This is a genomic window from Sphingobacterium chungjuense (assembly GCF_011316935.1).
Classification (GTDB): Bacteria; Bacteroidota; Bacteroidia; order Sphingobacteriales; family Sphingobacteriaceae; genus Sphingobacterium; species Sphingobacterium chungjuense.
In genome coordinates this window covers 173015-230685 of sequence record NZ_WLYS01000001.1, presented here as the reverse complement: position 1 = coordinate 230685, position 57671 = coordinate 173015, and the positions used below count along the sequence as shown (strand labels likewise).

Below are 57671 nucleotides of genomic sequence, written 5' to 3'. Positions count from 1 at the left end.
CAAAGAGTGGTATATCAAATAGGATGCCCTAATAAAGCACTAAGCGGAGAATGAACTTCCGCAACCACAGGTGCTAGAAGCATTAGGGTTATTGAAAGTAAATCCTCTGGCATCCAATCCGTTTTTAAAGTCTACTTCCATACCGGCAAGGTACAATCCATGTCCTTTGTTCATAAAAATACGGATGCCTTCAATGTTGTATTCGCTATCGCCTTCCTTTTTTTGATCGAAGCCCAAAAGGTAGCTCATGCCGGAGCATCCGCCGCCTTCTACACCTACGCGTAAACCAAAATCAGGACTAATCTCTTGCTGATCTATCAGTTTTCGTAATTCTTTTATAGCTCCTTCCGTCAACGTAAGAGGTGCCGGAGCTACTATACTTTCTGTACTCATAATCCTTACCTTTTAATCTTTATCCTTAACAAAAATACACATTTTTTAATACAATATTTTGGACGCTATGTTTTTGACAATAAGGCTACATTTCAATGATATCGTATATGTATTGATTAGATCATTAAAATAGCCGCAGATTTTAGATAAGTTCTTAAATAAGAAGTATATTTGCTCACAATTATTAAAGGAGTAAAATCTACTAAAATTTACATACAATATGGAAAGAGATCAGGCTATATTTAATCTGATAGCGGAGGAGCTAAAACGTCAGGAGGAGGGTATTGAGTTAATTGCCTCAGAAAACTTTGTCAGCAAGCAAGTGATGGAAGCTGCTGGTTCCGTTTTAACAAACAAATACGCGGAAGGCTTGCCGGGAAAACGTTATTATGGTGGCTGTGAGGTCGTTGACCAGATTGAAGATATCGCTATTGATCGTGCTAAGCAACTTTTCGGTGCACAATGGGTGAATGTACAACCACACTCTGGAGCGCAAGCAAATGCTGCTGTCTTTTTAGCGATCCTGAAGCCGGGTGACAAGATCTTAGGATTTGACCTTTCTCATGGTGGTCACTTGACACATGGTTCTCCTGTAAACTTTTCAGGTAAATTGTATGAACCACATTTCTATGGTGTGGTAAAAGAAACAGGATTGATCGATTACGATCAACTGGAGGAAACAGCTCGCCGCGAGAAACCAAAAGTAATTATCTGTGGTGCTTCTTCGTACTCACGTGATTGGGATTATGCACGTATTCGCAAAGTAGCCGATGAAGTGGGCGCTTTAGTAGTAGCTGATATCTCGCATCCAGCCGGATTGATCGCGCGTGGTCTATTGACCGATCCACTTCCACACTGTCACATCGTAACTACGACTACGCACAAAACGTTGCGCGGACCACGTGGCGGTATGATCATGGTTGGTCAAGATTTCGAAAACCCTTGGGGAATCAAAGGGCCTAAAGGTGATGTTCGTACTATTACACAATTATTAGATCTTGCGGTATTCCCAGGTACGCAAGGTGGTCCATTGGAGCACACGATTGCAGCTAAAGCAATTGCTTACGGCGAAGCTTTGAGCGACTCATACATGGATTACATCGTACAGGTGAAGAAAAATGCTGCAGCCTTGGCCAAATTCTTCGTAGAGAAAGATTATCACATCATTTCTGGTGGTACAGACAATCACTTGATGTTGGTAGACCTTCGCAACAAAGATATCTCTGGTAAAGAAGCCGAAGCTGTATTAGGCAAAGCGGGTATCACGACTAATAAGAATATGGTTCCTTTTGATACGCGTTCTCCATTTGTTACGTCAGGTGTGCGTTTTGGTACAGCAGCGATTACGACTCGTGGTATCAAAGAGCAAGAAATTGTGCAGATTGGTGAATTGATTGACGAGGCGTTAGTAAATGCAGGAAATGATGCACAATTAGCCGCTATCCACGGTAAAGTGGTGGAATTAATGGGTCAATTTCCATTGTACAAATAATACATCAAAATAGATGCTATAAATAGCTCCACTTTGAGAAAAGTGGAGCTATTTTTGTAGCGATACTTTGTGAATAAACGTTAAAAAGAACAACAAAATGTTTGAATAGTCAGATATTTTGATTCAATTTGATAAACACTAAATAAAACAGACTTCGCCTATCGAAACAAGACTACGCAAAAAAGGACATATAACTCTTAGTACTTAGGAGACCATTATGAAAATACTAAAAAAATTGAGTGATCAAGAGTTGATCCAAGCGTACGTTTCGGGTGATGAAAGAGCCCTTCAGGTTCTTTTAGAACGACATAAATCAAAGATTTACACGTCGATTTACCTTCAGGTCAAAGATGATTTTTTGGCGGAAGATATATTCCAAGAGACTTTTATTAAAGTAATCAACACGCTTCAGGCGGGTCGTTATAATGACGAAGGTAAGTTTTTGCCTTGGGTGATGCGTATCGCCCATAATATGGTCATCGATCATTTCCGTAAGGAGAAGCGAGCACCATCTGTCGTGAATAATGATGGATTTGATATTTTTGAGGTGCTGCAATTTTCGGACGATAATGCCGAATCTAAGTTGGTCAAAGATCAACGTGATTTAGATCTTAAGAAATTGATTCAGCTACTGCCTGATGATCAAAAGGAAGTATTGATCATGCGCCACTTTTGCGATATGAGCTTCAAGGATATTGCGGATGTAACCGAGGTGAGTATCAATACGGCATTAGGCCGGATGCGTTATGCCTTGAGCAACTTGCGCAAGATGATCGAAGATCATCAGATGATATTGCAAACGGGATAGTATTTAGCCTATTTAGGCTTTACTATCCCGTTTAATTTTTTTGGTCGTATGACTGCGGTTTAGAAGTTGATATTTTCTACTTCTGCTGCCGATTCTTCTACCTTCTCTTTTAGATCTGCTTTAAAAGCGATCAGTCTTTCTGCCACTTTTGGATCGGCAATAGCCACCATTTGCGCCGCCAGAATTCCCGCATTTTTTGCTGCATTCAGTGCTACTGTGGCCACAGGTATGCCATTGGGCATTTGTAAAATAGATAAGATAGAATCCCACCCATCAATCGAGTTCGAAGATTTTACCGGAACACCAATAACGGGTAAGTGCGTAATCGAAGCTACCATGCCAGGCAAGTGCGCCGCACCGCCAGCTCCAGCAATAATGACTTTCAGGCCGCGTTCTGCGGCAGCATTCGCATAATCAAACATTCGCTGTGGCGTACGATGTGCAGATACTACGGATACTTCAAAAGGTACATTTAAATGTTTCAATACGTCGATCGCATCTTGCATCACCGGAAGATCAGATTTGCTACCCATGATGATCCCAATTAGCGGATTATTTGTGTTCATTATGCTTTTACTTTTAAGATTGATTGTACTTTACGCGCATTTGCGATGGCTGTTTCACGATCTTTGTTTACGATACAGACGTGTCCCATCTTGCGAAATGGTTTGGTTATTTTCTTACCATATAGATGTACGTATACGCCGTCTATAGCAAGAATATCTTCTACACCTTCATATTTGGCCAAACCTTCGTAGCCATCTTCTCCCAATACGTTAATCATAACGGCATGTTGGAGATTGTCTGTATTGCCTAGGGGCAAATTGAAAATCGCACGCAAGTGTTGATTGAATTGAGAAGTGACATTGCCTTCAATGGTTTGATGACCACTGTTGTGTGGTCTTGGAGCCAATTCGTTGACTAAGATTTCGCCTGTCTTCGTCAAAAACATTTCTACTGCTAGCAAGCCAACTATTTGCAAATCGTTGGCAATCTTTTTTGCGATCTCTTCGGCTTCCGCTTGTATCACTTCAGAATAGGTAGAAGGGGAGATCAGAAATTCTACGAGGTTAGCTTGCGGATTGAATTCCATCTCTACCATTGGAAATGTGCTCACATCGCCATGGTCGTTCCGCGCTACGATAACGGCGATCTCCTTCTCGAAGTCCACCATTTTCTCAATAATGGAAGGTTCTGGGAAAGCGGTTTTGTGATCGGCTGCGCTATTTATTTTCTTAACTCCTTTGCCGTCGTAGCCGTCTTTACGAAGTTTTTGGATATAGGGAAATGACCAATCGATTTGCTGCAAGCCTTCATTGGCCGATACAAATTGGAATGGTGCGGTAGGAATATCGTTTTGTTTGAAGAATTGTTTTTGCAATCCTTTGTCCTGAATCAAGCGAATCACGCGTGATTGTGGATACACTAAGACACCTTCGTCTTCTAGTTTTTCTAAGGCATCAACATTGACTTTTTCGATCTCGATGGTGATCATATCGAGGCCTTTACCAAAGTTGTACACCGTGTCGAAGTCAGATAATGAACCTACTTCGAAGTGATTGCATAGTCGTTTGCAAGGGGCATTCTGGTCGGGATCCAACACGTGAATACTCACGTTGTAATTAATCGCGTCTTGGATCAGCATGCGGCCTAATTGGCCACCGCCCAGAATACCCAAACGTAAGTCCCCATAAAAATCTTTTCCCATATTATGTGTTTGCTACTGCTTGCGGGAAGATATTTTCCTTCAGCAGACTTTCTTTTTCTATTATTTTCTGTAATTCTAAAAATGCGCCAATAAGTGCTTCTGGCCTCGGTGGACAGCCTTGTACATACACATCGACTGGAATGATTTTGTCCACGCCTTTTACCACATGATAACCATGTTGCCAATATGGTCCGCCGCAATTAGAGCAGGAGCCCATCGAGATCACGTACCGCGGCTCGGGCATTTGCTCGTATAATTTCTTGATCCGGTCAGCCATTTTGAATGTCACGGTGCCAGCGATAATCATTACATCCGACTGTCTTGGTGAAGGCCGAGGAAATACGCCTAAGCGATCCAAGTCGTAGTTTGCTGCCATAGCGCCCATCATTTCGATCGCACAACAAGCGATTCCAAAGCTAAGTGGCCACATAGAAGAAAGTCGAGCCCAATTTAATAGGTCGTCCATCTTGGCGATCATCACGCCGCCTTGTTGTCCTGCTTGCTCCATACTTGTTAATCTTTAGCTTTTTTGAAACGTGGCGTAAAACCGGGCTTAGCGGAAGCCGCTTTCTCAATCCTCGCAGGTTCGATCTGCTCCGCCGTATTTTGCTGATAGCTACGTACAGCGTATGTTTTTTGGTTAATGGAATCGTAAGCTGATGCCGGAATAGGCACATCCACGCGTGGAATCTGTGTCTTCGGTTTGATCCAATTAAGATCTCCATTTTTCCAAACGTACACCAATCCGACGACTAAGATGCCAATAAAGATCGCCATCTCAATCAGGGTAAACCATCCCCATCGCCCGTCCCAAGCAATAAACTCGGCATTGCCAAAAATCGTGGCCCATGGAAAGATAAAGATCAGTTCGACATCGAAAAGTAAGAAGACTAAGGCAACGACATAGAATCTTGGGTTGAATTGAACCCAAGAAGTACCGAGTGCTTCTTCACCACATTCGTACGTACTTTGCTTGATTGGATTCGGTTTCTTCGGAGAAATCAGCTTCGCTGTGAAGATGGTACCACACACCAAAATAAGGCCTACTATCGCGAGAGATAGTATTTTTCCATATTCTGATAACTGTGCGGGGTCATCCATACTACAAAGTTAAGGAAAATGTACTTGTCCAAGAAAAAAAAGAAATGTATCCCGTTTTCCTTAAAAGGGTTTGCCTGGAGATTTTGGCATATTGCGCATCATCTTGGCCATCATTCCCGGGTTAGACATTTGTTTCATCACTTTACGCATATCGCCAAATTGCTTCATCAGCTTATTGACCTCGTCGATATTCGTGCCTGAACCTTTGGCGATTCGTACGCGTCTTTTTTGATCAATGACGTCTGGATTCTGACGTTCGTACGGTGTCATTGAATCGATGATCGCTTCGATAGGTTTGAAAGCATCGTCCTCGATTTCAATGTCTTTTATTGCTTTTCCAACACCGGGGATCATGCCCATCAAGTCTTTCATATTACCCATTTTTTTGATCTGCTGGATCTGGGATTTGAAATCGTTGAAATCGAATTTATTCTTGCGGATTTTCTTCTGTAGTTCGGCGGCTTCTTTTTCGTCAAATTGCTGTTGCGCACGTTCTACTAAGGAAACCACGTCGCCCATACCCAAAATACGGGAAGCCATACGATCGGGGTGGAATACATCCAGCGCCTCCATCTTCTCGCCCGTACCGATAAATTTGATCGGCTTGTTGACGACAGATTTAATAGACAACGCTGCACCACCACGTGTGTCACCATCTAATTTGGTTAAGACGACACCGGTGAAATCCAAACGATCGTTGAATGCTTTTGCCGTATTCACAGCATCTTGTCCGGTCATAGAATCTACTACAAACAAGATTTCATGTGGTTGCGTAGCTTCTTTAACCGCGGTGATCTCCACCATTAAGGCCTCATCAATCGCCAAACGACCAGCCGTATCGATGATCACTACATTATTTCCATTTCGTTTTGCTTCTGCTACACCGGCTACAGCAATGGCAATCGGATCTTCGGATGCACGGTCTACATAAACAGGTACGCCGACTTGCTGTCCTAATACTTCTAACTGATCGATCGCTGCCGGACGATATACGTCACCCGCTACCAACAAAGGTTTTTTACCTTTTTGTTCGCGTAGAAAGTTAGCTAGTTTTCCAGAGAAAGTAGTTTTACCCGCACCGTTCAATCCGGCGATTAAGATAACCGTCGGATTTTTGGTAATCTCTAACTCCGTCACTGAACCACCCATGAGGTTAGTCAATTCGTCGCTCATAATCTTGGTGAGCAACTGACCAGGGGAGATGCTGGTCAATACATTTTGACCTAATGCTTTCGTTCTTACTTCGTCGGTAAAAGATTTAGCGGTTTTGTAGTTCACATCGGCATCCAACAATGCCTTCCGGATCTCCTTCATGGTTTCGGCCACGTTGATTTCCGTAATGTTACCTTGTCCTTTAAGGACTTTAAACGCTCTGTCTAATTTGTCTTGTAAGTTTGAAAACATAATCCTGTATTATCCGCAATATGATACGTAGTGCAAATCTAACAAAAAAAAGCCGGAGCATTGCTCCGGCTTTATAAATTTTATACGCTTTAGTATACTTAGTCTCTACGTCCAAAAAGGATGTAAGCATAGTACAATAAAGTAGCTAATGATGCTAATGCTGCAACCACATAAGTCATCGCCGCCCATTTCAAAGCGTCTTTTGCGCCATCATGTTCTTCTGTGCTGTGTGTGATATTTGCACCATCTAACCAAGCTAATGCACGGTTTGAGGCATCAAATTCTACTGGAAGCGTTACAAAGCTAAACAAAGTGGTAAGCGCTAAAGCACCAACACCAATCGCCAATACCCAAATGTTTCCAGAAAACGCCATCAACAATATACCACCCAATAATACCCAAGTAGTCATGCGGGAAGCAATGCTAACAATCGGTACTAATGCCGAGCGAAATTGTAACCAAGAGTACGCAGTAGCATGTTGTACGGCGTGCCCACATTCGTGTGAAGCAACCGCAGCAGCAGCCACGCTACGACCGTGATATACTTCTGGGCTCAAGTTTACTGTTTTGTTGGCTGGGTTGTAGTGATCCGTCAATTGTCCTTCTACCGAAATGATTTCTACATCCGTCAATCCGTTGTCGCGCAGCATCTTTTCAGCTACTTCGGCACCTGATAAGCCCGATGTAAGGGGCATTTCCGAGTACTTCTTAAATTTACTCTTGAATCGATATTGTACGATCCAGCTGATTACGGCAATTCCTATAAAAATAATCCAATACATATTCTTTCGTCTTTATGTCTACTGAAACTTACTCAAAAAATATTCCAATCCTCCGAATAAGCTAAATATAGTATTTATGTCTTGTTTATTTCGAAGCCACTGCAATTATGGCAGTAGAATTATGATTTAGCTAAGTTGCGTTGTACGTAATCGTAGCTTTTCTTGATACTCTCAAATTTGTTAGGCATGTAGATCTCATCTTGTTCTACAAAAGCATATTTCAAACCCGACTGTTCGTCGAAGCGGATAATATTGGCAAAGTCAATACTGCCAGATCCTACTTCGGCGTATTTGATCTGCTTGAATACTTCGCCCAGATCCATGGGCTCCCGTTTTCCCGTGCGTGGATTGACCTCTGGCGTTACTAAAGGTTCGCTAAAGCTACGATCCATATCTTTTATGTGCCACATCGGGAAACGGTTCGGATACTTTTCGAAATAGGTTTGGGGTTTTTCACCCGCTTTCACGGCCCAGTAAAGATCTAATTCGAAGTCCACCAATTCAGGATCAGTGAAAGCAATCAGGATATCCAATCCTTTGGTGCCATTGCCAAAAGGCCTAAATTCCCAGAAATGATTATGATAAGCCATTTTGATACCTGCTTTCTTCGATAATTCACCCGCGGCATTGAGCTGTTCTGCGAAAAATTGATAATCAGACGCTGTTAATTTATTAAGGTCATTCATCGGCGGAACAGGAGCAACAATGTACTCTTGGCCTAGCGTATGGGCTATCTCGATGTATTTATTGATGTCTTCGGGTTGTGTACTTCCTTTTGTCAAATAATTGCTGAGGTCGTAATGCCCACTGTGGGTTTTCAGGTTATTATCTTTTAGGATATTGACTAAATCTGCTACTGGAATTCCCCAAAAGCTGCTATTGCCGGTATTGACACCAAATGTTTCGACGTGTTTGTAGCCCACTTTTGCTACATTTTCCAAGGTGTCTTTGGCATCTTTATCCAATAGATCACGTAGCGTGAATAATTGAATCCCAATATTTTTGAATGGCGAACCGGTAACGTCCTCTGTGGAGCTACAGGATAACCAGTGCGGAGCCAACGCTGCGGCCGCTAAGCCAAGACCAGAGTGACGTAAGAAGTTTCTGCGATTGATAGATTTCATGGTATGTTTTTGTGTTGGGTTTATTGTTGTGGTTATACCAAAAATAAGAAAGGATTTCTATAAACTAGAAATCCTTTCTTATTTTTTTGATAGAGCAGTTTTTATACCGTCATCACATCTTTCTCTTTCAGATCAGCCAATTGATCAACTTTAACGATATAGCTGTCGGTTAGCTTCTGTACTTCGGCTTCACCTGTTTTGATCTCGTCTTCAGAAACGCCGTCGTTTTTCAATTTTTTGATTGATTCGTTGGCATCTTTACGAATATTACGGATCGACACGCGACCACGTTCAGCTTCTTCTTTTACTTTTTTGACTAAATCTCTTCTTCTTTCTTCGGTAAGAGCTGGTACAGCCAAGCGAATCACGATACCGTCATTCTGTGGATTCAACCCTAGATTAGCATCAATAATGGCTTTCTCGATAGCGCCTATTAAAGACTTTTCCCAAGGTTGCACAACGATCGTACGTGCATCTGGCGTGTTGACATTACTGACCTGTGCTAATGGTGTAGCAGAACCATAGTAATCCACGAATACACCATCCAACATACCTGGAGAGGCTTTGCCTGCACGGATTTTTGTCAACTCATTTTCGGTATGTGATACCGATTTATTCATGCTGTCTTTGCAATCGTCTAATTCGAGAGAAATTAACTCATTCATATCTTGATAATCTTTATTAACTAACTATGGTGCCGATGTCTTCGCCTTCAGCCAATTTTTTAAGGTTTCCTGATTTGTTCATGTCAAAAACGACGATAGGAAGGTTGTTTTCTTGACACAGCGTGAATGCGGTCATATCCATTACATTCAATCCTTTCTCATAAACCTCTGTAAAGGAGATTTGTTCGAATTTCTGTGCATTAGGATCTTTTTCGGGATCGGCTGTATAGATGCCATCAACGCGTGTTCCCTTTAGTACAGCATCGGCATTAATCTCGATGGCGCGTAGGGAAGCGGCAGTATCCGTGGTGAAATACGGGTTTCCAGTTCCTGCACCGAAGATCACGACGCGGCCTTTCTCCAAGTGGCGTACAGCGCGTCTACGGATGAATGGTTCGCAGATTTGCTCCATTTTGATCGCTGTTAGCAAACGGGTTTTCATCCCGTTTTTCTCCAGCGCATCTTGCAAAGCCATGCTGTTGATTACTGTCGCCAACATGCCCATGTAATCGGCCTGTACACGATCCATTCCAGCTTTTTCAGCGCTAAGTCCGCGGTGAATGTTGCCACCACCGATAACGATAGCGATCTCAAGCCCCATGCTGTGAATTTCTTGAATGTCTTTGGCGTATTGTTGGACACGATTGATATCAATACCGTAGCTTTGCTCTCCCATCAAAGCTTCTCCACTTAGTTTTAGTAGGATCCGTTTGTATTTCATATGTGTTTTTTGGAGTGTTTCCAAAAGCCAAATATAAGACAATTTTGTCGGCCAACGACCTTTATTCTGCTTTTTTCACGCGCGCTATGACCTCATCGTAAAAACGCTCGTAATGCGGTACGATTTTGCAGATCTTAAAATCTTCGGCTCTAGCTAGTGCATTTTCTTTGAATTCGGCCAATCGAGCATCATCTTCTAAGATATGTACGCCTTGTTTAGCCATGTTTTCTACATCACCTACATCGCTCATGTAACCGCTAAATCCGTCGATGTTGAGCTCAGGTAATCCACCCGTGTTTGATGAAATAACCGGAACTTTGCAAGCCATAGCCTCTAATGCAGCCAAACCAAAGCTCTCGGATCCCGATGGCATCAGGAATAAATCGGCGATCGAAAGTATTTCCTCAATAGCGTCCTGTTTCCCTAAGAAACGTACGTGTTCCCAAACATTGAGCTGGCGCGCCAATTCTTCCGAATTTCTTCGGTCTGGGCCATCGCCTACCATGAGTAGCTTGCTCGGGATCTTTTGATTGATTTGTTCAAAAATCCGCACCACATCACCCGTATGTTTTACTTTACGGAAGTTGGACGTATGAACGATAATGCGTTCATCGTTGGGTGCGATTGCTTTCTTGAAATGTTCGTGGTTCTTGCTGTGAAATCTGTTAAGATCGATGAAGTTTGGAATCACCTCAATATGATTGGTCACATCGAAATAGTCCAAAGTCTGCTGTTTCAGATTTTCGGATACCGTAGTTACACCATCCGATTGGTTGATGGAAAAAGTAACTACTGGACTGAAACTTTTGTCCTTGCCGACCAACGTAATATCTGTGCCGTGTAAAGTCGTTACGACAGGGATCTTAATGCCGTAAGTCGCCAAAATTTGCTTAGCCATAAATGCCACGGATGCATGGGGTATGGCATAATGTACGTGTAGCAAATCCAACTTTTCGTAGCGCACTACGTCTACCAGCTTGCTGGCTAGTGCGGTCTCATAAGGCGCATAATCAAAAAGCGGATATTGCGACATCGCTACCTCGTGATAAAAAAGATTTTCTGAGAAAAAATCTAAACGAGCCGGTTGGCTATATGTGATAAAGTGTATCTCGTGTCCGCTGGAAGCTAAAGCTTTACCCAGTTCGGTAGCTACTACACCACTACCTCCGAAGGTAGGGTAACAAACTATTCCTATTTTCATCTGTTGTTTTCGTCTTCCTAAAAATAAACTTGGTCAGGTAGATGTGCCAGTATGATTGTTCTCTTCATAGCTGGCGTACGGGTGCTTGCCTGATATGGCAAAGATAAGGAGGGTTTTATAATTGTTTTGCAATAATTCTATGGCGGAATGTTATATTTACATCAATGGATAAGGAGCAATTGACAAGGGAAATTTGGTTTAAGACCGCCCGTTCGGGTGGTGCTGGCGGCCAAAACGTCAATAAGGTGGAAAGTAAGGTGATGCTCTTTTGGGATGTCACTAATTCCATTGCTTTCGACGAATTGCAGAAGAATATCATTCTATCTCGTTTATCCAACCGCATCTCGAGCGAAGGTATACTTTTATTGGAAGCTTCACAAAGCAGAAGCCAGCTAGAGAATAAAGAGGCCGTGATTGCTAGATTTTTCTTATTGCTGAAAGAAGCGTTAAAACCAATTAAAAAGCGGATCCCCACACCCATTCCAAAATCTAAAATACTCCAACGATTGGATCGTAAAAAGAAACAAGCGGAGAAAAAACAACAACGTAAAAGGTACGATTTATAAAATATTCTCTAGAAGGGGACGTTATAGTTTTAGTGTAGCTTGATATAGCTATTTACTAACTAACCTAAACTCTATCTACATGCGTTCGTCCCCCGTTTTACTTTTGGCTATTCTTCAGGCAATAGTTTTTACTTCATGCAGAAGTTATGAATTCTCTAAGCATGGTTTCATGGTAGAGAATGACCCTAATTATCACAATGTGCGAAGTCATTTGAGTGTTGCTGCAGATGCGGAGAAAATAGATATGAGTGAGCTGGATAAAGAAAATGCACAGGCACTGAGATCTTTTGGCATCAAACCTAAGCAAGTGGAATTGCTTTTTGTCACGCATTTACCTACAGATAGTTTGGTGGAAGTGATTGGTTGGCAATCCGAAGACAGCACGCGCACTTTTTCTAATTACTTGGCACAAACGTCGAAAAATCATCGGTATCGGTATAAGAAAAAGCGGTCTAAAGGACAGCATATGGTACATGCCGTTTACCAATCACCGAACGGACCTCAGGTTGGTTTAGTGTTTAGCAGCCCCAATACATTAAAGGAAGCGGATATTAATCAGTTTCTGAATCGGGATGTGCGATTTAGTCGCGAATTGTTTCCAGACCTTACAGGTGTAGATTGTGTGCCGGAGAACCAGATTGGCTGGGGGATTGATATTCCGGCCGAATTGGTGCGTGATGAACATACTTTGCTGAAGATCTATAGAGTAGGAGAGCAGGAGGAACAATTAATATTGTACACCTTGCGTAACCCGGGAGAATTCTACTATACGGCCTTTTCTGTGTGCAAAGATGCCACGTACAAAGTGGTTTATAGTGATCTGCAACACGGAGAAATCTGGTCTACACAAATGCACACCGACGACATCATCGAGCAAGATCGATTGCTGATGGAAGAAATGGGGTATCAGTAGATGTTTCCAGAAGTTGTATTTATAGTTAGTATGAGAATATGATTTTTAATGATTATTTGGGATCCTGCAGCAATTCGGTGGATTCGGTGGAAGTCCTCGCGACGTATTTAGATAAGCTTGAAATTGTAGCCTTTCATTCGCATTCATAACCGAATTGTCTGTCTTATAAACGATTGGTCCTAATTCAGCATAAGCATCGCTCCTTGCAATGTAAGGTGCATAAAAATTATTTGCCCAAACTCTATCTAATTCAGATAGCTGTTGTGGCGCACCAAAAATTGAACCGTCTCTTCTGGTAAGTACTGGCCCGGTCGCAAGGCTACCAGCATTATATGAGCCGTAAATCATAATGGAATTGAAGTCCAATGCACCAGACATAATGTAGTTAGTAGGGATAATATCAAAATCTGCTCGGATTTGGGCAGGACTTAAATTAAGGATATTTTGTGGGTTGAAAATAAGAAAATTGTTCCTGTCAGGTCGCTGATGCTCATGGTATAGACCTATCGTATGTCCTATTTCATGGGCAACTGCTCTAAATCCCGCTTCTGGTTCTAGTTGTAAAATTTGCCGGCCGCCAATCCTACCTACGTTTGATGCATTGACATTAGATTGCGTGAACTCTACATAAGGATAAGCAAAACCAAATTGTGGATCAATCGTTGGTTGCCCTGTTGCATTATAGAATCGTACATTGGTATTGCTTTCCCAGTGAATTATCGCTTGTCTAATGATTGATCTAGTGAACTGGTCTAAATTTGGTGCTAGGGTGTACCTAACCATAGCCCATGTTCTGTTTAAGGATGGATGTACACCAATGCTTCTGGGTGAGGTTTCTCTTGGATTTGTAGTTTTTGACATGCCGCTTGCAAAGGGTACGGGAAGCATATTTTCATCGCTTTCCTCAAAAGTCGGTGCTTCAAAGGCACCTTTTTCTCGTAACGCTTTCAGCTGGTAATCTGACAAGATTATATCAGATTGCAAAAAATAATCTTCACCGTCTGTCTCTAAGTAAATTCCTGACTCCAATATCACCACTTCGCGCCTCAAATTTGATCCCGATAATGTATTTTTGTCATCATTGTTGTTTGATGTTGAATTGATGTCGTCCTGCCCTTGTTTGTTACAAGCATAGATTGCTATTGATAGCAATCCTAAAAACACTAAAATCTTTCTCACGACACTATCATTATAGCCTTATTCATACGGATTCGGTACAATAAATTCTTCTTCTACTGGATATCTTTCTTTGATTTCTACCAGGCTCAATTCGCAAGTATGGGCATCCATTAATGCATCTTCAAACCTTAGGTAGTTTCTGCAAACTTCTTTCAATGCCACTCTATATTGGTAACCTTCTTCGTATAGGCTGTCAAATCCTAATATTGATCTATAAATTGTATTCGTATAAGATACTCCATCTTCTTTGATCCCGTAGAAAAAACCTGTTGATAGGCTCCAAGTATCATGTATCTTGTTTTGCATGATAGTAGCGTTGAAGTTTCGCTCATCGTCCCGGTAAAGTGGTTGTTCCTTTAAACAGGAAGATAGAATGAATAGAAACATAAAGAAAAGGTTTTTTATGGCTTTACATTGTCTCATCATCAATTAGATAAATCAATTCTAAAGTAAGAAATAAAATTAATAATATGGAAATATTTTTATTAAATGATTTTACATATTATGGGGATTGAATGTTATACCCTTTTGTAACAGGCCTTTTCTGGTTAATCTGTCTAGTAACGACTTTGTATCACCCTTGCGAAGCCGAGGTACAAGTCTATGGCAATCTGCTTATAAAGCGGTCAAGGCTTAACAGACGCAGGGCTATACATTGTATATTCATTCACTTTTCATCAGCATCCATTAGTACGTTCTTAGTATATATGTAGTATAGTATCAGTACAGTTACAGCGAAAGTAAGGAAAGGGAATAGGCAAGTAATAGACAATTGGGGAAAAGTAGATATTTTAATATCTTTACTAAGAACAATAAGTAAAAAGAAATTATGATTTTAGAAGTAGCAGTATTAGAAATTATCGAGGGACAGCAAGCCAATTTCGAAAGAGATTACAAAACGGCTTGCCAATATATTAGTGCCAGTAAAGGGTATATCACGCATTCGCTGCGCAAATGCCTAGAAAAAGGTAATCAGTACATTCTGTTGGTAGAATGGGAGACTTTGGAAGATCATACCATCGGTTTTAAAGAATCTCCATTGTTCAAAGAGTGGGAGAAATTATTGCACCATTACTACGATCCATTCCCTACGGTGGAGCATTACGAAGAGTTAAAATAGCAGCTTTTTCTTCTTTCTGCGGATAATCTAGTATTTTTGTAGATATTTTAATCGACTTTTAACCGCTATAAGGTCAGAGGCTTGATAGCATAAAACGGCATCATATGTATACAAAAGAAAAAGCAACGGTCAATAGCTTCACGGTAGATCACACCAAATTGAAGCAAGGAATTTATGCGAAAGCTTCTCCTACCGATAGTAGTAAGCTAGAAACTTATACCACGTACGACATTCGTATGATCAGACCGAACTCACCTGAGCGTATGTTATCTCCAGAAGTGATGCACACTTTAGAGCATTGCTTCGCGACAGAAATCAGAACCATTTTAGGTGATGAAGTCATCTATGTTGGCCCGATGGGCTGTTGCACAGGTTTTTATGTCGTATTGGCTGGCACAGAGCGTACGCCTCAACAAGTAGCTGAGCTAATGAAAGAGGTATTAGAAATCGTATTGGAGGAAGGTTATGAAGTGCCGTTTCAAAATCCGATAAGCTGTGGAAATTATACCTTTATGGACTTCCTAGCATCGAAAGATGCCGCTAAGAATTTTCTGAATTTGATCAAGGCGGGAGAACTAGAATTTGAGTACCCTTATATTGACGAGAATTAAATGATCCTTCATCAGGATATAGAAACCATTATCTTGGTAGCTAATAAGAACGAGCTATCATTCACAGCAACCGACAAATCCACTTTCATTTATGAAATTGGTGTAGGCAAAATCAATGCGCTGCTGTCGCTCGCTACCCTGTACGAAGACATCAAAGCATTAGGTATTAGGCCTTTGCTATTAAATGTAGGCACGGTGGGATCCATCAGACATCCAGTTGGTCATGTGCTTTATCCTGCTTATTATGCGCAAGGTGATGCCTATACAGATGGCTTTTTCCTAGAAAACACCTTGTTTTTGCGTGGACAAGGTCTGATGGAATCCATCCCGATGGACGAGTTTCCTTACGAAGAAGCGTTGCTGACCTCCGATCGCTTTATTAATGTCACGACGGCATTTTATCAAGATATCAAAGATTTCAATCCATTAGCATTTGATATGGAAGGCTATGCGCTGGCGAGCTTCTGTTACCAGAAAAATTTACCCTTTCACAGCATCAAGATTGTTTCCGACAATTGTGATGGCACGGTGAAAGATTGGGAAAGCATTCTGGGCGAGATTTCCGGAAGATTGGGCAACATTCTAGATCAGTTTATGCGATCATTGGATCAGGGAAAAATGGCAACATCCAGCGTTTCCTAGCGGCTGTCTGGCATTTCCTAATCTTGTTTTACAGCAAAAAAAAGGTTCATCCGACAGATGAACCTTTTACTATTATAAAAACCTCCTTTATTGGATAGTTATTCGTGGATACCTTCTAGCTTAAATAAGAAAGCATATTCTAACGCCAAATCCTTGAGGTAATCGAATCTGCCTGAAGCACCGCCGTGCCCATATTCCATATCCGTTTTTAGCAACACGACATTCCTTCCTTTTTTCGTAGCACGCAATTTCGCCACCCATTTTGCTGGTTCAAAATATTGTACTTGGCTATCGTGAAGTCCGGTTGTCACTAATAAGTTCGGATATTCCTTGGCTTCAATATTCTCATATGGTGAATACGATTTCATGTATTGATAAGCGGCTTGCTCGTTCGGATTTCCCCATTCATCGTACTCATTTGTGGTCAATGGAATAGTTTCATCCAACATGGTGGTGACCACATCTACAAAAGGCACTGCCGCGATAACACCATTCCATAAGGTAGGTGCCATGTTGATGATCGCACCCATGAGTAACCCGCCGGCGCTACCACCACTAGCATAGAGATGCTCAGTCGAAGTGAATTTTTGATCAATCAAAAACTGTCCACAATCGATGAAGTCAGTGAAGGTATTTTTCTTCTTCATCATCTTTCCATCTTCATACCATTGGCGACCCATTTCTTCGCCACCGCGGATATGCGCGATTGCAAAGACAAAACCACGATTCAATAAACTTAAGCGCGTAGAACTAAAGGTAGGATCCATGGATGAACCGTACGAACCATATGCATACAGTAATAATGGCGCTTCTCCATTTTGCTTAAATCCTTTCTTGTACACCATAGAGATAGGCACTTTAGTGCCATCTGTGGCGGTCGCAAAAATACGCTTGGTTTCATATTGCTCCGGATCATAACCGCCCAATACTTCCTGTTGCTTTTTCAGATCTTTCTCCTTGCTACGCATATTGTAGTCGTAGGTCGAGCTCGGTGTCACCATAGAAGTGTATCCATAGCGCAAGATTTCGCTATTGTACTCCGCATTCGTGCCCGAATAGACGGTATAAGCCTCTTCGCCAAAATCTAAGTAATGTTGTGTGTCCGTTTTTAGATCATGCACTGCCAATTGTGTTAATCCGTTTTTCCGCTCTGATACGACCATGAAGTCTTTGAATTCTTCCACGCCTTCTACCAACACATCTTTACGATGCGGAATGACAACCTTCCAGTTGGCTTTTTCGGTTTTATCTAATGGTGTTTCCATCACCTTGAAGTTTTGCGCATCCTCATTGGTGACTATAATAAATTTATCGTCCAGCGGTGTGACACTGTACAACACATTTTTTTGACGCGGTTGGAAAATCTTAAAATTGCCTTGCGGTTCGTTCGAAGCTAAGTAGCGCATCTCCGAGCTCAAGGTACCGCCCGAGTAAATCATGATGTAAGCCCCATTCTTCGATTTGGATACCCCAATATAATTGGTTTTATCCTTTTCTTCGTACACGACTACATCTGCCGCAGCACCGCTGCCCAAAGTGTGTCTTTTAATCTTTTCAGAAAGCAAGGTTTTTGGGTTCTGAGCAGTGTAGAAAACCGTCTTGTTGTCGGCTGCCCATACCATATTGCCCGAGGTACGCTCAATCCGATCTGCATAGACTTCGCCTGTCGTGAGATTTTTAATCTGCAAGGTGTATTCTCTGCGAGAAACGGTATCTACCGCATAAGCCAATAGGTTGTTGTCCGGACTGATTGATGTGCCGCCCACGGCATAGTAAGCATGGCCTTCGGCCATTTTATCGACATCTAATAAAACTTCCTCTTTGGCATCTAGCGATCCTTTCTTGCGGCACAATTTGTAGTATTGCTTGCCTTCGTCCGTGCGTCGGTAGTAATAGTAGCCATCTTTCAGGTAGGGCACGCTTTCGTCTGCCTCTTTAATACGGCCTTTCAACTCCTTAAACAATGATGCTTGAAATCCTTCCGTGTCTTTCATCATTGCTTGCGTATAGGTGTTTTCTGCGTTCAAGTAAGCGACTACTTTGGCCGAATCTGGCCCCTCCTTGAAATAATCGTTTAGCCAGTAGTAATTGTCAATCACCGTGTCGCCGTGGATAGCGCGCGTATAGGGATTGATCTCCGCTACGGGTGCTTTTACATCGCTTGGCCACTGAGGCGCATTTTTCTTTTTGTCTGAGGTTCCGCAGGATCCTGCGATAATGGTAAGTGCAATCAAACTAAATGATGTTTTAAATTTCATGTTTATTTCAATTAGGATAACATTGTCTTGGTATGCCTGATGATTTTTTCCACCTTCGGTGAATGAAATACAAATCGGCCGCATAAATACCATGATAGAGCTAACTGCTTGCCCTAAAATTAAGCGAAATATTTCATTTTTAAACTATTTAACAATGCGTGCTACAATATTGCATTATCTTTGTTAACATAGGTAGCATATACTAAAACACACACATGAACAGAATAAACAAAGCATTACTCTATCTTGCATTGGGAATATTCCCCTATGCCAGTATCGCACAGGATAAAGATACGCCGCCACCGAATTGGTATAATCTCGATTTTCAGAAAGATGGCATCATGGGAATCAGCACCGAAAAGGCGTATGACTTTTTGAAAAATAAAACCGCGAAACCGGTCGTGGTTGCTGTACTGGATGGAGGTGTTGATATTGAGCACGAAGATCTCAAGGAAGTGCTGTGGACCAATCCAAAAGAAACGGCTGGTAGTACCAAAGACAATGATGGCAATGGCTATGCTGGCGATGTATACGGTTGGAATTTCTTGGGCAATGCCAATGGAGAAAATGTGGATCAAGATAATCTAGAGGTAACGCGATTAATTCGTAAGTACGAGCCCAAATACATTTCGGTATTGCCAAGTACACGTCTTTCGGAAGCCGAGCGTCGTGAATTTGTTGCTTATCAGCAGATGATCGGTGATTATACATCAAAGATGGATGAAGCACAATTTGGCGCGACTAACTACTCACGACTAAAAGAAGATATTGACGGCATCGTTGCGAGTACCGGCAAAGAGCCTAAAGATATTACCAAAGCAGACCTCGATAAGATAACGCCGAGCAACGATCGCCAGAAAATGGCCATTCGAATTATCAAAAAGGAATTGGATAAAGATCCGTTTGACAAATTCTACGACAGCCTTACCGAAGGAGTGAAGTATTATGAAGAGCAAGTAAACTTTCACCTGAATAAGGACTTCAATCCAAGAAGCATTATTGGCGACAATTATGACGATGCGAGCGAGCGCTATTATGGCAATCCAGATGTAAAAGGTCCGGACGCAGGTCACGGCACGCACGTAGCGGGTATTATTGGAGCCAAACGCGGCAATAATATTGGCATTGATGGCGTAGCCAATCATGTAGAGATCATGGCGGTGCGTACCGTGCCAAATGGTGATGAGCACGATAAAGATGTGGCCAATGCCATTCGCTACGCGGTAGATAATGGTGCAAAAATCATCAACATGAGTTTTGGAAAAGCGTACGTATACAATAAGCAAACAGTGGACGATGCGGTCAAATATGCCGAATCTAAAGATGTCTTGTTGGTACATGCCGCAGGGAATGATGGTGCGGATGTAGATGTGACCAAAAATTATCCGATGAAATATTATACAGATAGTCTGGGATCGGTGCAGGGTGAAGCGAAAAACTGGATCACAGTAGGTGCTACGGGTTGGAAGCAAGATGTGGATTTAGTCGCAACTTTCTCGAATTATGGATACCGCAGTGTTGATGTGTTTGCACCAGGTGTACGTATCAATTCTACCATGCCAGAATCGACTTATAAAGAACAGCAAGGCACTAGTATGGCTGCGCCGGTAGTAGCTGGATTGGCGGCAATATTACGTTCGTACTATCCAGATTTGACCGCTCCAGAGGTAAAAGACATTATCTTAAAATCGGTGACCAAAGTAGATCAAAAAGTAACAGTACCGGGCGAAGGCCGTTCTAAAAAAGCATACTTAGATGAGATCAGCGTATCAGGTGGTATTGTAAATGCCTATGAAGCGGTGAAATTGGCCGAAGAATTAGCTGGTAAACGATAATTTTGAAAAATTAATCAGAGCGGATACTATAAATGTCTATCTTGCGTTTAGATAGTATATTTTAATTTAAACGCTTATGGTTAAAGTTTTTACAAAAGATGAATCATTAGCTTATCCCGTAGACCGGCAGCCGAAAAAGCTGACTGATGGTCAATTTGAATTGGGCTTGCAAGCAAGCATCAAAAAACTGACTAAAAGTCCAAGCGAAAAGACTATCGAAGCGATTCTGGACTATTCCAAATCCTTACGCAAGCAACAATGATCTAAAAGCCTCAGAAATTCGTTTCTGAGGCTTTTCTTTTATCTCTCGATCGTGCCAATTTTTTAGTAGATTGGTCGCATGCAAAAAATCATTTCGACTTTATTTATCAGCTTTTGTATTGCCTTTGGTGTCTTTGGACAAACCACGCATGTCATCTTCGATACGACTCTTGGAGAGGTGGAAGTTGAGCTATTCGATGATACGCCACAGCACCGTGACCTGTTTTTACAAGCGGTGAAAGACAGCGTGTACCATCAGGCCTTGTTTAATCGCGTGATTGCTGGTTTCGTGAATCAGGGTGGCGAACTGGATGAACCTATTCTACAAGAAGAAGCGGAAGGTCTGCGTGAGCGAGAGCGACTGCCTGCTGAAATTTTGCCACAGCACTATCACTACAAAGGAGCGTTGGGTGCTGGTCGAGATGATAACCCCGAGAAAGCATCGTATCTAGCACAAATCTATTTTGTAATAGGGAAGGTGATGACCAATGCCGAATTGGATGCGTTAGAAAAAGCGAAGTCTATTAAAATTCCAGCAAAGCATCGAGAAATATACACCAGCATCGGCGGTATACCACGATTGGATGGCGATTATACGATCTTCGGCAAAACCGTTCGAGGCTTGAATGTGATGGAGCAAATTAATCAGGTGAACACCGATTCGTCAGATGTTCCTTTGAAGCCTGTAGTATTTTCGGTACGCGTTTTGGGAGAAGCTAAGCACTAGCTATGAAAAAATTAGATGTAACGCGCCAAGATCACGATACAGTGAGTGAGGCGATCGATTTTTGGGAAACGCGTGGATATTTAGATCCGCAAAAAAGCGCTGAGTTGCGCGATTCGCTTGATGTGAAGAGCTTCGATTGGGGGCGATTAGCTCGTTATGCTTTCTGGGTAGCCTTAGGCTGCTTGGTTTTTGCGATTTTATCACTTTTTATCGACGAAGCTTTTGTACAATTTGTGCAAAGCTTATCTGATGCACCAGATGTGATCTATTTTGGTTTCTTTGCCGCTTTGGCTGTGATATTTTACGCGCTGGGTTTTCGCTACAAGCTACGGCATCCTACGAAAACGCTATCTATTGAAACCATGATGTTGGTGGGCGTATTTGCTACGGCTGCATCCATTGGCTTCCTAGGCAAAATATTGGGAAAAGATACCAGTCATTATTCCTTATTCTTTCTATTATCAGTAGTCATTTATGGCGCGCTGGCCGTACGATTCAAGTCACAACTCATTTGGATCTTTATGCTCATCAGTTTGGGGATTTGGTTTGGCACAGAAACCGCGCACCACAGTAATTGGGGTTTCCAATTTTGGGGAATGAATTATCCATTGCGGTTCACGTTGTTTGGCCTAGTGATTACACTGATTGCGATATTTGTCGTACCACGCATTAAAGCTTTGTTGGAGTTTAGAAAGACCAGTTACGTAGTTGGTTTATTATACCTAATGATATCCTTGTGGGCATTGTCCATTTTTGGAAATTATAGCGATTGGGATCGCTGGGCATCCATTCGTCAATACGAAATGTTTTACTGGGGTCTGATCTCTACCGCCGTTGCGCTGGGGTTGGTTTTATACGGCTTGCGCTTCAAAGATAATACGACACGAGAAATTGGTTTTGTATTCTTTATCATCAATATCTATACCCGATACGTGGAATATCTGTGGGATAATATGAATCGCACACTTTTCTTTTTATTCTTAGCAGTTTCGTTTTGGTTAGTAGGGCGATGGGCAGAGAAAATTTGGAACAAGCGTAACCTAGATTAGGGATTCTTTGAGTGCCCATATGGATTTCGAAGAGCCCAAATAAACAAAATTGTTTATCTTTCCGGTTCAGCTAAATTCCATGTATCTAAATATGATTAAAACGTCTTTATTTCTAAGCTATTTCCTTTTAGCTGTGCTGCAATTCGGCCATGCACAGTCTGTCAAAAAGGGACAAAATTTGCCATTAATACCTTACCCGCAGTCGGTCGTGACGCAGGCAGGTACTTGGTCGCCGAAAACAGAATTACTGCAATTCTACAGCGATGATCTTTCTTTTTTTGAGCAAGAAGTTAATGTGCTGACGCAGCAGGTATTTGCCGGTAAGACCCTACAACTCGCGCGTAATGCAGGTTCTGCGAATATCGTATTGTTGAAGGATGCTAATATCAAACCAGAAAATTACCAATTAGAAATCAATGCACAGGGCGTGCATTTAAGTGCCGGCACACCTTCCGGAATGTTCTATGGTTTACAATCACTAAACCAACTACTCATCGCTGGTAAATCAAAACAAGCGCTTGCATTACCTTTTATGAAGATCGAAGATGGGCCAAGTTTTGGTTGGCGCGGTGCGCATTTGGACGTGGCCAGACATTTCTTTTCCAAAGAATACATATTCCGCTTCATCGATTTGTTGGCAATGTATAAGTTCAACAAATTCCACTTTCACCTCACCGACGATCAAGGCTGGCGCCTTGAGATTAAGCAATATCCTAAGCTCGCTGAAATGGGCGGCTGGAGAACGTATAACAACCATGATACGGCATTATTAGAAAGGGCGAAAACTAATCCTGATTTTGACTTGCCGAAAGAACATTTGCGCGAGCGCAATGGCGTGGTGGAGTATGGCGGCTACTACACACAAGAAGATATGCGCGAGATCTTGCAGTATGCAGCAGCTAAGCATATTGAAGTCATTCCAGAGATTGATATGCCAGGGCATATGTATATGGCAACAAAGGCCTACCCGGAGTTGCTATTAGATGCGGGCGAAGCGAGCTGGGGCAAAAATTTCTCTACGCCAATCTGTCCATGCAAAGAAGAAGCCTATACTTTCGTAGAGAATGTCCTTTCGGAAGTGATGGAATTATTCCCAAGCAAATACATTCACATTGGCGCCGATGAGGTAGAGAAGGATAGCTGGGAGAAATCGCCATTATGCCAAGCATGGATGAAGGAGTTAAACATTACCGATTTAGATAAGCTGCAAAGTTATTTTGTGAACCGTGTCAATACGTTTATCACTCAAAATAGTAAACAAGCCATTGGCTGGGATGAAGTATTGGATGGAGGCGTGGATAAGTCCATGACCGTGATGTACTGGCGTGGCTGGGAGAAAGATGCACCACACAAAGCTGCTTCACGTGGGCATGAAGTCATCATGACGCCGACCAATCCTTTGTATTTCGATTTTCTGCCAAATAGCAGTTCGCTAAATAGTGTGTATCATTTTCGCCCGATTCCGTCGGATCTGCCAGCGCAAGATCGTGCACGTATTATGGGAGCACAGGCAAATACGTGGACAGAAATGATCCCCTCAGTAGCACGGCTAGAGTTTATGATTTTGCCGAGATTAACTGCCTTAGCCGAGCGTGTGTGGACGAATAAAGAATTGTTTGCTTCGTATCAAGAACGTATTGTGGATCATTACCAAGCATGGCAACAGTTAGGATATAGTTTCCGTATGCCCGATTTGCAGGGCTTTGCCGATAAGCAAGTCATTGTAGATGGCAAAGCGGTATTGAAAGTGCATAATCCATTGACATGGGCTCAGGTATATTATACCACAGACGGCAGTTTGCCATTGCCAACTAGTCCTGTATTTAAAGATGAATTAGTCGTGCGCGAACCTAGTCAAATCCGTTTTGCTTCCATCACGGAAAGTGGTGCAAAGAGTGAATTGTACCAAGTTGATTTTGTAAAAGATATCTGGAAGAAACCTGTCAAAGCATCGGTAAAAGGTCGTAAAAACGGTTTACATACGAAGTTTTATGATGGCAAATTCCCGAAAGTGGCGACTATAAAAGGAACAGTCGTGCGTGAGGAAGTATTGAACAATGTTCATATTGCCGATACGGTGAATATGCCAGCCTTTGCAGCACAGCTTCGTGGCTTCATGCGTGCACCAAAAGATGGTATTTACAGTTTCTATTTTACCTGTGATGATGGCGGTGTGTTGCGTATCGCAGAGCAAATGGTTGTCGACAATGATGGCAATCATTCCCCAGTGATGAAGAGTGGGCAGATCGCGCTGAAAAAAGGTTTACACGACTTCGCTATCGACTTTATCGAAGCAGGTGGCGGTTTTACGTTAGAACTCCACTACAGCGTAGATGGGGGAGAAGTACAAGCAATTCCCGATGATTGGTTCTACCAACCATAAGCTCGAAAACCTGTAAAATACAAAAGCCCTTGAAGTGATTCAAGGGCTTTTGTATTTTATGAATTTTCTATTGAATTAGCGTGTGCCGCCATCTTCTGGAATGTCGACTACTAATCTATTGTCGCGATTCGCAATGTCCCATATGGTATGGAAGATCAAGTGCTCGCGTTTCACCATCATCGGGAAGTCGATCTTATCTACCGTATCTTCTGGTGTGTGATAGTGCGGGTGTAAGCCCGAGAAGAAGAACAACGATGGAATACCTTTCTTCGCAAAGTTGTAGTGATCGGAGCGGTAATACAGGCGCATCGGATCTTTCGGATCATTGTACATACCGTCTAGTTCCAGACCCGTATATTCTTCGTTTGCTTTCTCTACCAGTGGATTCAATTCCGAGCTCAGTTTGTTCGTCCCGATTACATGCACATAGTTATGGTTGCCTTCCAAGTGCTTGTCGTCGATCCGTCCGATCATATCGATGTTGATACAAGTTACGGTGTTTTCCAGCGGGAAAATCGGATTTTCTACATAGAAATTAGATCCTAGCAAACCTTTTTCTTCAGCGGCATAAGCGATGAACAAGATGCTACGACGTGGACCATTTCCGTCTTTTTTTGCTGCCGCAAAAGCGCGAGCCATGTCAATTACCGCCACTGTACCCGTTCCGTTATCATCTGCACCTGGAAAAATCGTTCCGTCTGGCAAGATTCCATCGTGATCCCAGTGGCCACCAATTACCACGATCTCGTCTTTCAGGTCAGATCCTTCTAACAAGCCCAAGACGTTTGGATCGTCCAAATCTTCTTGGCTGTTACCCATTTCTGCGCTCAATTTTGCTTTGATCACAAATGAATTAGGTTTTTTGGTGTCCGATATTTTCTTTTTTACCTGATCTAGATTCGTTTTTTTAGATCCCAAAATGCTGTTGATCATAGCCTCGGTCGCAATCACCATGGGTACACCATTATTTACCTCCGTGTTCTCGGATTTCTTTAAACTAACACGGCCAGTAGTTAATCTTCCGCTGATGCGGGACATATTTTGCGCTATTTGTGAAGAGGTCGCAATAATGAGCTTTGGATTTTTCTTCATCAACTCCTGCAGGCGCTTGAGGCGACTGCGTGTCCAGTCAGATTCTTTGTCTGTACCCGTGATCAATGAGTTTCCAGCCGCATCTTTTGGTTCGCCTTCGTTCACAAATACGATCACCTTACCCGAAACATCCAAGCCGCTGAGATCATTGTATTTCTCATCTTCAATGCCGTAGCCAATGAATATCAATTCATCTGTGCTGTAGTTTTGCAACGTGTTTTCGCCTTGTACGTAAAAGTCCTTACCGTAGGTGTACGACTTGCCGCCAATGCTAAAGTTCTTTACGGCGTACACTGATTTCACCAGACTCACTGGTTGAAAGTAGGAGCCATTGACCGGTTTTTTCAAGCCAAAGGACTCGAATTGCTGTGCTACGTATTCTGCTGCTTTTCGGCCACCAGCTTGGCCCGTTCCTCGGCCTTCAAATGCTGGGGAAGCTAGTATGGTTAAGTGTTTTTTAGCCAGTTCTTCGTTGATCTCGCCAGCGTATTTCTTTTGTGCGGCATCTTGCGCAAATGTGCAGCTCCAAACCGCTGGTACGATAAATAATAAGGAAAGGTACTTTTTCATGTATGTGTTTCAGTTCGTGTGGTTAGTTACTCGTTATACATGTTTGTTTTTACATGCAGGCGATTTTGTTGACACGGTTAGCGTGTCTGCCGCCTTCAAAATCTGTCGTCAGAAAAGCTTGAACGATCTTCTTCGCCAATTCGATGTCAATAAAGCGGGCAGGTATACAAATCACGTTGGCATTGTTGTGCTGGCGCGCCAGTACCGCAATTTCTTCTAGCCAAGCGATCGCCGCGCGAATGCCTTGATGCTTATTGGCGGTAATCGCAACACCGTTGGCGCTGCCGCAAATCAAAATCCCTAATTCATTCTCTGCTTGCTCCACACTGCTCGATACGGGGTGGGCAAAGTCTGGGTAATCAACCGAATCGCCAGTAGAAGGGCCGAAATCGGCTACCGTGTAACCAGATTCCTCCAACATAGTGATCAATAGTTGCTTATATTCAAATCCTGCGTGATCGCTGCCGATGGCTATTTTTTTAGACATATATCTTTAAAATTACTTGGTTTTATAAAACTCTTTTTCACGTTGCAATTTACTACGCTTTACGCTGGCCGATACGGAGATGCTTAGTTCATACAAAATAAACATAGGCGCACTCACGGTAAGCAAGGTAATGACATCCGCCGTAGGCGTAATGATAGCCGCAATAATGAGAATGATCACGATCGCATAACGTCTGCTGGCGCGCATGAATTCTGGTGTCATGATGCCCAACTTGGATAGGATAAAGATCAAGATCGGTAGTAAAAAGATCACACCACAACCTAAGGACAACGTAGCAATGGTAGACAGGTAAGAGTCGATCGTAATCTGGTTGGTAATCTCCTCACTCAACGACACGTTGGCTAGGAAGTTGACTGATAGCGGTACAACGATGTAATAGCCAAATAAAGCTCCTATGATAAATAAAATGGTAGCATAGAATACAAAACCTTGTGCGCCTTTGCGCTCTACGTCGGTCAGAGCAGGTTTTACAAACAGCCACACCTCAAATAATAGGTAGGGGAAGCCGAGTGCGACGGCCATCAGCAAGCAGGAGTTAATCTGCAACATAAACTGCCCTGCTAACTCCGTGTTGATAATATTAAACGGGATGCGTTCTACACAAAAACCATCTAAGCTGAGTAAGTCGCCGACTTTGCACATCATGCGATAAGTCCAAAAATCTAGATTCTTGGGTCCCATAATGATGTCGTTGAATACAAAATCGTAGAACGTAAACGCTAGAATGGCAAATACAGCAATGGCAATGACAGAGCGAATCAGATGCCATCTCAGGACTTCTATATGTTCAAAAAAAGACATCTCTGCCTCAATGCTCTTTCCCTTATCTTTTAATGCCTGTAGAAGTTTTAAGTTTTTATTTGACATGTAGTTATGTTATTCAAAGACTAGTATAAACAAAAATACCATTCTTCGGTCGAAGAATGGTATTTTTTTTTGATTGTAACGTAGTCTTTAAGATTGCGATTCGTCTGCGTATTCTGTCAGATCGAATGTTTCCATAAACTTCGTGGTGAAGTTACCCGCACGGAAGTTAGGATCACGCATCAAACGAAGGTGTAATGGGATTGTAGTTTTGATACCTTCGATCACAAATTCACTCAACGCACGTTCCATTGTATTCAACGCTTCTTCACGAGTCTGTGCTGTACAGATCAGTTTGGCGATCATCGAATCATAGTTCGGTGGAATAGTATAACCTGCATATACGTGCGTGTCTACACGAACACCGTGTCCACCTGGAGAATGGAAATTGGTAATCTTACCAGGCGATGGACGGAAGTTGTTGAATGGATCTTCCGCATTGATTCGGCATTCGATCGCATGCATGTGTGGCTCATAGTTTTTTCCTGAAATTGGAATACCCGCAGCCACTTTAATTTGTTCTTTGATCAAGTCAAAGCTGATGACTTCTTCTGTTACTGGATGCTCCACCTGAATTCGGGTGTTCATCTCCATAAAGTAGAAGTTACGGTGCTTATCAACCAAAAATTCGATCGTACCAGCTCCTTCGTATTTCACCGCCATCGCACCTTTGATCGCTGCTTCGCCCATTTTGGCGCGCAAATCTGGTGTGATAAAAGGAGAAGGTGCTTCTTCTACTAATTTTTGGTGTCTACGTTGGATAGAACAGTCACGCTCAGAAAGGTGACATACTTTACCATATTGATCTCCGATCACTTGGATTTCAATGTGACGTGGTTCTTCCACATATTTCTCTAGGTACATACCATCGTTACCGAATGCAGCAGCAGATTCCTGACGGGCAGAATCCCAGTTAGGTTCGAATTCCTCATCTTTCCAGATGATGCGCATTCCGCGACCACCACCACCGGCAGTTGCTTTGATAATGACTGGATAACCAATTTCGTTGGCCAACTGAATACCTGTTTTTACATCAGGTAATAATCCTGCCGAACCAGGTACTGTAGGTACACCAGCGGCTTTCATGGTTGCTTTAGCGGATGCTTTGTCGCCCATTTTTTCGATCTGATCGGCCGTAGCACCAATGAATTTGATACCGTATTCTGCACAGATGGCAGAAAACTTCGCGTTTTCAGATAAGAAACCGTAGCCCGGATGAATGGCATCGGCGTTGGTCAATTCCGCAGCCGAGATAATGTTAGGGATATTTAAATAGGAATCCTTACTGGCCGGCGGGCCGATACATACCGCTTCGTCCGCAAATCGTACATGTAAACTATCTCTATCGGCAGTCGAATATACTGCCACACTTTGAATGCCCATCTCACGACATGTGCGGATAATGCGAAGTGCTATTTCGCCCCGGTTGGCAATCAGTATTTTTTTAAACATAAATTCTTGATAAAGTAAACAATGGAACAGCTTGTTCTCTCTTCTTTCCGAAGAAAAAATTAGCTAGGATCTACCAAGAATAATGGTTGATCATATTCTACTGGTTGAGCATCCTCCACCAAAACTTTCACGATCTTACCTGAAACTTCGGATTCGATTTCGTTGAATAATTTCATAGCTTCCACGATGCAAAGTACTTTACCTGATGTAATCTCATCACCTACATTAGCAAATGTTGGTTTGCCAGGTCCTGCTGAACGGTAGAATGTACCGATCATAGGAGACTTTACGGTGATATATTTTGAGCTATCATCTGCTGCAGCAGGTTTTGCCGCTGCTTGCGGAGCTACATTAACTGATTCAGCAACTGGTGCTACACTTGGCGCAGCAGCTGGTGCTACTGCCTGAGGTATAGTAGCAGTTACATAAGTAGGTTCTTGATTCGTTTTGATCGTAATCTTAAAGTCCTTCTCTTCAATAGATACTTCGTTTACTCCAGACTTGGAAACGAACTTTATCAAATCTTGTACTTGTTTGATATCCATGCTCATAGTCTATTCTATTTTATAGTCTTGTTTGTAGTAGTTATATACGATATTATTTAGGATCGTACGCCCATTTCAAATAGGTAGCGCCCCAGGTGAATCCACCACCGAAAGCTGCCATAATAATATTGTCCCCTTTTTTTAGTTTACTTTCCCATTCCCATAGACACATCGGGATAGTAGCGCTGGTCGTATTTCCAAACTTTTGGATATTGACCATCACTTTTTCTTCTGGTAATCCTGCACGCTCTGCCGTAGCATCAATGATGCGCTTGTTGGCTTGGTGTGGTGCTAACCAACTGATATCTTCGGAATGAAGTGCATTCTTTTCCATGATCTCAGCCACTACATCTGCCATATTCGTTACAGCAAATTTAAATACACTACGACCTTCTTGGTGTGCGAAATGCATTTTAGCATCTACCGTGGCATGAGAAGCTGGATGTAAAGAACCACCTGCTTTTAGATTCAAAAATTCAGCACCTGCACCGTCTGTTTTAAGAATAGAATCTTGCAAACCATATCCCTCAGTATCGGGCTCTAATAGTACGCAACCACAGCCATCTCCAAATAGGATACAGGTATTGCGATCTTCGTAGTTCACGATAGACGACATTTTGTCGGCACCGACCACTAAAACTTTTGAGTGCTTTCCAGACTCGATGAACTGAGAAGCCGTCGTTAGTCCGAACAAGAAACCCGAACAAGCCGCTTGCAAATCATATCCCCAAGCATTGGTCGCGCCAATTTTGTTTGCTACAATATTTGCGGTAGCCGGAAACATCATATCAGGCGTGCTGGTACACACGATAATAAGCTCAATATCTTTTGCGGTGATACCGCGTTTTTTAAGTAAACCTTCGATGGCTGGTGCCGCCAAGTCAGAAGTCGCTTTGCCCTCACCTTTAAGGATGCGTCTTTCCTTGATGCCGGTACGGCTTACAATCCATTCATCATTAGTGTCTACCATGGTCTCCAATTCCCGGTTCGTCAACACATAATCGGGAACGTATCCATTTACAGCTGTTATTGCAGCACGGATTTTTGACATGTTCTATTATTTAATTGCAGACTTGATTCGCTCGATGAATTTCGAGGAGATCATATCTCGTGATTGTAAAACCATATTTTTGATCGCCGTAGGCGTGGAGATACCATGCCCAATAACAACAGGTGCGTTGACACCCAATACCGGGCTACCACCAAATTGCTCGTAGTTGAAGCGATCAAAGAACTCATCTTTAAAACCTTTTTTCAACGTAACTACGTAGAAGGACTCTGCTAACTTCAAAATAACATTGCCGGTATACCCATCGCACACGAAGACATCGGCGTGATCAGAGAATAAATCTCTGCCTTCGGCGTTGCCAATAAAGTTAATTTTTTCGTTGGCTTTGAGTAATGGGTAAGTGCTAATGGTTAGTAAGTTTCCTTTCTCTGCTTCTTCACCAATATTGATCAGACCTACTCTTGGCTTTTCAATACGCAATACGTGTTCTGCGTAGCAGCTACCAAGGATAGCAAAGTGATTCAACATTTCTGGTTTACAATCCGCATTGGCTCCTACATCGAGCATAACCGCTGTACCGCCTTTCAATTGGGGCACATTAGTGGCTATTGCGGGGCGCAAAATGCCCGGAATAGTTTTGACGCTAAACATGGAACCAACCAGCATAGCACCTGTATTTCCAGCAGAAGCGAAAGAGTCAATCTTTCCGTCTTTTAGAAATTCAAATCCTTTGGATATAGAAGAGTTAGGTTTTTGGGTGATCGCTTTTGTGGGATGTTCGTGCATACCAATTTCTTCGGGAGCATGAACGTAGTCAAAAGCGGAAACATCGCCGCCGGCGTTCGAGATTAGTTCTCGGGTTTTTTCTTCATCTCCAAATAGCACCAATCGTTGGTCATTTTGGAGGTTTTGCTGAGCTTCAATAGCTCCTTGTATCGTAGAGTTAGGGGCGTAATCTCCTCCTAGTACGTCTAAACCAATCTTCATTCGTTATTATTTAATGAGTCAATAATACGAAAAAACATCCCAATGTACAGGGAATAAATCGAATTAATCACTGTCAATGGGATGTTTCGGAAGTTCCTTAGATTGCCGCTGTATTCTCGATAATCAATTTGCCGTTGTAGAACAAGTTCCCATCAACGGTGTATGCGCGGTGTGGCAAATGCACTGCACCAGTTTCTTGACATACTGTCAAACTTGGTTTATCCGCTTTATAGTGCGTTCTTCTTTTGTCTCTTCTTGACTTAGACATTTTACGTTTTGGATGTGCCATCTCGTATGTGTATTTTTAGTTATTTTTAATATTCTTTAATGCTTCCCAGCGAGGATCCACCTGATCCTCTTTTAATTCATTCTTAACCGTTTCTTCGTCTGCTAACTGTTGTAGCATCTCTGGATCACAATCGATATTCTCGCCTTGTTCACTACATTTCGGATAGTGTGGTACGCATACATTGATGTATTCGTAAAGCAAGTTAGAAATGTCTAACTCGTAATCATTGTGTGATAATACAATGATCTCGTCCGATTCTTGATCCCACTCATCGTGTGTGAACTTGACAATCACGCGCTCCTTCGTGCGCAGTGGAGCTTGGAAATCTTGCAGGCATACATCGCAGGTAAGTGTGATGTGGCCATTGATATCAAAGTTCGTGATCAGCATATTCTCCTGCTTCTGTAATTGTACTTGAGCAATGAGTTTACCCTTTTTTACCAGGGAGTGATCAAAACATGCAAAGAACGCGTCATCGACGTCAAATTCGAAATTGTGCTTACCAGCCGAAAGGCCTGAAAATGGTATTTTATATTTTTTTAAATACTTCACAATCCAGTATTTGAGCCTGCAAAGATAATAGTAAAAACTATAGATTGCAACTCTTTTTTAAAACCTTTATTGTTCTTCGTCTCCGTAATATTTCTCGCCGAGCTTGATTTTTTCTCGTCCATTCTCCATGCGCCACTTATTGGTGTCGCGAAGCGAGTAGGCGCAACCGCAGTATTCCTGCATATAGAAGCGTTCACGCTTGCTAATATCCAGCATACGTGCTCCGCCACCTTTTTTGCGCCAGTTGAATGTCCAATAGTCCATATCCTCGTGCCGAGATGCAGCCCGCACACCACAATCGTTGATCTGATCCATGTTCTTCCAGCGCGATATGCCCAATGAGCTGGAGATTACATCGAAGCCATTTGCAGCAGCGTATTCCGCGGTTTTTTCAAAGCGCATATCAAAGCACATGGTGCAGCGAATACCTTTTTCGGGTTCGTGTTCCATGCCTTTGGCCAACTCAAACCAATGATCTACATCATAATCTGCATCGACGAATGGAATATTGTGCTTTTCCGCAAAGCGAATGTTTTCCTCTTTGCGCAAATCATATTCACTCCGTGGATGAATGTTTGGATTGTAGAAGTATATGGTAAAATCAATGTCTGATGAGATAAGTGCTTCCATCACTTCTCCTGAGCACGGTGCGCAGCAGGAGTGCAATAGCAGCTTCTTGCCTTCATTAGGTAGGTTGATTTTTTCCCGAACGAACGGTTTATTTTCCATAGCTCCAAAGTTACCTACTTCAACGCACATTCAAAAATTATCGTGCTGAATTGCCCGAAAGACAAACAGCCTGTAACTTCTTAGTGGTTACAGGCTGTTATCATATAATAATGATCGTGGAGTCAGCAGATTATTCTGCGTCTCCCTCTTTCAATGCGCTTTGATCTAAATCTACTCCAGTTACTTCTGCGCGAATCTTTGCTTCCAATTCGTCCATCAGATCTGGATTGTCTATCAAAAGATTTCTAACAGCATCGCGACCTTGACCCAATTTGGTATCGCCATAGCTAAACCAAGAGCCAGATTTCTTCACAATACCATATTCTACACCAAGGTCAATGATCTCACCAGATTTGGAAATACCTTCACCAAACATAATGTCGAATTCAGCAATACGGAATGGAGGAGCCACTTTGTTTTTCACGATCTTCACTTTTACGTGGTTACCAGCTACCTCATCGCCATCTTTGATCTGCGAAGTACGACGAATATCCAAACGTACGGAAGCGTAGAACTTCAAGGCGTTACCACCTGTTGTGGTTTCTGGATTACCGAACATCACGCCAATTTTCTCGCGCAACTGGTTGATGAAAATACAACAACAGTTGGTTTTTGCAATCGTACCTGTCAATTTACGCAATGCTTGTGACATCAAACGTGCTTGCAATCCCATTTTGGAATCCCCCATTTCGCCTTCGATCTCGCCTTTTGGTACCAATGCCGCTACCGAGTCAATAACGATTACGTCAATCGCGCCGGAGCGAATCAAGTTATCGGCAATTTCCAAAGCTTGTTCCCCATTGTCTGGCTGCGAGATCAATAGATTTTCAATGTCTACGCCTAGCTTTTGTGCATAATATTTATCAAATGCGTGCTCCGCATCAATGAAAGCCGCAATTCCACCTTTTTTCTGTGCTTCTGCTACGATATGAGTGGCTAAGGTAGTTTTACCAGAAGATTCCGGACCATAGATTTCGATCACACGACCTTTTGGTACACCGCCAATGCCCAACGCAATATCCAGCCCCAAAGATCCTGTGGAAATAGATTCGATTGGCTCTACCGCAGAATCGCCCAATTTCATGATGGTTCCTTTGCCGTAAGATTTTTCTAGTTTATCTAAGGTGAGCTGTAGTGCTTTTAATTTATCTGAATTACTCATTTTCGTAGTTTTGATAGGTCAAATATACACACAAAACTGATGTGTGCAAATAAAATGCTAAAATAATTAGTTTTGTATTTTTCAAACATTGCCTGCTGTTTGTTTGCTAAAGTTTTTGCTGAAATACTGGCAAAAATAGGTGATGGGGCAGATTTCGCATTTAGGCCTGCGTGCTAAACAGATATAGCGACCATGCAAGATCAGCCAATGATGGGCAACTTTAATCGTTTCTTCGGGCAAATGTTTGACCAGTTGCTTTTCTACCGCCAACGGTGTAGTCGCTCTTTGTGTCAATCCTAATCTATTCGCTACGCGGAATACATGCGTATCGACTGCCATCGCTGGATTGTCGTACACCACAGAAGAAATGACATTTGCCGTTTTGCGACCAACGCCTGGAAGCTTCACCAAATCTTCCATTTTTTCGGGAACGATGCCATCAAACTCGGCCAGTAGCTTTTGCGCCATGCCGACCAAATGTTTGGCTTTGTTGTTCGGGTAACTCACCGAACGGATGTAAGAAAACACTTCATCTACGGAGCTGGCTGCCAGGGATTCCGGCTCTGGATAACGCGCAAACAAAGCTGGCGTAACCTGATTGATCCGCTTGTCGGTACACTGGGCAGACAAGATGACGGCTACCAACAGTTCGTACGGATTGGAGTAATGCAACTCCGTTTCTGCATCGGGATTATGCGTGGAGAAATAGTCAACGAAGGCTTTATATCGATCTTTTTTCAGCATAGACAAAGATAATTAATAATATCCTTATTACTTTTACTCGGCTTAAAACCGAAAACTGATTACCATTGGCAAAGAAAGAAAAGAAGCAGACTCCCTTAATGCAGCAGTATAATACGATCAAGGTCAAGTACCCCGGTGCCTTGCTGTTGTTTCGTGTGGGAGATTTTTATGAGACATTTGGAGAGGATGCGATTAAAGCAGCCGGAATACTAGGCATTGTGCTGACCAAACGTGGGAATGGCACAGAGTCGGAAACGGCGTTAGCCGGTTTTCCACATCATTCGCTTGAAACCTATTTGCCAAAACTGGTGCGTGCTGGTCAACGCGTAGCCATTTGCGATCAGCTGGAAGATCCGAAGCAAACTAAAACCATTGTAAAACGTGGTGTAACCGAATTGGTAACACCCGGTGTGTCGTACAGCGATAACATCGTGCAGCAGAAAGCCAACAATTACTTAGCGTCGGTATTTGCAGATAAAAACACGTATGGAATTGCTTTCTTAGATATTTCTACGGGCGAGTTTTCGGTGGCGCAAGGGAGTGCTTCTTACATAGATAAGTTGTTGCAAAGTTTTAAGCCGACGGAAGTGATTCTTCCCAAGAAACAGTTCAATGATTTTGTCGCTCAGTTTGGTACGACCTATTATACGTACACGCTAGACGAGTGGCCCTATACGGGCGATTATGCTTCGGAAGCTTTATTGAAGCATTTTGAAGTCAATTCCCTCAAGGGATTTGGTGTTGAAAGACTCACATCGGGCATCACGGCAGCAGGCGTGGCCTTGCATTACCTCAACGAAACGGAGCATCGCAACCTACAGCATATCTCGCATATTGCGCGCATCGAAGAAGATCGCTACATGTGGCTGGATCGCTTTACCATTCGTAATTTGGAGTTGATTGGCTCGGCCAATGATAATGCGATAACGCTATCGGATGTGCTGGATCATACGGCATCGCCGATGGGAGCACGCTTGCTCAAGCGTTGGATTATCATGCCACTCAAAGATCAAAAGTCTATTCAAGAACGTTTGGATGTAGTGGATCATTTTGATCAGAATCGGGAACTTCGCGATGAGCTGGTCAAAGAGATTAAGCAAGTAGGAGATCTGGAAAGATTGATTTCCAAAATAGGATTACAGAAAGCCAATCCACGCGAGGTGATCCAACTGAAAAGAGCGCTGTACGCGGTGGAGAAGCTGAAAGAGCGGACGGATTTGCCAGATTCCAATTCGTTGCGTATCATTTCTGAGCAACTTAACAACTGCCTGATCATTCGTGACAAGATCGATCGCGAAGTGCAACAAGAGCCACCGGTCTTATTACAAAAGGGCAATGTAATCGCCGATGGCGTCGATGAGGAATTAGACAAACTTCGTAAGATCGCCTTTGGCGGTAAAGGTTACTTGTTGGAAATTCAACGCCGCGAAGCGGAAGCGACCGGCATTCCTTCCTTAAAGATTGCATTTAATAATGTGTTTGGCTATTATTTGGAAGTAACAAATACACATAGAGATAAAGTACCAGAAGGTTGGATTCGTAAGCAAACGCTGGTCAATGCAGAGCGTTATATCACCGAGGAACTCAAAACCTATGAGGAGCAAATTTTAGGAGCAGAGGAAAAGATTCAAGCCATCGAAAATCGGATTTACCAAGCGCTTTTAGCAGATATTGCGGAGTATATTAAACCCATTCAGCTCAATGCGCAATTAATTGCTAAGTTGGATGTATTGCTGAATTTCGCAGTCGTAGCAGAGAAGAATTTCTATGTAAAACCACAGGTGAATGAGGGAAAATCTTTAGATATCAAAGGTGGTCGGCATCCGGTGATTGAAAAGAACCTGCCCGTCGGGGAAGATTATATTACCAATGACACTTTTCTGGATCAGGAATCCCAGCAGATCATCATTATTACCGGGCCAAATATGGCCGGTAAATCGGCATTATTGCGTCAAACTGGATTGATCGTATTGATGGCGCAAATTGGATCTTTTGTGCCAGCAAAAGAGGCACATATTGGTTTGGTCGACAAAATATTTACCCGCGTGGGCGCTTCGGATAATCTTTCTTCTGGCGAATCGACGTTTATGGTCGAGATGAATGAGACGGCCAGTATTATGAATAACCTTTCAGATCGTAGTTTAATCCTGTTAGACGAGATCGGTAGAGGAACGAGTACGTACGATGGAATTTCGATTGCTTGGGCTATCGCCGAATACTTACATCATCACCCAACTGCCAGAGCCAAAACACTATTTGCCACCCATTATCATGAGCTTAACGAGCTGAGCACGTCCATGCCGCGCATCAAAAACTTTAATGTATCGGTAAAGGAGTTGAATAATAAGATTATATTCCTCCGAAAGCTGGTGCCAGGCGGATCAGAGCATAGCTTCGGTATTCATGTGGCGAAGTTAGCCGGAATGCCGAGCAAGCTTTTGACGCGCGCAAATGACATTTTGCGCCGACTGGAACAAGAGCGTACCGGCGGTGAAGATATCAAAGACAGCATGCGCAAAATTCAAAAGCAAGCGTATCAGTTGCAGATGTTTGCTATCGATGATCCGATCCTAGAAAAGATTCGCGATATGCTGAATAACTTAGACGTGAATACACTGACTCCCGTAGAGGCATTGATGAAATTGGATGAGATTCAACGTGTGCTAAAGCATTAGGTTCGCCACAATCTCGTACAGAATAAAATAAGCGGGCTACCTCAGGTAGTCCGCTTATTTTGCTTTAAAATAGGATGGCTTTTTTTTAAAACTTAAAGAAAAGCTCGAAACTAACGTAGTCAGATGCGATTGGGGTAATCAATCGGCTATCAATGCTGTAAGGCGAGTAATGATATTGAATTTGTGCACCAACAAAGCTGGTACGACCGACATGCTGCATCGCAGAAACGCCTGTCGACAGGTTAAAGGTTTGTGGTCTGGTCACATATACCGGATAGCCATCGCCATACCGCATATTGAGAGATCTATTGTACGACATTTCGTACGCCAATCCTGCTTTTCCGATCATGAGGAACTTGCCTGCATCCAAAAACTTATACCCTGCCGAACCACCAAACATATACGTGGTTAATGGCTCTAACAGATCAGATTGATTGCTATTTGGTTCTGTTTGATATTCGAAAACTCTGGAATTTCTGGCTGGACGATATTTAAAGAAACCATCGAAAACCCAATCATTGGCCAATGGGCTAATGAAAGAGAATCCATAAATCGCCAAATCGTTGTATACCGGATTAACGGCATTCAACGGGCGGTATAGACCAACACTCGCCGCAAATCCCCAACCCATTTTGTATAATTCTACCTCTTGTAGTTGTTCCATACGGGTAACAGGTTTTTCCTTTTGCATGCGAATTAAATATGTGCTAATGTGATCGGAGAAAAGGTAAGCGATCGCTTCTTCCATTTCCGTGAGACTGTAAAAATCTGATCCAATAAGCGCCGCCGCTTTAACTTGTGTTAAAGAGTCGACCGTATGTCGTAAAGGAACGAAGTGATAAGCTGCTTTGTCTTTGTTGTAGATGTTTTGATAATTGTTTTCAGAAGCATTATCCCAGCGAATCATCAATTCATTATCCTTTCCTTGCTGGATATAACTCTGAATGGCTGGTTTGGTAGGTTGCTTTCTGATAAGCTGACCAATAATACGAAGTCTTTGTGTCACTTCATTAGGCCCGCAACTGCTTTCGATGGTTTGTAGCACTTGTTCCATTGCGGCGAAATCGTTTTTGTTTAGTAGCTCCACGATTTTTGGAAGAGCAGCTTCAGTTACGCGTTCGCAAGATGGGTCTTGTGCGGCGGTTTGTTGTCCTGAAGCAGGCAAAGCCAGCGCTAAAAGATAAAAACAGAAAACGCTGTAAAGCGTATATAGTCGGTGCATATAATTTGATATTGTTTGATGTTGGAATACTTTAGACCTATAAACTTCGAAAAAGTTTAAGCAAATATACAAATGTCTACACTGAGAGTAAAAATGTATTTTTGCAGTGATGAGTGTTTTTCGTTTCAAGCGCTTTGCGATAGATCAGACGGGATGTGCTATGCGCATTAATACCGACGGCGTGCTGCTAGGCGCTCTAGCCATTGGTGAGGATGCACAAACGGTTTTAGATATCGGGACAGGTACTAGTGTTATTGCCTTGATGCTGGCACAACGATTTCCTAACGCGAATATTACTGGCTTGGAGATTGATGCATCTTCTGCGGCCGCGGCCGCAAATAATGCTTTGCAATCGCCATTTTCTAATCGATTGCTGGTATCGCATAGTGCCTTTCAGGATTTCCAACCGCCACATCCGATAGATTTGATTGTGAGTAATCCGCCTTTTTACGTAAATACGCTGCATAATCCTGATGCGCGTAAAAAGCAAGCGCGGCATACCGATATGACTTTCTTTGATGATCTGCTCAGCTACGCAGAGGTGCACCTCTCCACAAGAGGAGCGATGGAGTTGATTCTTCCGCCTGAATTAGCAGATGCAGTGATTGCGAAGGCGTCTGACCATGATTTAGTGTTGCAGCGAGATATGACGATTTCTTCGTTTGCGGATTCGCTGCCTATCCGTCGTATTATTCGTCTGATTCGAAATAGGAATGAGGTGCAAACGGAGTATTCTAATTTTGTAATTTACGAATCTAAAGGCGTCTACAGCGCTGCTTACAGAACCTTGCTGAAAGATTTTTTTCTCGCTTTTTGATCGAGAAAATTACCGCTTGGCTTGTTATCTTGCCAAGGGCAGACTACCTTTATCTTTATGAAAATTGGTTTGCTTTCAGATACACATAGTTTTTTAGATGATGCGGTTTTTCATCACTTTGATGCTTGTGATGAAGTGTGGCATGCGGGTGATTTTGGTAATGGGGAAGTAGCGGAGAAGTTGGCTGCCTTTAAACCATTGCGCGGCGTGTATGGTAATATTGATGGACAAGATATTCGCGCAACGTATCCTGAACATCTGCGCTTCACCTGCGAGGAAATGGATGTGTGGATGACGCACATTGGCGGTTATCCGGGCAGGTATGCACCAGCCGTAAAAGCAGATATACAGCGAAATCCTCCCAAATTATTTATCAGCGGGCATTCTCATATTCTGAAAGTACAGTATGATCCCCGGTTGCAATTATTGCATCTTAATCCCGGCGCAGCCGGCAAGCAAGGCTGGCATAAGGTGCGCACGTTGATGCGGTTCGACATCGTCGGTGATCGGGCAGAGAATATGGAAGTGATTGAGTTAAATGGCCGCTAGCTAAGAGCGAATTTACAAGCTGTCGCGTACTTCGAGTAAAAAGTGCTTTAATTTTTCGAGTGATTCCACCACACGTTGGTTTTCTTTGGCTTCATTTTTATTCTGCCTCAAAAATTCCCGAGCACCTTGCAGCGTATAGCCCTTGTCTTTTACCAGATTGAAGATGATTTTCAAATTGGAAATATCTTCTTGCGTGAATAGCCGATTGCCTTTCTTATTCTTTTTGGGTTGAATAATGTCAAACTCCCGCTCATAAAAACGAATTTGGGAAGCGTTGACATCAAACATGCTAGTCACTTCACCCATGGTGTAATACAATTTGTTTATTTCGCGCTCTTTGTATGGCATTGCCGGTGTTTCTATTAATAACAAACTTACTGAAAGTTGTCTATATATTCAAGTGGCAGAATGGCGTGTAGATATTACATAACAAAGGGCACTCCGTGAAGTGCCCTTTGTTATGTAATAGACATTATACCTAGTTTACATGACGTAGAAAAGTAGCTAATTTAGATTTCAGCTGTCTACGATCCACAATGAAATCCAAAAATCCGTGTTCTAATACAAACTCAGAAGTTTGGAATCCTTTCGGTAAATCTTTTTTGATGGTCTCTTTAATGACGCGCGGGCCAGCAAAGCCGATTAATGCGCCAGGTTCTGCAATATTAATGTCGCCCAACATGGCGTAAGAAGCAGTTACCCCACCTGTGGTAGGATCTGTCAATAAGCAGATATAGGGTAATTTAGCTTTGCTTAGTAAAGCCAATTTGGCTGACGTTTTTGCCATCTGCATCAGCGAGAAAGCCGCTTCCATCATACGTGCTCCACCAGATTTTGAGATCAACATAAAAGGGAGCTTGTGCTCCAAACAATAGTCGATCGATCTTGCGATCTTTTCACCCACAACAGACCCCATCGATCCACCAATAAAGTTGAAATCCATACACGCAATGACGATGTCTTGTCCTTCGACCTTTCCATGTCCGCAACGAATCGCATCTTTCAAGCCTGTTTTGGCTTGGCTTTCTAGCAATCTTTCTTTGTATGGTTTGCTGTCTACAAAACCCAGTGGGTCGCCTGCTTGCATATTAGCAAATAACTCTTGGAAATCGTTGTTATCAAAAAGTACAGAGAAATAAGCAGCAGAACCGATCCGAATATGATAATCACAGTAGTGACAAACATAGCTGTTTTCGACCTGCTCGACATTCAAAAGCGCTTTTTTGCAGTTCGGGCATTTGTTCCACATGCCATCTGGCGCTTCTTTTTTATTTTCGGTAGCAGTGACGATTCCCGCCGTATTTCTTTTAAACCAACTCATAGCAATTTTTTAAACGAACTACAAAGAAACGAAAAATATTGCTTACCACATGAAGCATAAGCCAAAAAGTGCGATTTGCGAAGTGATAAGAAAATGTCTGAAAACGGAAGCGTCACTAGAACCTGACGCTACAAAAAAGGAAATAAAAAATGGGTAAGCTACCTTTATCGCACCGCTCAACCATTTACCCTTGCTTTGTTCCCAACCTGGGGGAGTCAACAGGAGCTGGTCGTAAAGGACTTACCCACGGCAAAAGTAGGAAAAAAATGATAGCAATGAAATTAAAATTGCGCTTTGTCGCTAGCGCCTTGATTTACAGTCAGAAAATTGTTTGTGGTTTTTTGTGCTTTAGCTGATCATGCTTCGATAGATCTTTCCGGGCAACGAAAGAATAACTTCATTCATCTCCATTTCGAGCAATACGATGGCTAATTTGCTCTGCGGCCAATCGAGGTGCATCGCGATTTCATCCACAGTAGCTTGCTCCATCTGTTGTAGATACAAGAATACTTTTTGCTCGTCTTTGCTGAGAGAAGGCGGGAGTAGCGATAGCTGCTGCGTAATTTGTTTTGGGGTTTCTTTTTCCCAATTCATCAAATATCGAAGATCTTCGGCGTGCCGAATTAGGTGCGCGCGATGTGTTTTTATAAGATAATTACATCCTTCTGAATAGGTTTTGTCCACGCTGCCCGGAAAAGCGCAAACATCGCGATTATAGCTGTTGGCCATTTCGGCAGTGATTAGTGCGCCCCCTTTAATCCCAGCTTCGATCACAATAGTGACGTCAGCTAAGCCCGCAATAAGGCGATTTCGCATCGGGAAATGCGCTCTTTCGGGTTTGGTCTGAGAAGGAAATTCTGTCAACAAACCACCATTTTCTATCATGCTGCTGGCTACTTCGCGATGTGCCGCAGGATAAATCCGATCCAGTCCGTGTCCAAGCAATCCGATAGTGGGCAAACCACAAGACACTGCCGCACGATGCGCTGTCACATCAATGCCATAGGCTAGACCACTGACAATGAGCGGCTGCAAATCTGCCAACTCTCTGATGAGATCTTCGCAAAGCCTTTTTCCATAGCTGGTTGCATTTCGAGTGCCTACGATGCTAATGATGTAGCGGTTGTTGAGATCCGCATTTCCTTTGTAATACAAAAGCGGCGGTGCGTCATCACAGGTTTGTAATCGATGCGGATAGGTGCTGTCTTCGATCCAGAGCGGTTGTATATCGTGGCGTTCGATGAAATCACATTCAAATTTCGCTTGCTGCATGAAATCTCGTTGCAAAATGGTTTTGGCCAATGCGGGTCCTATGCCAGCTACTGCCATCAACTCTTGCGCGGACGTGCTAAACACATCTTGTGCGCTTCCGAAATATTGTAGGAGATTTTTGGCCAAGCGAGGGCCAATGCCTGATATTAGTCCTAAGGCTATTTTGTGTATTAAGCTCATTTATTTTCTTTAAATGATAAATATAGTTTATTTATAGAAATATTGAAGTTTTAGATTGAATAGGTTGGTCATTTGAATTGTTTTATCTTTGATGATCCTATAAAAGAATGCATCGTTAATTAAATATAAATACCATGGAAATGAATACACCGGAACCTTTTGACATTGAAATTAATGGAGTGGATTACTCTGTTTTTCCAGATGAAAAGGATACTTATACTATTTTTAAGGATGGCAAAGAATATGTTCAAATCATTCGAGATACCGAAACCGCTTGGCTTAAGCTCCATCCTGAAACCGGTTTGCCCTTATTTGGAATGGATGAAGAAGTGTTGTTAATTGGGCGCGAAATTACCGCTCAGGAAGGGTAATACTTGAAAAAATTTCCAGCGGATCGAAGGCTTAAAAATATCTTGTTATGTTGCGCTCGTTATTCCTGCTGATTTTTCCCGCCGCATTGGGGCTAAATACAAATTCCCCAGCAATCAAAAATACACATCACTGGCAAGAAGTGACGGATACCATTGCGCCGCGTCGTGATACGATTGGTATTGAAGAGGTCATAATTAAGCGTGAAGTACTTACTCCTGAAGAGCAATTTAAACGCGATAGTAGTGAATATCGGATTATTTACCTGCACGGCGACAACAAAAATATGATTGAGGCTATCAATATTTTTCCTCCAGTCATTGTCATTAATATCAATAAAATCTACAATCACTTTTCGACTTCTGGTAAACGTGCTCGAAGTATGCAGAAAGTGTTGAAAGACAGATTCGAAAGCGATAAAGTTAATCAAACTTGGTATCCACTCACACAACAGCTTGCAAAATTAGACGGACAACAACTAGAAGATTTTAGACGCTATTACCAACCTAGCTATGATTGGTGGGTTGTTGCAGAAGAGTATGAGCAGCTTGACTACTTGTTTAAACGGTTGCGTAATTACGGAGATTCTGCTAGCTATATTCGCGAATATTTGGCTTTGCCTATAAAAGAAATGCCATCATTTTACGATAGAAAATGATGGCGTTTTATCTGAATAGCCTTATTGTTACATCGGAATATACAACACGTATTTCGTGTCGAAGAATTCCTCTTTGAAATAATCTGTTAGCGGAATCAAATCTGAAGTCACTTTTGCCTCTTTGATCTCTTCGCGCAAATCGCCACCCTTTAGGTATAGTATCCCATTAGGAATACCATTTTTATCTTGCGATTGTATCTTATTTCTAACCCAAGGAAGAAAATCCTTAAGGCGTGTAACCGCTCTAGACACGACAAAATCGTATTTATGATCCAACTGTTCTGCTCGGATATGATCCGCTTCTACGTTGGTCAAGCCTAAAGCTTCAGCCACTTCACGAACCACTTTTATTTTCTTTCCGATGGAATCCACCAAATGAAATTGAACTTCAGGAAATAAAATAGCTAAAGGAATGCCCGGAAAACCGCCTCCTGTGCCTACGTCTAAAATGCGTGTACCGGCTGCAAACTGACGTACATAAGCCCCAATACCTAAAGAATGTAGCACATGTTTCAGATAAAGTGAATCCATATCTTTTCTGGAGATCACATTGATCTGTTCATTCCAAAATGGATAGAGCTCCGCTAGTTGGGCGAATTGCTTTTTTTGTGTCTCACTTAATTGTGGGAAATAAGTGAAGAGAATGTCTACAGATGGATTCATATTATTTCCAAGAGGTTTGTTTTCTGTTTCTGTTAAATAAGCCATTCAGGCATATGAAAAAGTAAAAGAGTAGATCGAGTAAGGGCAACCACAGTAACAAATCGCGCACAGCCAGCTTCCGGAAAGCATAGCTATATATGCTATATTGCGCGATCAAGCGCAAGATATAAATCGCGACAGGAATGTACCACAGTGTAGGTAACAACGCAATGGAAACTCCCAACGAAATATAAAATAATATGGCAGATAGTAGCTGTACGGCCAACATCCATTGATGTCTTGATTTGTACATCACAGAAGCGCCAGCATGCCTCGCTTTTTGTTTGTAATACGTTTTCCAAGTGAGCTTGGGTACGGAGTACATATGCGCATCAGGCGCAATGGCAATGGCAGTATTATTTCGATTGCTGTTTTGATTCACAAAAAGATCGTCATCACCCGATTTGATATGCATATGCGCATTGAAGCCTTTTCCTTTGTAGAAAAGAGGTTTGGTGTAGGCCAAATTTCGACCCACGCCCATATAGGCATCCCCCTTTAGTGCGTATGACAGATAAGACATAGCGGTGTGCGTAGTTTCAAAACGGATTAGTTTATTGAGTAAACCACGGTGTTTGAAATAAGGAGAATAGCCCAATATAATTTCTTTGCCTTCGGCAAACGGTGCGACCATGGCTCGTAACCAATGCGGAGTAGCAGGTTCGCAGTCGGCATCAGTGAATACCAAATGTTCGTGTTTTGCTGCTTTGATTCCGATTGTTAAAGTGAATTTTTTGGTGTGCTTGAGGCGGATGTGCTCGCCAATATCCACCACTTTAAGATGCGTGTGCTTCGAAGCCATTTCCCGCAATAACCATTGCGTTTCGTCGTCCGAGCAATCATTCACCACGACGATCTCAAACGTGGGGTAATCTTGCTCGAGAATCAATGGTAAGAATTTTGTGAGGTTATCCTGTTCATTATAGGCGCTGATAATGACGGAGACCGGAGGAAAATGTTGATCATTCGACGATTCTACGATACGATGAGCCGCCAGCTTGCCGTATACAAACAAGATATAATATGCCTGAATACAAAAAAATATCCCAAGAGATAGATATGCAGCATAGGGCCAATAGGAATAGATCGCTTCGATTGAAAAAAACATAAGTTGCAAAGATAATGCTATTTATTGCCGGATGAGCGCTATATACAAGAAAAGTTTGTAGCATATGCGATGATCTAGGTAAACCAAGCTGCCGAAACCTTGTCTAAACTTAAAATTGCTATATTAGAAGGCTTAAACACACACCACTCATGACACAAAAACATACGCCACTACTTTTGGTATTATTGACAATCTCAATCTTTATTTCTGCCTGTGGATCTATAAATCCCGCCAAGCAGGTCGATATGCTCAAAAGTTATAACTATGATGTAGAGTCAATCAGCGGATTGACGATTGCTGGCCGCTCGGCACAAGGCTTGTTAGAAGGCAATGGTACCTCCTTAAATATGAATGCCTTGCCTGGCTTGGCATTGGGTATTTTGCGTAAAGATCTTCCTTTGGCGGCGGTTGTTAATATGAAAGTGAGCAATCCAACTACGAATGTGACCGGCATTAATGCTTTTAAATACTTAATCGAAATTAAAGGGAAACCATTCTTCGAAGGAACGGTAGATCGTGTGGTGCGCTTGAACCAAGGCGAAAGTGCTGTCGTGCCGCTTTCTTTTAATGCGAACTTGTTTGGCGTAGTCGATGAGAACCGCGGTATAGAAGGTTTGTTGTCTGATCTACTCACGAAAGAAGGTCAAGGAGCAGTCGTATTAAAAATCAAACCTTCTATGGCGCTTGGCGGTACGAATATATTCTATCCAGGTTACATCACGATCGATAATGATTTGCTGAAAAGCCTGACCAAGCGATAGTACAAAACAGGAGCGTTGGGCTTACTTTTCTTGCTGTTAATAATTCTTAAGATTACAGTGGTCATCCGGTTTTCTGCCGAAAATTATCGTACTTTTGCACTCGTTTAGAGGGAATAGATGAAATTTACGCTTCAAGCACAAGACAAACTTTCGAAGGCTCGCGCCGGAGAAATGGAGACCGCACACGGTACGATACAGACACCTATATTTATGCCTGTGGGCACGGCTGCTACGGTGAAAGCTGTGCACATGCACGAATTGGTGAATGATATACAGGCTCAAATCATTTTAGGAAATACCTATCATTTATACTTACGTCCGGGTTTGGATGTATTGCACAAGGCTGGTGGATTGCACAAATTCAATAACTGGAGCGGTCCGATCTTGACCGACTCTGGTGGTTATCAGGTATACTCACTGACCGAAGTGCGCAAAATCAAAGAAGAAGGTGTTACTTTTCGCTCGCATGTCGATGGCTCCAAGCATTTGTTTACGCCAGAAAATGTGATGGATACGCAGCGTATTATCGGTGCGGATATCATCATGGCTTTTGATGAATGTACACCATATCCATGTGATTATAATTATGCGCGCAGATCGCTAGATATGACGCATCGTTGGTTGAAACGCTGTTGCGACCGCTTTGATTCTACGGCACCGCTGTATGGCTATGATCAGACCTTGTTCCCGATTGTGCAAGGATCTGTTTATAAAGATTTGCGTGCCAAATCTGCGGAAGTGATCGCGTCATTCGAAAGAGAAGGAAATGCCATCGGTGGCTTATCTGTCGGTGAGCCAGCACATGAAATGTATGCGATGACGGAAGTAGTCACGCAAATATTGCCCGAGCACAAACCGCGCTATTTGATGGGCGTGGGTACACCAGTTAATATTTTGGAAAATATTGCCTTGGGCATTGATATGTTCGACTGTGTGATGCCAACCCGCAACGCACGTAATGGTATGCTATTTACCAAAGAAGGAATTATCAATATCAAGAATAAGAAATGGGCGGACGATTTTAGTCCGATCGAAGCGAATAGTGATTTGCTGGTCGATCAGATTCATAGCAAAGCCTATTTACGCCATTTGATTCGCTCACAAGAGATCTTGGGTGCGCAAATTGCATCTTTACACAATTTGCATTTCTATCTTTGGTTGGTGACGCAAGCGCGTGAAAAAATCATCGATGGCACTTTCTATGCTTGGAAAGAAAAGATGGTCAAAGTATTAGATCAACGTTTGTAAGTTTGAGATGAAAATTATTGATCGCTATATCATTGGAAAATACCTAACCACGTTTGTGTTTACGGTATGTATCTTCTGTTTGGTGATTGTTATTTTCGACTTTTCGGAGAAGGTAGACGATTTTAATAAGAACCGCGCTACGATGGCGCAGGTTTTTACGCTTTATTACGCGGTCGGTAGTTTACCTTTTTTCATTAACATGCTCACGCCGCTGCTCAACTTTATTGCAGTGATTTTCTTTACCTCCAAAATGGCCGATCAGACCGAGATTGTCCCTATTCTAAATGGAGGAATGAGTTTTTATCGTATGCTACGCCCATACATGTTTTGCGCAGGCCTTATTTGTGGGATGATATTGCTGTCCAATCTCTACGTGATCCCCTATACCAATAAGGTAAAAGTGGATTTCGAGAATGTGTATGTAAAACCGCAGAAGGTAAGCACCACATCAACCTCTACGCATATGCAACTGGATTCGAATACGTATGTATACATGGGTACATTCGAAACCAAAACAGCGGTAGGATATAATTTCGCTATTGAAAAATTTGACGGCGATGTCCTGACCGAAAAGCTGATGGCAGATCGTATCACGTGGGATTCGGTGGCCAGCAAGTGGTCAATACATAATTATACCGTGCGACATATTGATGGACTGCGCGAGCGTATGGAAGCTGGCGAGCAGCGGGATACGACGCTAGATATGCGTCCGAAAGATTTCGAGATTTATGAGAACGTATTTACGACCATGAGTCAGGCTGATCTCAATGAACGTATCTTAAAAGAAGAAACCCGTGGTACGGGTATGATGAATGAATTGTTGCTCGAAAAATATAAGCGTTTTATCAACCCGTTTTCTGCTTTTATCCTCACATTGATTGGTGTCTCCTTGTCATCCAAAAAGGTACGTGGTGGTATTGGGGTGAGTCTCGGTGTGGGTATTGGCTTGAGCTGTATTTATGTGGTGTTGGAAAGATTCTCGACCATGTTTTCCGTAAAGGGAGGATTAGATCCTTTGATCTCTGTCCTCATTCCCAATGTGCTATTCCTCGTCTTGAGTATTTATTTGATGATCAAGGCTCCTAAGTAATTTTATTCTCTTTTCTGTTTCATTTGATAATGACTAAATCTGGCGCTAGTCGCAATGTGCTGATTCTACACTTTACCGTGTTGATCTGGGGGTTTACAGGAGTTTTAGGCGAGTTGATCTCGGTGTCTGCCTTACATCTGGTATGGTATCGCGTGCTGATTGCAGCGATTTCCCTGTTTATTTATTTGCTTTGGTGCAAGCAACCGCTAAAAGTATCGCGAAGCCAGTTACTTCAGTTTTTGGGAGTAGGTTTTATTGTGGGGCTGCATTGGGTGCTTTTCTTTCATTCTATCAAGATCTCTACCGTATCCGTCACGCTGGTGAGCCTTTCTTCCGTCACCTTGTTTACGGCAGTACTAGAGCCGCTCATTAATCGCAAGCGAATGGAAGTATCGGATGTATTGATTGGGCTGCTGATCATTTTTGGCATTTATCTGATCTTCAAGTTCGAGTTTCAGTATTTCTGGGGTATTATTTTTGGCCTACTGGCAGCCATCTGTGCAAGCTTCTTCGGGATCTTCAACGCACGTATGGTAAAAACAGCTGATGCAAAGATCATCAGCTTTTATGAAATGGTTGGCGCGGTGATCGGTGTAAGTATTTTGCTGGGTGTATCAGGTGGTTTTGACGCACAAATGCTACTGCATCAGTCCGATGTCATTTACCTGCTCGTACTTGGTGTGGTGTGTACGGCCGTGGCGTATGTTTTGGCCGTTTCGGTCATGCGCGAAGTGTCTGCTTTTACCGTGGCACTGGCTACAAACCTAGAACCTGTTTATGGAATCATGCTCGCTTTGTTGCTTTTTGGTCAAAAAGAGGCGATGAGTACGGGCTTTTATGTAGGGGCTGTCCTCGTCCTGATGGCGGTATTTATGTATCCTTACCTCAAAAACCGTTGGATTGGCCGGAGGTTATCGGTGAGATAGCTTAGTATACCCGATAATCTGTTAATTATCCGTAGCTTTGCCCTCCTTAAAAATATGTATATCTTTAGTGGGTATTGTGAGGAGCGATCCCCTAATAAAATAAAATAGTATGGCAAATATTGTTGCAATCGTTGGAAGGCCGAATGTCGGTAAATCTACTCTGTTTAATCGTCTGACGGAAAGTCGGAAAGCGATTGTGGATGATTTTAGTGGTGTTACGAGAGATCGTCACTACGAAGTAGCCGAATGGATCGGTAAAAAGTTTACCGCCATTGATACCGGCGGTTTTGTACACGGATCGGATGATATCTTCGAAGAAGCCATCCGCGATCAAGTACACATCGCCATCGAAGAAGCTACGGTGATTATCTTCATGGTCGATGTGACTACGGGAATTACCGATTTGGATGATGAGATTGCAGACTTGTTGAGAAGAAGCTCAAAACCAGTCTACGTAGTAGCTAATAAAGTCGATCACGCGAAATTGCATCACGATTCGGCCGAATTCTACGCGTTTGGATTGGGCGAAATATATAACGTTTCTGCAGCAACAGGCTCTGGTACTGGAGAATTGTTGGATGCGGTCGTATCCCATTTCCCCGAAGAAGAGGAAGTAGAAGAAGATGAATTACCAAAGTTCACCATCGTAGGTCGTCCAAATGTTGGGAAATCTTCGTTGACGAATGCCTTACTAGGTGTTGATCGTAATATTGTGACGCCGATTGCAGGTACTACGCGTGATTCAATCCGTATTCACTACAACCAATTCGGTCACGAGTTTTTGATGATTGACACCGCCGGATTGCGTCGTAAATCTAAGGTGAACGAAGACATCGAGTTTTACTCGGTCATGCGTACGATCAAAGCATTGGAAGATTCGGATGTGGTGATCTTGATGTTGGATGCCAATGATGGTATTGAAGCACAGGATATCAATATCTTTCACCTCGCTGAAAAGAATAAAAAAGGTGTCCTGATCTTGGTCAACAAATGGGATACCATTGAGAAAGATCATAAGACGGCCGTAGAATTCAAACAACGTATCTTGGATAAATTGGCTCCATTCAATGATGTGCCGGTATTGTTCACCTCCGTGACCGAGAAGCAACGTATCTTCAAGACGGTCGAGACCGCCATGGAAGTGTACCAAAATAAGATCAGAAGAATTCCTACTTCGAAGTTGAATGAAGTGATGTTGGAGATTATTGCGCATTATCCGCCTCCGGCAACCAAAGGGAAGCATATTAAGATCAAATACATTACGCAGTTGCCCGGTAGATCACCTATGTTTGCATTCTTCTGTAACTTGCCACAATACATCAAAGATCCGTACAAACGTTTTATAGAGAACAAATTGCGCGAGAACTTTGATTTCGCAGGTGTGCCTATTCAAGTTTTCTTCAGACAAAAATAATAACGACTATCCCCGTTTTATGTTACAGCATAATCTATCGCTCTACAACACGCTTACCCGTACGAAAGAAAAATTTGAACCCATTCATCCGACTTCTGTCGGGATGTATGTCTGTGGCCCGACCGTGTATAGCGATGTGCACTTAGGCAACTGTCGTACGTTTGTGTCTTTCGATTTGATTTTTCGCTACTTAAGCCATTTGGGGTACAAGGTGCGTTATGTGCGTAACATTACCGACGCCGGCCATTTGGAAGGTGATAACGATGAAGGGGATGATAAATTCGCGAAAAAGGCGAAGTTGGAGCAGTTGGAGCCGATGGAGATCGTGCAAAAGTACACGATCGGATTTCACGATGTCCTCCGCCTATTTAATACCATTCCACCAAGTATCGAACCGACTGCTACAGGGCATATCTCGGAGCAAATTGAAATGGTACAGCAAATCATCGAAAATGGCTATGCTTACGAGGTGAATGGTACGGTGTATTTTGATGTAGATCGCTATACAAAAGAGCACAATTACACAATCTTGACTAATCGTAATCTCGACGATTTGTTGAACAATACGCGTGAATTGGGCGGGCAAGACGAGAAGCGCAATCGTTTGGATTTTGCGCTTTGGATCAAAGCCAAACCAGAGCATATCATGCAATGGCCAGCGCCATGGAGCGTTGGTTTTCCGGGTTGGCATATTGAGTGCTCGGCGATGAGTCGCAAATATTTAGGCGATCAATTTGATATCCACGGTGGTGGAATGGATTTGGCAGCCACCCATCATACCAACGAGATTGCCCAATCGCAAGCTTGTAATCACACCACGCCATCCAAATACTGGATGCATACGAATATGCTGACCGTAAATGGCGCGCGGATGTCCAAATCTGCCGGCAACGGATTTTTACCCGGCCAGCTTTTCACCGGAGATCATCCGTTGTTAGATCGCGGTTATTCTCCCATGTCGGTGCGTTTCTTTATGCTGCAAGCGCACTACCGTAGTACCCTGGACTTTTCTAACGAAGCGCTGGATGCGGCTGACAAAGGCTTTAAAAGATTGTTGGCGGCCATCAATCTCTTGGATAAGATTGCGCCTAGCAAAAAATCTACGATTCCTAATCTGGATGAGATCGAAGCACGAAGCTATGCAGCGATGGACGATGATTTCAATAGTCCGGTATTGATTGCAGAATTATTTGAAGTGGTTCGTATAATTAATTCGGTGTACGACGGTAAAATGACGATCGCGGCGGCAGATCTTAGTAAGTTGAAGTCATACATTCAAGCATTCGTCTTCGACGTATTAGGACTCAAAGATGACCAGTCGGGAACAGACGATGGCAGTGCCGAAGGACTGATGCAATTAATTATTAAGATTCGTAACGAAGCGAAGACAAACAAAGATTTTGCGACGTCAGATCGTATTCGCGATGAGCTGACTGCTTTGGGTATCCAATTGAAAGACAGTAAAGACGGTACACTTTGGAATAAGATTTGATATTAAGCAGCTGTTAATTAAATAGTATATGAGAATTTTAAGCGCGCTAGCGTTCATCATTAATGTATTGATTTCGGGTGTCGTATACGGACAATTGCCTAGTAAAGTGGGAGGTCTTATTACGGTAGATCGTAATGCTGCAAACTTATCGAAAAGAGAAAATCCGCATGCAGGATTAGTTTCCATGGTAGACAAAGAATCCTCTTTCTTTGTGCCTTCATCCGTCAATGCGTTGAATTATTTGAATAATCGCCCAAACCTTCCCGACGTATTGACTTGGGAGCCAAACTTTGCTTTAGTTTCTCGAAGCATGGACTGGGGCGTGACCTCGGGGCCATTGCAATACCAGCGTACAGGAGCGATCAAAAGATATGGTCAGTATGTAACGGTATGGCGCAGAGATAAAAAAGGAAAATGGCGTGTACACGTACGTGCCGAAGTAGAAAACTACGGTAAGCAGAAAGCTGCGGATCTAGAATACTTTGAGCCAGATGATAAAGATTACCTGAAACATCGCTCTATGGTACGGCTGAATCAACGCGAAGAAGTGGTGTTTCAGACCGATAAGCTATTTTCCAACATATTGAAAGCAGATACGCGTACAGGATACGAAGAGTTTCTAGCCGACGACGTACGGTATTACTTCCCTTGGCAACCAGAAATCATTGGCCGGAAGAATGTGATTGCGATGTTTACCAAAGAACGGATCGAAATCGATACGGAACCTGATGATGTAGGTCGTGCATATAGCGGCGAGTTTGCTTATACCTCCGGTACAGCTACAGTTGGCTTAAAAGACAAAGTGGTCAAATTCAATTACGTACGAGTTTGGCAGTTAAAAAACGATTACCAATGGAAAGTCATCCTGGAGATGATGTTCGAAAGATAAGATAACATGGCGAAGACAAGAGTAGGATTTGGGTTTGATGTACATCAGATGAAAGATCAGCATCCTTTTTGGGTGGGTGGTGTACAATTGGATCATCATGCTGGTGCATTTGGTCATTCTGATGCCGATGTACTACTTCATGCAATTTGCGATGCTTTACTCGGTGCAGCAAATCTTGAAGATATTGGTTATCATTTCCCCAACACAGACGATCAGTGGAAAGGAATTTCTAGCTTAGTATTATTAGAGAAGTCGGTCGACCTTATTGCAGATAAAGGTTGGCGTATCGAAAATATCGATGCTATGTTGTGCCTAGAAGCACCGAAGATAAAGCCTTATATCCCGCAGATGAAGGAAGCAATCTCACAATATAGTGGCTTGCCGGTAGAAGATATTTCCATCAAAGCTACTACCAACGAAAAACTGGGCTTTATCGGTCGCGAAGAAGGCGTAGTAGCCTATGCGGTTTGCCTCATTCAAAAAGACTAATCGCGAAACAAGAATTAACCGGCAACCTTAGCCGGTTTTTTTTGGAAGTATATCAAAGAAATTATTGCCGCAATGAGTACCAATACGGTAGCCAAATAAAATGGTGCTTCCGGTAAGTAAATCGCTGCATTCTTCTTCGTGTAATGCGAAAACAGGGAAGTCATCACCGGTGGTCCAATAATTGCCGTGAGGCTAATAATACAAGCTAATCCACCTTGAATTTGTCCTTGTTCATTGTCGGGTACTTCGTTAGATACCGCACTTTGTAAAGCAGGCCCACTTATTCCCCCAAAAACATAAATCACAGAAATCCCAAATAGCATCCACGAAGCATTGGCGAGTCCGAATAGGGGCAATGAAATGCAGTACAAAATAATACCGCCCATGATACTACCTGGGACGCCGATGCGTGGAATGATGATCCGCAATAAGCCCGCTTGAATGATGGTCAATAAAATCCCTATAAATCCTAAAGAATAACCCACCATTCGTTCTGTCCAAGCGAATTTCTCCATCGTAAAGTACGACCAAGTGCTTTGCACCGCATGCGCAGCTACGTTTATTAGGAAAATGCAGACACTTAGCGGTATGATGCGTGGATAACGAGCGATATGCTTAAACGTGCCTACTGGATTGGCATTTCGCCAAAGGAATGGGCGACGGAGCTCAGGTTTCAAAGATTCGGGCACGACAAAATAACCGTAAATCAAATTGATAAAGGTGAGTGCGGCGGCAGCGAAGAAAGGAACGCGTGGGCCATAATGCCCCAATACACCGCCTAAAACGGGGCCGATAACAAAACCCAAACCGAATGCCGCACCTACTAAACCGAAGTTTTGCGCTTTCTTATCTGCTGGAGATACATCGGCAATGTAAGCCGCTGCTACCGTGTGGCTGGCACCCGTAATGCCGGCTACGAGACGCCCCATAAATAGCCAAAAGATGCTTGGCGCAAAACCAATCAAAATATAATTAATCGCAAAACCTAGTAACGAGAAAAGCAAGACTGGACGTCTTCCGTACCGATCGCTCAAATTTCCCAATATCGCTGCAAACAGAAATTGCATGCAGGCGTAACAAAACGTTAGCCAGCCACCATAGCTGGAAGCTTGACTAATATCTCCATGGATCAGCTCGCGAATCAAGGCCGGCATGACCGGTATGATAATTCCTAAACCAGTGGAATCCAGCACCACCGTAATGAAAATGAAAATCAACGCAGCATTGGAGTTCTTGTGCATGGCCACGAAATTAAGTAATTACTCCCAAAGTATATACTGATCATCACGTACAAAGGCGAAGCACCGTGAGATAGTATTTGACTTCGTGTCAAAGCAAAGGGACTCTAAAAGGTTAGATAAGCAGTCAGGTTATCGATTTAATAGACAAGAAGAAGCTTTTACAAGGTTGATGATGCTTCAAATGGAATCTCTATATTTTCTCTATACGGCGTGCCAGCATATTCGAGGTTCATCGTTATCATACCTTGATATATCACGCCGCGACTCTGCTTAGGATCATCTCTTTTTGCTATTACTTTTATCTTGCCATTTGTTTGGTAATATTTCCAATATTGATCCATGGATCTATAGCTGTCGTTCCCAAATAGCATTGGGCCATAATATTCTCCATAAATTACCCGATAATCCTCGTCTTCCGTGCTGAAGTTAATCTCTTGACCTACCAACTCCGAAATATCATTTGCCATTTGTAGACTTAGATACTGGCCTTTGGCCGATCTGATGTGATATTTTATATTCTCATAAGGTGGTGGGAGTACTGGCCCAGAGACAAACCGGCTCGAATTAGAAGAAATAGACGAAAATTTGAAATCTTCGCTGATACTGCGCGCCTCGAAGATAAGACTGGTACAATCTATTTGCTTCACGGAGGCAACATTGACCTTGCCACGAATTCTCTTTGTATCTGTACTATCCACGTACACGGTTCCCTCAAAATCGAAAGATAAGTTTTTGGTTGACTGATTATAGTCGAAATTCTTTATGTCGAAGTATTTTCCAGCTTCCATATTAGGTGCTTGATAGCGCTGGAAGTTGGATGAATGCGAAGTTTTATACACCACATTAACGATTTCCCCGTTGGTCAATATGGTGATTTCAAGTTCGGCAGAGCTATTCTCGTTGTCCTGTATCGCCGTGACGATACGCAACTGTCCGCAGTGGTCTTGGTTATGGTTATATTTCACTACACCTCGGACGGGGCTGTCATCTTCAAAAAATACGATATTCATTTTACTTTCGTCATCAAACAGTTCTGGCTTTTTCTGACAGCTAGATAATACAATGCATGCAAAAAGTACTGTCGATAGTAATTTAAAAGTATCTTTCATATGATGACGTTCCCCAATAGGTGTTATTAATTTGATGTGAAGCAGCAAAGATACCTTTAATTTACTAAATAAGGGAAAAAACAAGCGAGATATAGCTACAATAACATCAAGTAAAGAATTGGTTGCAAAAGCGTGTATCGTCATTTTTTTTGATAGATTGCAGAGACTAACACGATCAGAGTGACTATGAACAAATTTACTTTATTACCCTTATTTCTTTTGGTGTCGGGCGTATTGCAGAGTCAGGCGCAAGAGAATCTTAGCTACCAAAAACCTCCGGCCGAAATACTGGAATTATTGGAAGCAAAAAATACACCAGCAGTGCAGTTCAATCGCCAAGGCGACAAAATGCTTTTGTTGGAGCGTCCCGATTTCATCACCATTGAGGATGCCGCACAGCCGATCCTCGGTCTGGCTGGATTACGAATCAATCCGAGTAATTCTACTTCCATTGGCGGAGTGAGCTACGCTGGCATTCAATTGCAGGATTTAAAATCCAACGAGGTGCATGATATTACCGGACTTCCGGCCAATCCGCGCATCAGTAATCTCCAATTTAATGCCGATGAAACCAAATTAGCATTTCTGAACGCTGCAACGGACGGCGTGAGCCTTTGGGTGATCGATCTGGCGACTTATCAAGCACAGCGCATCGGCGATTTCTTTGTCAATGATATTATGGGCGCTAGCGCG

At 42.7% G+C, this 57671-nt stretch carries 59 protein-coding genes, 1 other RNA gene and 1 pseudogene (1 of these 61 cut by a window edge); 26 read left to right on the top strand and 35 right to left on the bottom strand.

The window, feature by feature from the left end; genetic code table 11:
• Nucleotides 1–39: 39 nt before the first annotated feature.
• A complete protein-coding gene (locus GKO22_RS01035) occupies nt 40–393 on the bottom strand; it encodes a HesB/IscA family protein (protein ID WP_066755066.1) in 354 nt (117 codons plus the stop codon).
• 220 nt (nt 394–613) lie between these two features.
• Between GKO22_RS01035 and GKO22_RS01030 the strand changes: the two genes are divergently transcribed.
• Both GKO22_RS01030 and GKO22_RS01025 read left to right on the top strand, forming a co-directional pair.
• The gene (locus GKO22_RS01030; RefSeq protein WP_166332283.1) at nt 614–1885 is read left to right on the top strand and encodes a serine hydroxymethyltransferase; all 1272 of its coding nucleotides are present in this window, start codon (nt 614–616) and stop codon (nt 1883–1885) included.
• A 217-nt stretch (nt 1886–2102) separates the two neighbouring features.
• Nucleotides 2103–2693 (top strand): RNA polymerase sigma factor, encoded by a 591-nt coding sequence (locus GKO22_RS01025; protein ID WP_116776176.1) that lies wholly within the window; start codon nt 2103–2105, stop codon nt 2691–2693.
• A 59-nt stretch (nt 2694–2752) separates the two neighbouring features.
• Here the strand turns inward: GKO22_RS01025 and purE are convergent, their stop codons facing one another.
• The 10 genes from purE to bshA form a co-directional block, all read right to left on the bottom strand.
• Nucleotides 2753–3259, bottom strand: coding sequence for a 5-(carboxyamino)imidazole ribonucleotide mutase (purE, locus tag GKO22_RS01020; RefSeq protein WP_166332282.1), 507 nt, complete (start codon nt 3257–3259; stop codon nt 2753–2755).
• Nucleotides 3259–4401 (bottom strand): 5-(carboxyamino)imidazole ribonucleotide synthase, encoded by a 1143-nt coding sequence (locus tag GKO22_RS01015; protein ID WP_166332281.1) that lies wholly within the window; start codon nt 4399–4401, stop codon nt 3259–3261. The genes purE and GKO22_RS01015 overlap by 1 nt, the downstream gene beginning before the upstream one ends.
• A gap of 1 nt (nt 4402) precedes the next feature.
• A complete protein-coding gene (locus GKO22_RS01010; protein ID WP_166332280.1) occupies nt 4403–4909 on the bottom strand; it encodes an NADH-quinone oxidoreductase subunit B in 507 nt (168 codons plus the stop codon).
• Between the two features lie 5 nt (nt 4910–4914).
• A complete protein-coding gene (locus GKO22_RS01005; RefSeq protein WP_166332279.1) occupies nt 4915–5502 on the bottom strand; it encodes an NADH-quinone oxidoreductase subunit A in 588 nt (195 codons plus the stop codon).
• Nucleotides 5503–5562: 60 nt separating this feature from the next.
• Nucleotides 5563–6906: a signal recognition particle protein gene (gene ffh, locus GKO22_RS01000; RefSeq protein WP_166332278.1), complete on the bottom strand. Its 1344-nt coding sequence runs from the start codon at nt 6904–6906 to the stop codon at nt 5563–5565.
• 98 nt (nt 6907–7004) lie between these two features.
• The gene (locus GKO22_RS00995; protein WP_116776170.1) at nt 7005–7688 is read right to left on the bottom strand and encodes a zinc metallopeptidase; all 684 of its coding nucleotides are present in this window, start codon (nt 7686–7688) and stop codon (nt 7005–7007) included.
• Between the two features lie 119 nt (nt 7689–7807).
• The gene (locus GKO22_RS00990; protein WP_166332277.1) at nt 7808–8812 is read right to left on the bottom strand and encodes a sugar phosphate isomerase/epimerase family protein; all 1005 of its coding nucleotides are present in this window, start codon (nt 8810–8812) and stop codon (nt 7808–7810) included.
• A gap of 101 nt (nt 8813–8913) precedes the next feature.
• Nucleotides 8914–9477 carry a ribosome recycling factor gene (gene frr / locus GKO22_RS00985; protein ID WP_166332276.1) on the bottom strand — a complete coding sequence of 188 codons (564 nt, stop codon included), beginning with the start codon at nt 9475–9477 and terminating at the stop codon, nt 8914–8916.
• A 16-nt stretch (nt 9478–9493) separates the two neighbouring features.
• Entirely contained in the window at nt 9494–10198 is a 705-nt protein-coding gene (gene pyrH / locus GKO22_RS00980; RefSeq protein ID WP_166332275.1) for a UMP kinase, read from the bottom strand.
• Nucleotides 10199–10259: 61 nt separating this feature from the next.
• Complete coding sequence (bshA, locus tag GKO22_RS00975) at nt 10260–11399, bottom strand: N-acetyl-alpha-D-glucosaminyl L-malate synthase BshA (protein ID WP_166332274.1); 1140 nt, start codon at nt 11397–11399, stop codon at nt 10260–10262.
• A 188-nt stretch (nt 11400–11587) separates the two neighbouring features.
• Here bshA and arfB point away from each other — a divergent pair.
• Together arfB and GKO22_RS00965 are read left to right on the top strand one after the other, a co-directional pair.
• Nucleotides 11588–11965: pseudogene (gene arfB, locus GKO22_RS00970) on the top strand (alternative ribosome rescue aminoacyl-tRNA hydrolase ArfB); the annotation flags it as partial.
• A 169-nt stretch (nt 11966–12134) separates the two neighbouring features.
• Nucleotides 12135–12878, top strand: coding sequence for a hypothetical protein (locus GKO22_RS00965; protein ID WP_166332272.1), 744 nt, complete (start codon nt 12135–12137; stop codon nt 12876–12878).
• 45 nt (nt 12879–12923) lie between these two features.
• Here the strand turns inward: GKO22_RS00965 and GKO22_RS00960 are convergent, their stop codons facing one another.
• Complete coding sequence (locus GKO22_RS00960; RefSeq protein ID WP_166332271.1) at nt 12924–14057, bottom strand: M12 family metallopeptidase; 1134 nt, start codon at nt 14055–14057, stop codon at nt 12924–12926.
• A gap of 18 nt (nt 14058–14075) precedes the next feature.
• Complete coding sequence (locus GKO22_RS00955) at nt 14076–14363, bottom strand: hypothetical protein (RefSeq protein WP_166332270.1); 288 nt, start codon at nt 14361–14363, stop codon at nt 14076–14078.
• 523 nt (nt 14364–14886) lie between these two features.
• On the opposite strand from GKO22_RS00955, the gene GKO22_RS00950 reads away from it, so the two are divergent.
• The 3 genes from GKO22_RS00950 (at nt 14887) to GKO22_RS00940 (ending at nt 16430) form a co-directional block, all read left to right on the top strand.
• Nucleotides 14887–15177 carry an antibiotic biosynthesis monooxygenase family protein gene (locus tag GKO22_RS00950; protein WP_166332269.1) on the top strand — a complete coding sequence of 97 codons (291 nt, stop codon included), beginning with the start codon at nt 14887–14889 and terminating at the stop codon, nt 15175–15177.
• Nucleotides 15178–15281: 104 nt separating this feature from the next.
• Nucleotides 15282–15788, top strand: coding sequence for an S-ribosylhomocysteine lyase (locus GKO22_RS00945; protein ID WP_166332268.1), 507 nt, complete (start codon nt 15282–15284; stop codon nt 15786–15788).
• A complete protein-coding gene (locus GKO22_RS00940) occupies nt 15789–16430 on the top strand; it encodes a 5'-methylthioadenosine/S-adenosylhomocysteine nucleosidase family protein (protein WP_166332267.1) in 642 nt (213 codons plus the stop codon).
• A 98-nt stretch (nt 16431–16528) separates the two neighbouring features.
• On the opposite strand, the gene GKO22_RS00935 is transcribed toward GKO22_RS00940, so the two are convergent.
• Nucleotides 16529–18688, bottom strand: coding sequence for a S9 family peptidase (locus tag GKO22_RS00935; RefSeq protein WP_166332266.1), 2160 nt, complete (start codon nt 18686–18688; stop codon nt 16529–16531).
• Between the two features lie 215 nt (nt 18689–18903).
• Here GKO22_RS00935 and GKO22_RS00930 point away from each other — a divergent pair, with 215 nt between their 5' ends.
• The 5 genes from GKO22_RS00930 (at nt 18904) to GKO22_RS00910 (ending at nt 24943) form a co-directional block, all read left to right on the top strand.
• A complete protein-coding gene (locus GKO22_RS00930) occupies nt 18904–20523 on the top strand; it encodes a S8 family peptidase (protein ID WP_166332265.1) in 1620 nt (539 codons plus the stop codon).
• A 76-nt stretch (nt 20524–20599) separates the two neighbouring features.
• Complete coding sequence (locus GKO22_RS00925; RefSeq protein WP_116776158.1) at nt 20600–20785, top strand: hypothetical protein; 186 nt, start codon at nt 20600–20602, stop codon at nt 20783–20785.
• 78 nt (nt 20786–20863) lie between these two features.
• Nucleotides 20864–21511 carry a peptidylprolyl isomerase gene (locus GKO22_RS00920; RefSeq protein WP_166332264.1) on the top strand — a complete coding sequence of 216 codons (648 nt, stop codon included), beginning with the start codon at nt 20864–20866 and terminating at the stop codon, nt 21509–21511.
• Nucleotides 21512–21513: 2 nt separating this feature from the next.
• Nucleotides 21514–22560, top strand: a complete 1047-nt coding sequence (locus tag GKO22_RS00915) for a DUF2157 domain-containing protein (RefSeq protein WP_166332263.1) — start codon at nt 21514–21516, stop codon at nt 22558–22560.
• 91 nt (nt 22561–22651) lie between these two features.
• Entirely contained in the window at nt 22652–24943 is a 2292-nt protein-coding gene (locus tag GKO22_RS00910) for a family 20 glycosylhydrolase (RefSeq protein ID WP_166332262.1), read from the top strand.
• A gap of 75 nt (nt 24944–25018) precedes the next feature.
• Here the strand turns inward: GKO22_RS00910 and GKO22_RS00905 are convergent, their stop codons facing one another.
• The 12 genes from GKO22_RS00905 to nth form a co-directional block, all read right to left on the bottom strand.
• Complete coding sequence (locus GKO22_RS00905) at nt 25019–26605, bottom strand: M28 family peptidase (RefSeq protein WP_166332261.1); 1587 nt, start codon at nt 26603–26605, stop codon at nt 25019–25021.
• 49 nt (nt 26606–26654) lie between these two features.
• A complete protein-coding gene (rpiB, locus tag GKO22_RS00900) occupies nt 26655–27092 on the bottom strand; it encodes a ribose 5-phosphate isomerase B (RefSeq protein ID WP_166332260.1) in 438 nt (145 codons plus the stop codon).
• Nucleotides 27093–27104: 12 nt separating this feature from the next.
• Nucleotides 27105–27980, bottom strand: coding sequence for a twin-arginine translocase subunit TatC (gene tatC / locus GKO22_RS00895; protein WP_166332259.1), 876 nt, complete (start codon nt 27978–27980; stop codon nt 27105–27107).
• An 87-nt stretch (nt 27981–28067) separates the two neighbouring features.
• A complete protein-coding gene (accC, locus tag GKO22_RS00890) occupies nt 28068–29429 on the bottom strand; it encodes an acetyl-CoA carboxylase biotin carboxylase subunit (RefSeq protein ID WP_166332258.1) in 1362 nt (453 codons plus the stop codon).
• Between the two features lie 59 nt (nt 29430–29488).
• Nucleotides 29489–29980: an acetyl-CoA carboxylase biotin carboxyl carrier protein gene (gene accB / locus GKO22_RS00885; protein WP_166332257.1), complete on the bottom strand. Its 492-nt coding sequence runs from the start codon at nt 29978–29980 to the stop codon at nt 29489–29491.
• Between the two features lie 46 nt (nt 29981–30026).
• The gene (locus GKO22_RS00880; RefSeq protein WP_166332256.1) at nt 30027–31025 is read right to left on the bottom strand and encodes a beta-ketoacyl-ACP synthase III; all 999 of its coding nucleotides are present in this window, start codon (nt 31023–31025) and stop codon (nt 30027–30029) included.
• Between the two features lie 6 nt (nt 31026–31031).
• Nucleotides 31032–31970, bottom strand: a complete 939-nt coding sequence (gene plsX, locus GKO22_RS00875) for a phosphate acyltransferase PlsX (RefSeq protein WP_166332255.1) — start codon at nt 31968–31970, stop codon at nt 31032–31034.
• A gap of 97 nt (nt 31971–32067) precedes the next feature.
• Complete coding sequence (gene rpmF, locus GKO22_RS00870) at nt 32068–32259, bottom strand: 50S ribosomal protein L32 (protein ID WP_066755120.1); 192 nt, start codon at nt 32257–32259, stop codon at nt 32068–32070.
• A gap of 15 nt (nt 32260–32274) precedes the next feature.
• Nucleotides 32275–32811: a YceD family protein gene (locus GKO22_RS00865; protein WP_166332254.1), complete on the bottom strand. Its 537-nt coding sequence runs from the start codon at nt 32809–32811 to the stop codon at nt 32275–32277.
• A 66-nt stretch (nt 32812–32877) separates the two neighbouring features.
• On the bottom strand, nt 32878–33540 hold the full coding sequence (locus GKO22_RS00860) for an epoxyqueuosine reductase QueH (RefSeq protein ID WP_166332253.1): 663 nt from the start codon (nt 33538–33540) through the stop codon (nt 32878–32880).
• Nucleotides 33541–33670: 130 nt separating this feature from the next.
• A complete protein-coding gene (gene recA / locus GKO22_RS00855) occupies nt 33671–34702 on the bottom strand; it encodes a recombinase RecA (protein ID WP_066755124.1) in 1032 nt (343 codons plus the stop codon).
• Between the two features lie 81 nt (nt 34703–34783).
• Nucleotides 34784–35446 (bottom strand): endonuclease III, encoded by a 663-nt coding sequence (nth, locus tag GKO22_RS00850; RefSeq protein ID WP_166332252.1) that lies wholly within the window; start codon nt 35444–35446, stop codon nt 34784–34786.
• 65 nt (nt 35447–35511) lie between these two features.
• On the opposite strand from nth, the gene mutS reads away from it, so the two are divergent.
• Nucleotides 35512–38121: a DNA mismatch repair protein MutS gene (gene mutS / locus GKO22_RS00845; RefSeq protein WP_166332251.1), complete on the top strand. Its 2610-nt coding sequence runs from the start codon at nt 35512–35514 to the stop codon at nt 38119–38121.
• Nucleotides 38122–38206: 85 nt separating this feature from the next.
• On the opposite strand, the gene GKO22_RS00840 is transcribed toward mutS, so the two are convergent.
• A complete protein-coding gene (locus GKO22_RS00840) occupies nt 38207–39343 on the bottom strand; it encodes a hypothetical protein (RefSeq protein WP_166332250.1) in 1137 nt (378 codons plus the stop codon).
• A gap of 109 nt (nt 39344–39452) precedes the next feature.
• Here GKO22_RS00840 and GKO22_RS00835 point away from each other — a divergent pair, with 109 nt between their 5' ends.
• The gene (locus tag GKO22_RS00835; protein ID WP_206367769.1) at nt 39453–40160 is read left to right on the top strand and encodes a tRNA1(Val) (adenine(37)-N6)-methyltransferase; all 708 of its coding nucleotides are present in this window, start codon (nt 39453–39455) and stop codon (nt 40158–40160) included.
• Nucleotides 40161–40217: 57 nt separating this feature from the next.
• Complete coding sequence (locus GKO22_RS00830; RefSeq protein WP_166332248.1) at nt 40218–40709, top strand: metallophosphoesterase family protein; 492 nt, start codon at nt 40218–40220, stop codon at nt 40707–40709.
• A 12-nt stretch (nt 40710–40721) separates the two neighbouring features.
• Here the strand turns inward: GKO22_RS00830 and GKO22_RS00825 are convergent, their stop codons facing one another.
• The 4 genes from GKO22_RS00825 to dprA form a co-directional block, all read right to left on the bottom strand.
• Nucleotides 40722–41057 (bottom strand): MerR family transcriptional regulator, encoded by a 336-nt coding sequence (locus tag GKO22_RS00825; RefSeq protein WP_116776141.1) that lies wholly within the window; start codon nt 41055–41057, stop codon nt 40722–40724.
• 130 nt (nt 41058–41187) lie between these two features.
• Nucleotides 41188–42030: an acetyl-CoA carboxylase, carboxyltransferase subunit beta gene (accD, locus tag GKO22_RS00820; RefSeq protein ID WP_166332247.1), complete on the bottom strand. Its 843-nt coding sequence runs from the start codon at nt 42028–42030 to the stop codon at nt 41188–41190.
• Nucleotides 42031–42178: 148 nt separating this feature from the next.
• Nucleotides 42179–42276: signal recognition particle sRNA small type (gene ffs / locus GKO22_RS00815), an RNA gene on the bottom strand.
• A 102-nt stretch (nt 42277–42378) separates the two neighbouring features.
• The gene (gene dprA / locus GKO22_RS00810) at nt 42379–43482 is read right to left on the bottom strand and encodes a DNA-processing protein DprA (RefSeq protein WP_166332246.1); all 1104 of its coding nucleotides are present in this window, start codon (nt 43480–43482) and stop codon (nt 42379–42381) included.
• 140 nt (nt 43483–43622) lie between these two features.
• Here dprA and GKO22_RS00805 point away from each other — a divergent pair, with 140 nt between their 5' ends.
• Nucleotides 43623–43853 (top strand): hypothetical protein, encoded by a 231-nt coding sequence (locus GKO22_RS00805; RefSeq protein ID WP_166332245.1) that lies wholly within the window; start codon nt 43623–43625, stop codon nt 43851–43853.
• A 47-nt stretch (nt 43854–43900) separates the two neighbouring features.
• Nucleotides 43901–44509 (top strand): hypothetical protein, encoded by a 609-nt coding sequence (locus GKO22_RS00800; RefSeq protein WP_166332244.1) that lies wholly within the window; start codon nt 43901–43903, stop codon nt 44507–44509.
• A gap of 27 nt (nt 44510–44536) precedes the next feature.
• Here the strand turns inward: GKO22_RS00800 and rsmG are convergent, their stop codons facing one another.
• Both rsmG and GKO22_RS00790 read right to left on the bottom strand, forming a co-directional pair.
• Nucleotides 44537–45172: a 16S rRNA (guanine(527)-N(7))-methyltransferase RsmG gene (rsmG, locus tag GKO22_RS00795; RefSeq protein ID WP_166332243.1), complete on the bottom strand. Its 636-nt coding sequence runs from the start codon at nt 45170–45172 to the stop codon at nt 44537–44539.
• Nucleotide 45173: 1 nt separating this feature from the next.
• Nucleotides 45174–46319, bottom strand: a complete 1146-nt coding sequence (locus tag GKO22_RS00790) for a glycosyltransferase (RefSeq protein ID WP_166332242.1) — start codon at nt 46317–46319, stop codon at nt 45174–45176.
• Between the two features lie 149 nt (nt 46320–46468).
• Between GKO22_RS00790 and GKO22_RS00785 the strand changes: the two genes are divergently transcribed.
• The 8 genes from GKO22_RS00785 (at nt 46469) to ispF (ending at nt 54628) form a co-directional block, all read left to right on the top strand.
• Nucleotides 46469–47080, top strand: a complete 612-nt coding sequence (locus GKO22_RS00785; RefSeq protein WP_166332241.1) for a hypothetical protein — start codon at nt 46469–46471, stop codon at nt 47078–47080.
• A gap of 117 nt (nt 47081–47197) precedes the next feature.
• On the top strand, nt 47198–48328 hold the full coding sequence (gene tgt / locus GKO22_RS00780; protein ID WP_166332240.1) for a tRNA guanosine(34) transglycosylase Tgt: 1131 nt from the start codon (nt 47198–47200) through the stop codon (nt 48326–48328).
• A gap of 7 nt (nt 48329–48335) precedes the next feature.
• The gene (locus GKO22_RS00775) at nt 48336–49418 is read left to right on the top strand and encodes an LptF/LptG family permease (protein WP_166332239.1); all 1083 of its coding nucleotides are present in this window, start codon (nt 48336–48338) and stop codon (nt 49416–49418) included.
• A gap of 29 nt (nt 49419–49447) precedes the next feature.
• A complete protein-coding gene (locus GKO22_RS00770; RefSeq protein WP_166332238.1) occupies nt 49448–50344 on the top strand; it encodes a DMT family transporter in 897 nt (298 codons plus the stop codon).
• Between the two features lie 109 nt (nt 50345–50453).
• Nucleotides 50454–51758 (top strand): ribosome biogenesis GTPase Der, encoded by a 1305-nt coding sequence (gene der, locus GKO22_RS00765; RefSeq protein ID WP_166332237.1) that lies wholly within the window; start codon nt 50454–50456, stop codon nt 51756–51758.
• Nucleotides 51759–51777: 19 nt separating this feature from the next.
• Entirely contained in the window at nt 51778–53250 is a 1473-nt protein-coding gene (cysS, locus tag GKO22_RS00760; protein ID WP_166332236.1) for a cysteine--tRNA ligase, read from the top strand.
• 28 nt (nt 53251–53278) lie between these two features.
• The gene (locus tag GKO22_RS00755; RefSeq protein WP_166332235.1) at nt 53279–54139 is read left to right on the top strand and encodes a YybH family protein; all 861 of its coding nucleotides are present in this window, start codon (nt 53279–53281) and stop codon (nt 54137–54139) included.
• A gap of 6 nt (nt 54140–54145) precedes the next feature.
• On the top strand, nt 54146–54628 hold the full coding sequence (gene ispF, locus GKO22_RS00750; protein ID WP_166332234.1) for a 2-C-methyl-D-erythritol 2,4-cyclodiphosphate synthase: 483 nt from the start codon (nt 54146–54148) through the stop codon (nt 54626–54628).
• Nucleotides 54629–54642: 14 nt separating this feature from the next.
• On the opposite strand, the gene GKO22_RS00745 is transcribed toward ispF, so the two are convergent.
• A complete protein-coding gene (locus tag GKO22_RS00745) occupies nt 54643–55869 on the bottom strand; it encodes a TCR/Tet family MFS transporter (RefSeq protein WP_166332233.1) in 1227 nt (408 codons plus the stop codon).
• Nucleotides 55870–56027: 158 nt separating this feature from the next.
• Nucleotides 56028–56978, bottom strand: coding sequence for a hypothetical protein (locus tag GKO22_RS00740; RefSeq protein ID WP_166332232.1), 951 nt, complete (start codon nt 56976–56978; stop codon nt 56028–56030).
• A gap of 186 nt (nt 56979–57164) precedes the next feature.
• Between GKO22_RS00740 and GKO22_RS00735 the strand changes: the two genes are divergently transcribed.
• A protein-coding gene (locus tag GKO22_RS00735; protein WP_166332231.1) for an alpha/beta hydrolase family protein crosses the window boundary here: on the top strand, nt 57165–57671 show its 5' end (the start). Its footprint extends 1899 nt past the window's final position; the window shows 507 of its 2406 coding nt (coding positions 1–507); its start codon is at nt 57165–57167; its stop codon lies off the right edge, out of view.

Coding starts and splice junctions, on each gene's coding strand:
- GKO22_RS01035 (WP_066755066.1), bottom strand. CDS start 393: ATGAGTACAGAAAGTATAGTAGCTCCGGCACCTCTTACGTTGACGGAA.
- GKO22_RS01030 (WP_166332283.1), top strand. CDS start 614: ATGGAAAGAGATCAGGCTATATTTAATCTGATAGCGGAGGAGCTAAAA.
- GKO22_RS01025 (WP_116776176.1), top strand. CDS start 2,103: ATGAAAATACTAAAAAAATTGAGTGATCAAGAGTTGATCCAAGCGTAC.
- purE (WP_166332282.1), bottom strand. CDS start 3,259: ATGAACACAAATAATCCGCTAATTGGGATCATCATGGGTAGCAAATCT.
- GKO22_RS01015 (WP_166332281.1), bottom strand. CDS start 4,401: ATGGGAAAAGATTTTTATGGGGACTTACGTTTGGGTATTCTGGGCGGT.
- GKO22_RS01010 (WP_166332280.1), bottom strand. CDS start 4,909: ATGGAGCAAGCAGGACAACAAGGCGGCGTGATGATCGCCAAGATGGAC.
- GKO22_RS01005 (WP_166332279.1), bottom strand. CDS start 5,502: ATGGATGACCCCGCACAGTTATCAGAATATGGAAAAATACTATCTCTC.
- ffh (WP_166332278.1), bottom strand. CDS start 6,906: ATGTTTTCAAACTTACAAGACAAATTAGACAGAGCGTTTAAAGTCCTT.
- GKO22_RS00995 (WP_116776170.1), bottom strand. CDS start 7,688: ATGTATTGGATTATTTTTATAGGAATTGCCGTAATCAGCTGGATCGTA.
- GKO22_RS00990 (WP_166332277.1), bottom strand. CDS start 8,812: ATGAAATCTATCAATCGCAGAAACTTCTTACGTCACTCTGGTCTTGGC.
- frr (WP_166332276.1), bottom strand. CDS start 9,477: ATGAATGAGTTAATTTCTCTCGAATTAGACGATTGCAAAGACAGCATG.
- pyrH (WP_166332275.1), bottom strand. CDS start 10,198: ATGAAATACAAACGGATCCTACTAAAACTAAGTGGAGAAGCTTTGATG.
- bshA (WP_166332274.1), bottom strand. CDS start 11,399: ATGAAAATAGGAATAGTTTGTTACCCTACCTTCGGAGGTAGTGGTGTA.
- GKO22_RS00965 (WP_166332272.1), top strand. CDS start 12,135: ATGGTAGAGAATGACCCTAATTATCACAATGTGCGAAGTCATTTGAGT.
- GKO22_RS00955 (WP_166332270.1), bottom strand. CDS start 14,363: ATGCAAAACAAGATACATGATACTTGGAGCCTATCAACAGGTTTTTTC.
- GKO22_RS00950 (WP_166332269.1), top strand. CDS start 14,887: ATGATTTTAGAAGTAGCAGTATTAGAAATTATCGAGGGACAGCAAGCC.
- GKO22_RS00945 (WP_166332268.1), top strand. CDS start 15,282: ATGTATACAAAAGAAAAAGCAACGGTCAATAGCTTCACGGTAGATCAC.
- GKO22_RS00940 (WP_166332267.1), top strand. CDS start 15,789: ATGATCCTTCATCAGGATATAGAAACCATTATCTTGGTAGCTAATAAG.
- GKO22_RS00935 (WP_166332266.1), bottom strand. CDS start 18,688: ATGAAATTTAAAACATCATTTAGTTTGATTGCACTTACCATTATCGCA.
- GKO22_RS00930 (WP_166332265.1), top strand. CDS start 18,904: ATGAACAGAATAAACAAAGCATTACTCTATCTTGCATTGGGAATATTC.
- GKO22_RS00925 (WP_116776158.1), top strand. CDS start 20,600: ATGGTTAAAGTTTTTACAAAAGATGAATCATTAGCTTATCCCGTAGAC.
- GKO22_RS00920 (WP_166332264.1), top strand. CDS start 20,864: ATGCAAAAAATCATTTCGACTTTATTTATCAGCTTTTGTATTGCCTTT.
- GKO22_RS00915 (WP_166332263.1), top strand. CDS start 21,514: ATGAAAAAATTAGATGTAACGCGCCAAGATCACGATACAGTGAGTGAG.
- GKO22_RS00910 (WP_166332262.1), top strand. CDS start 22,652: ATGATTAAAACGTCTTTATTTCTAAGCTATTTCCTTTTAGCTGTGCTG.
- GKO22_RS00905 (WP_166332261.1), bottom strand. CDS start 26,605: ATGAAAAAGTACCTTTCCTTATTATTTATCGTACCAGCGGTTTGGAGC.
- rpiB (WP_166332260.1), bottom strand. CDS start 27,092: ATGTCTAAAAAAATAGCCATCGGCAGCGATCACGCAGGATTTGAATAT.
- tatC (WP_166332259.1), bottom strand. CDS start 27,980: ATGTCAAATAAAAACTTAAAACTTCTACAGGCATTAAAAGATAAGGGA.
- accC (WP_166332258.1), bottom strand. CDS start 29,429: ATGTTTAAAAAAATACTGATTGCCAACCGGGGCGAAATAGCACTTCGC.
- accB (WP_166332257.1), bottom strand. CDS start 29,980: ATGAGCATGGATATCAAACAAGTACAAGATTTGATAAAGTTCGTTTCC.
- GKO22_RS00880 (WP_166332256.1), bottom strand. CDS start 31,025: ATGTCAAAAATCCGTGCTGCAATAACAGCTGTAAATGGATACGTTCCC.
- plsX (WP_166332255.1), bottom strand. CDS start 31,970: ATGAAGATTGGTTTAGACGTACTAGGAGGAGATTACGCCCCTAACTCT.
- rpmF (WP_066755120.1), bottom strand. CDS start 32,259: ATGGCACATCCAAAACGTAAAATGTCTAAGTCAAGAAGAGACAAAAGA.
- GKO22_RS00860 (WP_166332253.1), bottom strand. CDS start 33,540: ATGGAAAATAAACCGTTCGTTCGGGAAAAAATCAACCTACCTAATGAA.
- recA (WP_066755124.1), bottom strand. CDS start 34,702: ATGAGTAATTCAGATAAATTAAAAGCACTACAGCTCACCTTAGATAAA.
- nth (WP_166332252.1), bottom strand. CDS start 35,446: ATGCTGAAAAAAGATCGATATAAAGCCTTCGTTGACTATTTCTCCACG.
- GKO22_RS00840 (WP_166332250.1), bottom strand. CDS start 39,343: ATGCACCGACTATATACGCTTTACAGCGTTTTCTGTTTTTATCTTTTA.
- GKO22_RS00835 (WP_206367769.1), top strand. CDS start 39,453: ATGAGTGTTTTTCGTTTCAAGCGCTTTGCGATAGATCAGACGGGATGT.
- GKO22_RS00830 (WP_166332248.1), top strand. CDS start 40,218: ATGAAAATTGGTTTGCTTTCAGATACACATAGTTTTTTAGATGATGCG.
- GKO22_RS00825 (WP_116776141.1), bottom strand. CDS start 41,057: ATGCCATACAAAGAGCGCGAAATAAACAAATTGTATTACACCATGGGT.
- accD (WP_166332247.1), bottom strand. CDS start 42,030: ATGAGTTGGTTTAAAAGAAATACGGCGGGAATCGTCACTGCTACCGAA.
- dprA (WP_166332246.1), bottom strand. CDS start 43,482: ATGAGCTTAATACACAAAATAGCCTTAGGACTAATATCAGGCATTGGC.
- GKO22_RS00805 (WP_166332245.1), top strand. CDS start 43,623: ATGAATACACCGGAACCTTTTGACATTGAAATTAATGGAGTGGATTAC.
- GKO22_RS00800 (WP_166332244.1), top strand. CDS start 43,901: ATGTTGCGCTCGTTATTCCTGCTGATTTTTCCCGCCGCATTGGGGCTA.
- rsmG (WP_166332243.1), bottom strand. CDS start 45,172: ATGAATCCATCTGTAGACATTCTCTTCACTTATTTCCCACAATTAAGT.
- GKO22_RS00790 (WP_166332242.1), bottom strand. CDS start 46,319: ATGTTTTTTTCAATCGAAGCGATCTATTCCTATTGGCCCTATGCTGCA.
- GKO22_RS00785 (WP_166332241.1), top strand. CDS start 46,469: ATGACACAAAAACATACGCCACTACTTTTGGTATTATTGACAATCTCA.
- tgt (WP_166332240.1), top strand. CDS start 47,198: ATGAAATTTACGCTTCAAGCACAAGACAAACTTTCGAAGGCTCGCGCC.
- GKO22_RS00775 (WP_166332239.1), top strand. CDS start 48,336: ATGAAAATTATTGATCGCTATATCATTGGAAAATACCTAACCACGTTT.
- GKO22_RS00770 (WP_166332238.1), top strand. CDS start 49,448: ATGACTAAATCTGGCGCTAGTCGCAATGTGCTGATTCTACACTTTACC.
- der (WP_166332237.1), top strand. CDS start 50,454: ATGGCAAATATTGTTGCAATCGTTGGAAGGCCGAATGTCGGTAAATCT.
- cysS (WP_166332236.1), top strand. CDS start 51,778: ATGTTACAGCATAATCTATCGCTCTACAACACGCTTACCCGTACGAAA.
- GKO22_RS00755 (WP_166332235.1), top strand. CDS start 53,279: ATGAGAATTTTAAGCGCGCTAGCGTTCATCATTAATGTATTGATTTCG.
- ispF (WP_166332234.1), top strand. CDS start 54,146: ATGGCGAAGACAAGAGTAGGATTTGGGTTTGATGTACATCAGATGAAA.
- GKO22_RS00745 (WP_166332233.1), bottom strand. CDS start 55,869: ATGCACAAGAACTCCAATGCTGCGTTGATTTTCATTTTCATTACGGTG.
- GKO22_RS00740 (WP_166332232.1), bottom strand. CDS start 56,978: ATGAAAGATACTTTTAAATTACTATCGACAGTACTTTTTGCATGCATT.